Origin of the sequence: Pseudomonas sp. FSL L8-0168 (assembly GCF_037976155.1) — a bacterium.
Classification (GTDB): Bacteria; Pseudomonadota; Gammaproteobacteria; order Pseudomonadales; family Pseudomonadaceae; genus Aquipseudomonas; species Aquipseudomonas paracarnis.
Map to the genome: position 1 here is coordinate 2432873 of NZ_CP150262.1, position 55857 is coordinate 2488729.

General features: G+C 60.8%; 58 protein-coding genes (2 of these 58 only partly in view). 25 read left to right on the forward strand and 33 right to left on the reverse strand.

Features of this window, described 5'->3' with window-relative positions; all coding sequences use genetic code 11:
* Positions 1 to 266 carry the 5' portion of an HU family DNA-binding protein gene (locus MHH62_RS10595; protein ID WP_003188840.1) on the reverse strand. The gene continues 16 nt to the left of window position 1, outside the view, so the window shows 266 of its 282 coding nt (coding positions 1-266); it begins with the start codon at positions 264 to 266; its stop codon lies off the left edge, out of view.
* A gap of 397 nt (positions 267 to 663) precedes the next feature.
* Between MHH62_RS10595 and yejK the strand changes: the two genes are divergently transcribed.
* Positions 664 to 1668 carry a nucleoid-associated protein YejK gene (yejK, locus tag MHH62_RS10600; RefSeq protein WP_014717069.1) on the forward strand — a complete coding sequence of 335 codons (1005 nt, stop codon included), beginning with the start codon at positions 664 to 666 and terminating at the stop codon, positions 1666 to 1668.
* Complete coding sequence (locus MHH62_RS10605) at positions 1668 to 2018, forward strand: glutaredoxin family protein (RefSeq protein ID WP_072434230.1); 351 nt, start codon at positions 1668 to 1670, stop codon at positions 2016 to 2018. Before yejK ends, MHH62_RS10605 begins: the two co-directional genes overlap by 1 nt.
* Positions 2019 to 2154: 136 nt before the next feature.
* Here the strand turns inward: MHH62_RS10605 and MHH62_RS10610 are convergent, their stop codons facing one another.
* From MHH62_RS10610 to MHH62_RS10635, 6 genes are all read right to left on the reverse strand, one after another.
* Positions 2155 to 4395 (reverse strand): TonB-dependent receptor, encoded by a 2241-nt coding sequence (locus MHH62_RS10610; RefSeq protein ID WP_155717077.1) that lies wholly within the window; start codon positions 4393 to 4395, stop codon positions 2155 to 2157.
* 155 nt (positions 4396 to 4550) lie between these two features.
* Positions 4551 to 5528 (reverse strand): FecR family protein, encoded by a 978-nt coding sequence (locus MHH62_RS10615; RefSeq protein ID WP_339232925.1) that lies wholly within the window; start codon positions 5526 to 5528, stop codon positions 4551 to 4553.
* On the reverse strand, positions 5525 to 6103 hold the full coding sequence (locus tag MHH62_RS10620) for an RNA polymerase sigma factor (RefSeq protein WP_014717065.1): 579 nt from the start codon (positions 6101 to 6103) through the stop codon (positions 5525 to 5527). The genes MHH62_RS10615 and MHH62_RS10620 overlap by 4 nt, the downstream gene beginning before the upstream one ends.
* 7 nt (positions 6104 to 6110) lie before the next feature.
* A complete protein-coding gene (locus tag MHH62_RS10625) occupies positions 6111 to 6437 on the reverse strand; it encodes a DUF3325 domain-containing protein (RefSeq protein WP_019817655.1) in 327 nt (108 codons plus the stop codon).
* The gene (locus tag MHH62_RS10630; protein ID WP_198833003.1) at positions 6437 to 8011 is read right to left on the reverse strand and encodes a PepSY-associated TM helix domain-containing protein; all 1575 of its coding nucleotides are present in this window, start codon (positions 8009 to 8011) and stop codon (positions 6437 to 6439) included. Before MHH62_RS10630 ends, MHH62_RS10625 begins: the two co-directional genes overlap by 1 nt.
* Positions 8008 to 8310 (reverse strand): DUF3649 domain-containing protein, encoded by a 303-nt coding sequence (locus MHH62_RS10635; RefSeq protein ID WP_014717062.1) that lies wholly within the window; start codon positions 8308 to 8310, stop codon positions 8008 to 8010. Before MHH62_RS10635 ends, MHH62_RS10630 begins: the two co-directional genes overlap by 4 nt.
* 171 nt (positions 8311 to 8481) lie before the next feature.
* On the opposite strand from MHH62_RS10635, the gene MHH62_RS10640 reads away from it, so the two are divergent.
* From MHH62_RS10640 to fecA, 3 genes are all read left to right on the forward strand, one after another.
* Entirely contained in the window at positions 8482 to 8970 is a 489-nt protein-coding gene (locus MHH62_RS10640; RefSeq protein ID WP_014717061.1) for a sigma-70 family RNA polymerase sigma factor, read from the forward strand.
* Positions 8967 to 9908 (forward strand): FecR domain-containing protein, encoded by a 942-nt coding sequence (locus MHH62_RS10645; RefSeq protein ID WP_058409890.1) that lies wholly within the window; start codon positions 8967 to 8969, stop codon positions 9906 to 9908. Before MHH62_RS10640 ends, MHH62_RS10645 begins: the two co-directional genes overlap by 4 nt.
* Before the next feature lie 91 nt (positions 9909 to 9999).
* Positions 10000 to 12336: a TonB-dependent Fe(3+) dicitrate receptor FecA gene (fecA, locus tag MHH62_RS10650; protein ID WP_339232928.1), complete on the forward strand. Its 2337-nt coding sequence runs from the start codon at positions 10000 to 10002 to the stop codon at positions 12334 to 12336.
* A gap of 64 nt (positions 12337 to 12400) precedes the next feature.
* Here fecA and MHH62_RS10655 read toward each other — a convergent pair whose 3' ends face one another.
* Complete coding sequence (locus MHH62_RS10655) at positions 12401 to 13273, reverse strand: LysR family transcriptional regulator (protein WP_019817650.1); 873 nt, start codon at positions 13271 to 13273, stop codon at positions 12401 to 12403.
* Positions 13274 to 13377: 104 nt separating this feature from the next.
* Here MHH62_RS10655 and MHH62_RS10660 point away from each other — a divergent pair, with 104 nt between their 5' ends.
* Positions 13378 to 14889, forward strand: a complete 1512-nt coding sequence (locus MHH62_RS10660) for an MFS transporter (protein WP_339232929.1) — start codon at positions 13378 to 13380, stop codon at positions 14887 to 14889.
* 56 nt (positions 14890 to 14945) lie between these two features.
* On the opposite strand, the gene MHH62_RS10665 is transcribed toward MHH62_RS10660, so the two are convergent.
* Positions 14946 to 15356: an HPF/RaiA family ribosome-associated protein gene (locus tag MHH62_RS10665; protein ID WP_003188815.1), complete on the reverse strand. Its 411-nt coding sequence runs from the start codon at positions 15354 to 15356 to the stop codon at positions 14946 to 14948.
* 213 nt (positions 15357 to 15569) lie between these two features.
* A complete protein-coding gene (locus MHH62_RS10670; protein WP_014717056.1) occupies positions 15570 to 16517 on the reverse strand; it encodes a LysR substrate-binding domain-containing protein in 948 nt (315 codons plus the stop codon).
* Positions 16518 to 16654: 137 nt separating this feature from the next.
* Between MHH62_RS10670 and MHH62_RS10675 the strand changes: the two genes are divergently transcribed.
* From MHH62_RS10675 to MHH62_RS10685, 3 genes are all read left to right on the forward strand, one after another.
* Positions 16655 to 18031 carry an L-serine ammonia-lyase gene (locus MHH62_RS10675; protein ID WP_103452160.1) on the forward strand — a complete coding sequence of 459 codons (1377 nt, stop codon included), beginning with the start codon at positions 16655 to 16657 and terminating at the stop codon, positions 18029 to 18031.
* Positions 18032 to 18092: 61 nt separating this feature from the next.
* On the forward strand, positions 18093 to 19382 hold the full coding sequence (locus MHH62_RS10680) for a serine/threonine transporter (protein WP_003188811.1): 1290 nt from the start codon (positions 18093 to 18095) through the stop codon (positions 19380 to 19382).
* Between the two features lie 265 nt (positions 19383 to 19647).
* A complete protein-coding gene (locus tag MHH62_RS10685; protein ID WP_034128674.1) occupies positions 19648 to 19965 on the forward strand; it encodes a DUF3509 domain-containing protein in 318 nt (105 codons plus the stop codon).
* On the opposite strand, the gene MHH62_RS10690 is transcribed toward MHH62_RS10685, so the two are convergent.
* From MHH62_RS10690 to MHH62_RS10705, 4 genes are all read right to left on the reverse strand, one after another.
* Positions 19962 to 20450, reverse strand: coding sequence for a phosphate-starvation-inducible PsiE family protein (locus MHH62_RS10690; protein WP_014717052.1), 489 nt, complete (start codon positions 20448 to 20450; stop codon positions 19962 to 19964). The genes MHH62_RS10685 and MHH62_RS10690 overlap by 4 nt on opposite strands.
* 169 nt (positions 20451 to 20619) lie before the next feature.
* A complete protein-coding gene (locus tag MHH62_RS10695) occupies positions 20620 to 20889 on the reverse strand; it encodes a type II toxin-antitoxin system RelE/ParE family toxin (RefSeq protein WP_014717051.1) in 270 nt (89 codons plus the stop codon).
* Positions 20879 to 21067 carry a hypothetical protein gene (locus MHH62_RS10700; RefSeq protein ID WP_014717050.1) on the reverse strand — a complete coding sequence of 63 codons (189 nt, stop codon included), beginning with the start codon at positions 21065 to 21067 and terminating at the stop codon, positions 20879 to 20881. The genes MHH62_RS10695 and MHH62_RS10700 overlap by 11 nt, the downstream gene beginning before the upstream one ends.
* A 151-nt stretch (positions 21068 to 21218) precedes the next feature.
* Positions 21219 to 21464, reverse strand: coding sequence for a DUF6124 family protein (locus MHH62_RS10705; protein WP_014717049.1), 246 nt, complete (start codon positions 21462 to 21464; stop codon positions 21219 to 21221).
* A gap of 420 nt (positions 21465 to 21884) precedes the next feature.
* On the opposite strand from MHH62_RS10705, the gene MHH62_RS10710 reads away from it, so the two are divergent.
* Positions 21885 to 22145, forward strand: a complete 261-nt coding sequence (locus tag MHH62_RS10710) for a YebG family protein (RefSeq protein ID WP_003188807.1) — start codon at positions 21885 to 21887, stop codon at positions 22143 to 22145.
* Positions 22146 to 22200: 55 nt separating this feature from the next.
* Here MHH62_RS10710 and MHH62_RS10715 read toward each other — a convergent pair whose 3' ends face one another.
* Positions 22201 to 23220, reverse strand: coding sequence for a Glu/Leu/Phe/Val dehydrogenase dimerization domain-containing protein (locus MHH62_RS10715; RefSeq protein ID WP_014717048.1), 1020 nt, complete (start codon positions 23218 to 23220; stop codon positions 22201 to 22203).
* A 187-nt stretch (positions 23221 to 23407) separates the two neighbouring features.
* Between MHH62_RS10715 and MHH62_RS10720 the strand changes: the two genes are divergently transcribed.
* Positions 23408 to 24211: a transglutaminase family protein gene (locus MHH62_RS10720; protein ID WP_339232931.1), complete on the forward strand. Its 804-nt coding sequence runs from the start codon at positions 23408 to 23410 to the stop codon at positions 24209 to 24211.
* A gap of 108 nt (positions 24212 to 24319) precedes the next feature.
* Here MHH62_RS10720 and MHH62_RS10725 read toward each other — a convergent pair whose 3' ends face one another.
* From MHH62_RS10725 to hmgA, 4 genes are all read right to left on the reverse strand, one after another.
* Entirely contained in the window at positions 24320 to 25672 is a 1353-nt protein-coding gene (locus tag MHH62_RS10725) for an aromatic acid/H+ symport family MFS transporter (protein ID WP_339232933.1), read from the reverse strand.
* 253 nt (positions 25673 to 25925) lie between these two features.
* Complete coding sequence (gene maiA, locus MHH62_RS10730; RefSeq protein ID WP_020301220.1) at positions 25926 to 26561, reverse strand: maleylacetoacetate isomerase; 636 nt, start codon at positions 26559 to 26561, stop codon at positions 25926 to 25928.
* Positions 26562 to 26573: 12 nt separating this feature from the next.
* The gene (fahA, locus tag MHH62_RS10735) at positions 26574 to 27860 is read right to left on the reverse strand and encodes a fumarylacetoacetase (protein WP_102666716.1); all 1287 of its coding nucleotides are present in this window, start codon (positions 27858 to 27860) and stop codon (positions 26574 to 26576) included.
* 3 nt (positions 27861 to 27863) lie between these two features.
* Positions 27864 to 29147 (reverse strand): homogentisate 1,2-dioxygenase, encoded by a 1284-nt coding sequence (gene hmgA / locus MHH62_RS10740; protein WP_020301221.1) that lies wholly within the window; start codon positions 29145 to 29147, stop codon positions 27864 to 27866.
* A 120-nt stretch (positions 29148 to 29267) separates the two neighbouring features.
* Between hmgA and MHH62_RS10745 the strand changes: the two genes are divergently transcribed.
* Positions 29268 to 30047, forward strand: coding sequence for an IclR family transcriptional regulator (locus MHH62_RS10745; protein WP_014717042.1), 780 nt, complete (start codon positions 29268 to 29270; stop codon positions 30045 to 30047).
* A 1-nt stretch (position 30048) separates the two neighbouring features.
* Here MHH62_RS10745 and dacB read toward each other — a convergent pair whose 3' ends face one another.
* The 7 genes from dacB to MHH62_RS10780 all read right to left on the reverse strand — a co-directional run bounded on the left by dacB (position 30049) and on the right by MHH62_RS10780 (position 37637).
* Positions 30049 to 31506, reverse strand: coding sequence for a D-alanyl-D-alanine carboxypeptidase/D-alanyl-D-alanine-endopeptidase (dacB, locus tag MHH62_RS10750; RefSeq protein ID WP_020301222.1), 1458 nt, complete (start codon positions 31504 to 31506; stop codon positions 30049 to 30051).
* Positions 31507 to 31675: 169 nt separating this feature from the next.
* On the reverse strand, positions 31676 to 34090 hold the full coding sequence (locus MHH62_RS10755) for a TonB-dependent receptor (protein WP_038449008.1): 2415 nt from the start codon (positions 34088 to 34090) through the stop codon (positions 31676 to 31678).
* A gap of 127 nt (positions 34091 to 34217) precedes the next feature.
* Positions 34218 to 34499: a GIY-YIG nuclease family protein gene (locus MHH62_RS10760; RefSeq protein ID WP_102666713.1), complete on the reverse strand. Its 282-nt coding sequence runs from the start codon at positions 34497 to 34499 to the stop codon at positions 34218 to 34220.
* Positions 34500 to 34536: 37 nt separating this feature from the next.
* On the reverse strand, positions 34537 to 35007 hold the full coding sequence (locus MHH62_RS10765; protein ID WP_020301224.1) for a nuclear transport factor 2 family protein: 471 nt from the start codon (positions 35005 to 35007) through the stop codon (positions 34537 to 34539).
* A gap of 99 nt (positions 35008 to 35106) precedes the next feature.
* A complete protein-coding gene (locus MHH62_RS10770; protein WP_014717037.1) occupies positions 35107 to 35751 on the reverse strand; it encodes a DUF1120 domain-containing protein in 645 nt (214 codons plus the stop codon).
* Between the two features lie 232 nt (positions 35752 to 35983).
* Entirely contained in the window at positions 35984 to 36619 is a 636-nt protein-coding gene (locus MHH62_RS10775; protein ID WP_014717036.1) for a response regulator transcription factor, read from the reverse strand.
* 199 nt (positions 36620 to 36818) lie between these two features.
* On the reverse strand, positions 36819 to 37637 hold the full coding sequence (locus MHH62_RS10780) for a response regulator (RefSeq protein WP_020301226.1): 819 nt from the start codon (positions 37635 to 37637) through the stop codon (positions 36819 to 36821).
* Positions 37638 to 38026: 389 nt separating this feature from the next.
* Between MHH62_RS10780 and MHH62_RS10785 the strand changes: the two genes are divergently transcribed.
* The 9 genes from MHH62_RS10785 to MHH62_RS10825 all read left to right on the forward strand — a co-directional run bounded on the left by MHH62_RS10785 (position 38027) and on the right by MHH62_RS10825 (position 45855).
* Positions 38027 to 38647, forward strand: a complete 621-nt coding sequence (locus MHH62_RS10785) for a DUF1120 domain-containing protein (protein WP_019817638.1) — start codon at positions 38027 to 38029, stop codon at positions 38645 to 38647.
* Between the two features lie 13 nt (positions 38648 to 38660).
* The gene (locus MHH62_RS10790) at positions 38661 to 38783 is read left to right on the forward strand and encodes a hypothetical protein (protein ID WP_268938955.1); all 123 of its coding nucleotides are present in this window, start codon (positions 38661 to 38663) and stop codon (positions 38781 to 38783) included.
* A gap of 45 nt (positions 38784 to 38828) precedes the next feature.
* Complete coding sequence (locus MHH62_RS10795; protein ID WP_032903332.1) at positions 38829 to 39443, forward strand: DUF1120 domain-containing protein; 615 nt, start codon at positions 38829 to 38831, stop codon at positions 39441 to 39443.
* A gap of 12 nt (positions 39444 to 39455) precedes the next feature.
* The gene (locus tag MHH62_RS10800; RefSeq protein ID WP_019817636.1) at positions 39456 to 40076 is read left to right on the forward strand and encodes a DUF1120 domain-containing protein; all 621 of its coding nucleotides are present in this window, start codon (positions 39456 to 39458) and stop codon (positions 40074 to 40076) included.
* Positions 40077 to 40079: 3 nt separating this feature from the next.
* A complete protein-coding gene (locus MHH62_RS10805; RefSeq protein ID WP_019817635.1) occupies positions 40080 to 40763 on the forward strand; it encodes a DUF1120 domain-containing protein in 684 nt (227 codons plus the stop codon).
* A 28-nt stretch (positions 40764 to 40791) separates the two neighbouring features.
* On the forward strand, positions 40792 to 41496 hold the full coding sequence (locus MHH62_RS10810; protein WP_014717030.1) for a fimbria/pilus chaperone family protein: 705 nt from the start codon (positions 40792 to 40794) through the stop codon (positions 41494 to 41496).
* A gap of 119 nt (positions 41497 to 41615) precedes the next feature.
* The gene (locus MHH62_RS10815; RefSeq protein WP_339232937.1) at positions 41616 to 44051 is read left to right on the forward strand and encodes a fimbria/pilus outer membrane usher protein; all 2436 of its coding nucleotides are present in this window, start codon (positions 41616 to 41618) and stop codon (positions 44049 to 44051) included.
* A 44-nt stretch (positions 44052 to 44095) separates the two neighbouring features.
* Positions 44096 to 45202: a DUF1120 domain-containing protein gene (locus tag MHH62_RS10820; protein ID WP_014717028.1), complete on the forward strand. Its 1107-nt coding sequence runs from the start codon at positions 44096 to 44098 to the stop codon at positions 45200 to 45202.
* Between the two features lie 11 nt (positions 45203 to 45213).
* Complete coding sequence (locus tag MHH62_RS10825; RefSeq protein WP_020301231.1) at positions 45214 to 45855, forward strand: DUF1120 domain-containing protein; 642 nt, start codon at positions 45214 to 45216, stop codon at positions 45853 to 45855.
* Here MHH62_RS10825 and MHH62_RS10830 read toward each other — a convergent pair.
* A complete protein-coding gene (locus tag MHH62_RS10830) occupies positions 45852 to 47117 on the reverse strand; it encodes a CynX/NimT family MFS transporter (protein WP_014717026.1) in 1266 nt (421 codons plus the stop codon). The two genes, MHH62_RS10825 and MHH62_RS10830, sit on opposite strands and share 4 nt — an antisense overlap.
* Positions 47107 to 47766, reverse strand: a complete 660-nt coding sequence (locus tag MHH62_RS10835; protein WP_014717025.1) for a FadR/GntR family transcriptional regulator — start codon at positions 47764 to 47766, stop codon at positions 47107 to 47109. Before MHH62_RS10835 ends, MHH62_RS10830 begins: the two co-directional genes overlap by 11 nt.
* A gap of 159 nt (positions 47767 to 47925) precedes the next feature.
* Here MHH62_RS10835 and MHH62_RS10840 point away from each other — a divergent pair, with 159 nt between their 5' ends.
* Both MHH62_RS10840 and MHH62_RS10845 read left to right on the forward strand, forming a co-directional pair.
* A complete protein-coding gene (locus MHH62_RS10840; RefSeq protein WP_014717024.1) occupies positions 47926 to 48237 on the forward strand; it encodes a type II toxin-antitoxin system MqsR family toxin in 312 nt (103 codons plus the stop codon).
* Entirely contained in the window at positions 48234 to 48716 is a 483-nt protein-coding gene (locus MHH62_RS10845; RefSeq protein ID WP_014717023.1) for a type II toxin-antitoxin system MqsA family antitoxin, read from the forward strand. Before MHH62_RS10840 ends, MHH62_RS10845 begins: the two co-directional genes overlap by 4 nt.
* 53 nt (positions 48717 to 48769) lie before the next feature.
* Here MHH62_RS10845 and MHH62_RS10850 read toward each other — a convergent pair whose 3' ends face one another.
* From MHH62_RS10850 to MHH62_RS10865, 4 genes are all read right to left on the reverse strand, one after another.
* Positions 48770 to 49534 carry an amino acid ABC transporter ATP-binding protein gene (locus tag MHH62_RS10850; protein ID WP_003188759.1) on the reverse strand — a complete coding sequence of 255 codons (765 nt, stop codon included), beginning with the start codon at positions 49532 to 49534 and terminating at the stop codon, positions 48770 to 48772.
* An 11-nt stretch (positions 49535 to 49545) separates the two neighbouring features.
* A complete protein-coding gene (locus MHH62_RS10855) occupies positions 49546 to 50643 on the reverse strand; it encodes an amino acid ABC transporter permease (RefSeq protein ID WP_014717022.1) in 1098 nt (365 codons plus the stop codon).
* 10 nt (positions 50644 to 50653) lie between these two features.
* On the reverse strand, positions 50654 to 51835 hold the full coding sequence (locus MHH62_RS10860; protein ID WP_060766567.1) for an amino acid ABC transporter permease: 1182 nt from the start codon (positions 51833 to 51835) through the stop codon (positions 50654 to 50656).
* Between the two features lie 72 nt (positions 51836 to 51907).
* Positions 51908 to 52939 carry an amino acid ABC transporter substrate-binding protein gene (locus tag MHH62_RS10865; protein ID WP_014717020.1) on the reverse strand — a complete coding sequence of 344 codons (1032 nt, stop codon included), beginning with the start codon at positions 52937 to 52939 and terminating at the stop codon, positions 51908 to 51910.
* A gap of 346 nt (positions 52940 to 53285) precedes the next feature.
* Between MHH62_RS10865 and MHH62_RS10870 the strand changes: the two genes are divergently transcribed.
* Positions 53286 to 53942 carry an alpha/beta hydrolase gene (locus tag MHH62_RS10870; protein WP_014717019.1) on the forward strand — a complete coding sequence of 219 codons (657 nt, stop codon included), beginning with the start codon at positions 53286 to 53288 and terminating at the stop codon, positions 53940 to 53942.
* A gap of 95 nt (positions 53943 to 54037) precedes the next feature.
* Positions 54038 to 55504: an ATP-dependent RNA helicase RhlB gene (gene rhlB, locus MHH62_RS10875; RefSeq protein ID WP_014717018.1), complete on the forward strand. Its 1467-nt coding sequence runs from the start codon at positions 54038 to 54040 to the stop codon at positions 55502 to 55504.
* A 128-nt stretch (positions 55505 to 55632) separates the two neighbouring features.
* Here the strand turns inward: rhlB and moaE are convergent, their stop codons facing one another.
* A protein-coding gene (moaE, locus tag MHH62_RS10880; protein ID WP_014717017.1) for a molybdopterin synthase catalytic subunit MoaE crosses the window boundary here: on the reverse strand, positions 55633 to 55857 show its 3' portion. The gene runs 225 nt beyond the window's last position; the window shows 225 of its 450 coding nt (coding positions 226-450); its start codon lies beyond the right edge, outside the window; the stop codon is at positions 55633 to 55635.

Consider the following 55857-nt stretch of genomic DNA (forward strand, 5'->3'; position numbering starts at 1 on the left):
TCGGTCAGGCCTTTAGCCACAACCAGCTTGATAACTTTCTTGGCAGCGATTTCGATGGCAGCGCCAGTCGAAGGGTTACGGCCAGTACGGGCAGGACGCTCGGTCACTTTCAGTTTGCCAACGCCTGGCAGAGTGATTTCGCCGCCATTTTCCAGCTGATCAGCAACAACTTGGCTCAGTTGGTCCAGCAGAGCACGCACGGTAGTTTTCGGTGCGTCTACTGCTTCAGCCAGGTCAGCGATCAGTTGGTCTTTAGTAATAGCCATTGTGGTGTTCCTTCCCTATCAAATTCATATGGATTGCAGAGTGCAGTGTCAGCCGTCGAGCCCGACCGTCATGGCCTGGCATCCCCGGCCATAACCACGGAGATCGGGGTTATAGATGCTTGAAACGGGGATTGGTTCGACCTGACAAATGCTGAATGCACGCTTAACGCCGAGACTTGGCGTAAGACGGGGCAAAACTAGCACAGAGACGGGGAAATATCCGCCTCAACATACCCATTTGGTCAGCTTTATCGCTCTAAACCGTGAAAAAAAGGCATATGGCCAGTCACAGGGCGTGCAAAATGCCGTTCGGGGCACGTCTTGACCAATGGGTGCGGTACACTGGGCGACTTTTCGGGGAGGCCAACCGCTCCCCCTTCAACCAGCCGAGAAGCCTATGCCGATCCGTCATTGCATCGTCCACCTGATCGACAAAAAACCCGACGGCACACCCGCAGTTCTTCACGCCCGCGACACGGAACTGGCCGAGTCCGCCGCCATCGAGAACATGCTTGCCGACCTCAACGAGAGCTACAACGCCAAACAAGGCAAGGCCTGGGGTTTCTTCCATGCCGAGTCCGGCGCGCACCCGTTCAGCGGTTGGTTGAAGGAGTACTTTGACGGTGGCCAGGACTTCACCAGCTTCAGCCGCACGGCGGTAGAGCACCTGCAGAAGCTGATGGAGGAATCCAACCTCTCCACCGGCGGCCATGTGCTGTTTGCCCATTACCAGCAAGGCATGACCGACTACCTGGCCATCGCCCTGCTGCACCACAGCGAAGGCGTGGCGGTGACCGATGAGCTGGACGTGACGCCCTCGCGCCACCTGGACCTGGGCCAGTTGCACCTGGCGGCGCGTATCAACGTCTCCGAGTGGCAGAACAACAAGCAGTCCAAGCAGTACATCTCCTTCATCAAAGGCAAGAACGGCAAGAAGGTCTCGGAGTACTTCCGCGACTTTATCGGCTGCCAGGAAGGCGTGGATGGCCCGGGCGAAACCCGCACCCTGCTCAAGGCGTTCAGTGACTTCGTCGAAAGCGAAGACTTGCCCGACGAGTCCGCCCGCGAGAAAACCAAGACCCTGGTGGACTACGCCAGCAGCCAGGCGAAGCTCGGCGAACCCATGGGCCTGGAAGAGCTCTCGGGCCTGATCGATGAAGACCGGCCAAAAGCCTTCTACGACCACATCCGCAACAAGGATTACGGCCTGTCGCCGGAAATTCCGGCCGACAAACGCACCCTCAACCAGTTCCGCCGCTTCACCGGGCGCGCCGAGGGCCTGTCCATCAGCTTTGAAGCGCACCTGCTGGGCGACAAGATCGAGTACGACGAAGCCGCCGGCACCTTGATCATCAAGGGCCTGCCGACCCAACTGACCGACCAGCTCAAGCGCCGTAACTGATGCTGGGCGGGGTACTCAAGAAAGTCCTGCTGGTGCTGCTGGTGGTGGTTGCGATCCAGAACTGGGGCAAGGTGGAGCGGCTGTTCAACCCGTCCCAGGTGGCGCCCGAGCACGTACGCGCCTCGGCGCGGGTGGTGCTCTATGCCACCGAGTGGTGTGGGTACTGCAAGCAGATCCGGCGTTTTCTCGACCAGAAGGGTATCCCGTACCGGGCCGTCGATATCGAGCAGGACGCCCAGGCGCGCAAGGCGTACGAGGCACTGGGCGGTGGCGGGATTCCGTTTGTGGACGTGAACGGCACCTTGATTCGCGACTACGACCCCGAAGCAATCATGGCCGCATTGAAGTAACACGCAATCAAATGTGGGAGCTGGCTTGCCTGCGATGGCGGTGTAACAGGGTCAATACCTGTGACTGATACACCGCTATCGCAGGCAAGCCAGCTCCCACACACGTCAGCTCTGCACATTGGGTTGTGTGGTGACCTTAGAAGTTGGCTTCCAGCGACACCATCGCCGTGCGCTCCTCACCCACGTTGTAATACGCCGTGCTCGCCCCCAACCCGTTCACCGGCGCCGAGTTGAACGCCACCGTACGCGCCGAGCTCAAGTACTCCTTGTCGAACACGTTGAGCATCGAAAACCGCAGTGCCGCCGACTTGATGACCTTCTTATCCACCGGCAAATAAATACCCGCGTTCAGGTCAAACACCGTACGGCCTTCGATCTTCTCCTTGTTGGTCAAATCGCCATAGAAACTGCCGACATATTTGCCTGCAATGTTGCCGTAGAACCGCGAATCGTCATACCCGAACACCAGGTTGAACATGTTTTCCGGCACGTTGGCCAATTGCTTGCCCGAGGTTGGTAGCAGCACGTTCTTGCTGAGCAGATCGTCCTTCTGCTCAGACTGGGTGTAGGTATAGGACGCGTAGTAATTGAAGTTGTGCGGCAACAGGCCGCTCCATTCCAGCTCCAGGCCTTTGTTATCGACAGTGCCGACGTTGAGCACCATGTAGTCACCGCTGGCGTCGGTGGTCGAGACCTGGCGATCCTTGAAGCTGATGTAGAACAGGGTCGCACTCAAGGCCATATCGTCTTCGGTGTAGCGCCAGCCCAGTTCCTGGTTCCAGCTCAACTCGGACTTGAGGCTGACGGAGTCGCCCTTGTTGTACAGCACGTAGTTGGGCGGCGTGCGCATATTGCGGGTGACGTTGTAGAACGCCTGGTTGCTTTCATCGACCTGGTACTTGGCGCTGAAGTTGGGCAGGAACTGGTGGTAGCGGGTGTTACGCTTCTCCGGTGTGTCGTACAGGCTGCCGAGGTTGTTGCCGTCACGCTCGACATATTGATAGGCCACGCCGCCAACAAAACTCAGGTCCGGTGTGGCTTGCCAGTTGTCCTGTACCCAGAGCTTCTGCGCGGGAGTGACGGTGTAGTAGTGGCGGCCCTGGACCGTAGCGCCGTTTTTGTCGACCACCTGGCCGCCGCTGTTGTAGTCGCCCCACACATCGTCGGGGGCACCTTCGTTGTTAATGCCGATAAAGGGCTGGGTCTGGCGCTGGCGTGCGCGTTCGTACCAGTAGCCATAGTCCAGGCTGTGTTCTTCGTTGATGTCCCACTTCATTTTCGCCGTGAAGCCAGGGCGCCAGGTTTCGGTCCACGAAGGGCGGTAATAGTTGGCCGATTGCAGGTTACTCAGGTCGTAGTTGCCGGCCTTGTCGGACTTTGGCCCCAGGTTGGAAGCCGTCTGGCCGCTGAAGCTGCCACCGTTGGCCCAGTAGTAATACGGCGTGAGCGTCAGCGACAAATTGTCCTGCAGTTGCCAGCGCTGGGTCAGCGTGGCGTTGACGCTTTCGAACGGGTTGCGGTTGAGCTTGTAGGACGCCGACAGCAAACCAGCCTTGTACACCGGGCTTTGCGCGTAATCCTTACGCCGTCCTTCGGTGTCGAACTGCGCCTTGCTAAGGCTGTTGTAGTTGTAGTTTTCCTGCTTGTTGTACTTGATCGTGGCCAATGTGGAGTTGCCGTTATCCCCTTCGAACAGGCTGCTCCACTCGATCTTGTCGCTGCGCAGAGTGCCCTTGCCGCGCCATTTGTCACCTTCCAGGTGGGATGCCGACACCCAGGTTTTCAGGCCCCCCACATCCCCGGTGTTCGCTCGCACGAAGGTCTTGCGCAGGGCGTTGGCACCGACGATCTGTTTGGCGAAAACTCCGGCGTCCTTGGTCGGGCGGATGGTGATCATGCCAATGTTGCCGCCGCTGGAGCCGATGTGCGGGCCGTCGGCCTCGGAGGAACCTTGGGTGGCGAACACTTCGGCCAGGTTTTCCGGGTCGCCTAACTGATTGGAGTACACACTGTAGTTGCCCGAATCGTTGATCGGCACGCCGTCCACCGAGACGCCGACCTGGTCGGAACTCATGCCCCGCATGGTAAAACTGGTGCCACTGGTGCCGCTGGCGTCATCACTGGAAACGTTGATGCCCGGCGTGTACTTGAGCTTGTCGATGGCGTTGGCGGTGGCCGACATTTCGTCCATGGCTTGCTTGGTCACCGTCGAGCGTGCCTTGGCACTTTCTTCGAGAATCATGTGGCCGCTGCCAAGGGTTTGCTTGCCGGCGATGTTCACCGAGCCTACATCCTGGGCATCCTCGGCCAAAACCAGCGGCGCAAAGCCGCCCAGGCCCGATGCGAGGAGCAGGGCATAAAGAGTGTTGTGGTTCACGTGTAGATCCCTTACTGACATTGTTGTGTTGTATGGGGCAGATGCGAGCTTCCTGACCACTTGTTCAGGAACCCAGGGATGATCCACGGCACGTGTAACCGTTTGGTGACAGGTTGTGGCGATTGCGATGAAGGTTCGATGAAGGCGCTGCGGGCCTAGCGCACCACAATCATGCGGCCCAACAGGCTGTGCTGTTCAAAGCCCAACACCGCTTGCAAGGCGTTCAAGACCGCTACAGGGTCCTGGCTCGGAAAGCTGCCGCTGACGCGTTTGGCGGCCATGTTTTCGTTAAGCAGAAGAATTCGGCCGGGGTAATAACGCCTCAGGTCCTGGACCACATCGGCCAGGGGTGCCCTGTAGTAGTTGAGCCAACCTTCGCGCCAAGCCAGGCGTGAGGCGCTGTCGACCCCATGCAAAGGGTCGGCAATACCGTCGGCATAGGCCACTTGCTGGCCCGCTGTCAGCACCTGTTGCTGGCCCTGTTTGGAGGGCGTCACGCCCACACGGCCGGACAGCACAGTGACCTCGGCGCCCTCAGGTTGCAGGCGCACTTCAAACTGCGTTCCCATTACCCGCGTTTCACCGCCGCTCGCCTCCACCACGAAGGGTTGGCCGGTGTGGGTCACATTGAAAAAACCTGCACCACGGCGCAGTTGGATGTGCCGTTCGCCCTGGCTGAAATCTACAGAGATGGCGCTGTCGGCGTCGAGGGTGACCTTGGATTGATCGGCCAGGGTGAAGGTCTTTACCTCACCCGGCGCCGTCACATAATCGGCGCCCCACTCATCGACCCAGCGTGACGGCTGCCAACCGGCGCCCATCGACACCATCAGCAGCAGGCAGGCGGCGACGGCCAAGGCACCAGACCAACGCGCTACCCGGGAGCGTTTGGAGGCGTTGATCGTATTGAGGTAGCGCTGCAAGGCGAGCGCGTCCTCATCGGCCAGTTGGCGCGCCGGTACTTCGCTTAATTCCCAGAGCACCTGGGCTTGGGAGTACGCCTCAACGTGTGCGGGATCTGCACGTAACCAGCGGCTGAACGTGGCCTGGTCGCCGCTGCTAGGCTGGTCATGCAGCAGGCACAACCAATCGAGTGCGGCCTGTTCCTGGGCGGGCGTGGGCGTGACGTTCACGGGGCTTTCCCTGGCATGCGTGGAGGCGGTGGTTCGCGAAGGCTGGCCTTGCAGGCTTCGAGGGCGCGCATCATATGTTTTTCCACGGCGCTTTGGGACAGGCCCATGGCCTTGGCGATTTCGGCGTACTTGCGGCCGTGGATGCGGTTAAGCAGGAAAATCTGGCGGGTGCGCTCGGGCAAGCTGCGCAAGGCGGCTTCCACATGGCGCAGATCATTGCCCGCCTCCAACGCTGCCTGGGGTTCGCAGCCTTGGTGGTCAGATTGTTCCGGCAGCCAGCCTTCGCTGCTGCGTGCTCGCGCGCCTTCGCTGCGCAGGTGGTCGATGGCGATGTTGCCGGCGCAGCGCAGCAGGTAGGTGCTCAATTCTTCGACCTGCACCAGCGGGCGACGCCAGAAGCGCAGGAACAAATCCTGCACCAGGTCGGCTGCCGTGGCGCGGCAACCCACACGGCGGCTGACCAACGCCTCCATTTGCGAGCGCTGGGACAAAAACACCTGCAGGAAATGCGCGCGTCCCCCCGCTGCATCCGCGTGCGGAGTGTCCTGAGGAGATTGCGGTCGATGGCTCCTCATGGCCGGCTCAAGAGAGAGCGAACGCCGCAACAGGGCTGGCCAACAGGGCGAGCCCCGCCAGGATCAAGGCCAGCCTTGGCCGATACGGCAACAGCAACACCAGCAGCAAGGCGCTGAGCATCAACACCGCGCACCACTCCACCAGGCCCTGACTCCAACCGGCGCCCAGCACCGACGGCCAGATCGACACGCCCAGCAACAACCAACCGCCCACCCGCAACCCCAGGCGCCGAATGGCTGTGGGTTTGCTGTGCAGCAATTCGCCGTGGTGACGGTCGGTGGACAAGCACAGTGCCATGAACCCGGCGTAGCACATCAATAGCGCTAGAAGCATCAGTTGGCCTGCTGCTTGAGTGTTAACCCGCGGGCACGCTCAGCCTTGGGTAGCGGCGCGCTGCGGTGGTGCATCTTCCAGGCTGCCCAGGCGAGGAACGCGCCACTGGCCAGGCAGGTGAGGTCGAAGCCGGCCATCGCCCAGTCGCCGCTTGGCACAGAGACACCCAAGTGATGCGAGGTGGTGATGGCGTTGAGCAATGGAATGGCGGCAAACAACAGCGCGCCGAAGCTCAGTTGCTCGACCCAGCCCTGGCGACCGCGCCGCAGCAAGGCGTGCAACAGGCTCAGGGCCCAGGCGATAAAGAACGCCTGCACTTCCCAGTCGGAACGCGCGGTGAAGCTCACCGGCAGCAGGCGGTTAGCCCAGAAAAACGCCGCGATGGCGATCATCAAGCCAGACATGCTGGCAATATTCAGCACTTCTACCAACCGCAGTTCAAAGGGCTTCACCGAGGCCTTGGCATGCTTGAGCTGGCGCTTGCCCAGCCAGATCACCAAGCCTGTGCCTATCATCGCCGTACCCGCCAGGCCGCAGATAAAGTACAGCCAGCGCAGCACCGGGCCGGCGAAATGGCCCATGTGCAAACCGTAGAAACTGCCACCGATGGCCGTCGCCAATGACGGCTCGGCACTGCCTCGCAACAGCTCGCCGGTGGTGCCGTTGAACGACAGGGTACTGCCGGAGGCATGCACTACGCTGTCGGAGCCGGCGCGAGACACATTGACCGAGGCGTTGACATCGCCGGGGTTGTTGACCGCCACACGCCCCACATGCCCGCCCGCCCACTGTTCCCGCGCCTGCTGGTACATCGGCATCAACGGCAGCAGTTTGCCCGGCTGGCCGAGGGCCGGCGCATTGTCAGTAGCGGGGAACAGCTCACTGAAAAACGCCCGGCTGTCGTCGCCATAGGACGCCACGATGGGCGCAGGCATGACCATGCTCATGAAAATCACCAGGCTGCTGTAGGTGATCATCAGGTGAAACGGCAGCACCAGCACACCCACCGCGTTGTGCCCGTCGAGCCAGGAGCGCTGGCCTTTGCGCGGGCGGAAGGTGAAGAAGTCCTTGAAGATTTTTTTATGGGTGATGATGCCGGTGATCAGTGCGACCAACATCACCATGGCGGCGATGGTCGACAGCCAGCGGCCCCACGGGTAAGGCATTTGCAGTTGGAAGTGGAAACGATAGAAGAACTCGCCGCCCTTGCTGTCGCGGGCCTGCACCGGTTGGCCGGTGACGGGGTCGAGGACTTTCTGGATGAAGGTACCGCGCTTGCCGGGTTCGAGCTTGTCTTGCCACATCACCGACAAACCGGGGTCGCGGCGGTTCGGCAAGGTAATGAACCAGCGTGCGGCGGAAGGCGCCTGCTGTTGCAGGTAGTTTTGCGCGACGGCGAGGCTGCGCCCATCGTCCAGGGGATGGGCCTGCACTTCTGGCTGCATCCAGTGGGTTATTTCATCTTTGAAATAGGCCAGGGTGCCGGTCAGGAAAATCGCGAACAGCAGCCAGCCGAAGATCAAGCCTGCCCAGGTGTGCAGCCAGGCCATGGCCTGGCGAAAGCCCTCTTTCATGTGCGAGCCATCCAGAAACCGATGCCGGCCAGGGTGGCCAAGAGTGCGCTCGGCACCATCACCCCTGCCCAGGCGCGCCATGCCGTGCGGCAGGCAAAACACCAGAGCACCGCCAGCAGGTAGAACACAAAGGAACTCATCATGCCGGTGACCACCGCATCGGCACGGGAGGTGGGCAGCCAGAGCGCCAGGCAGATGGCGGCCAGGGAGGCCATCAGATAACCGCCAATCACCGCCGCCAGCACGCGCGAGGTGACGGCGAGGCGGTAGGAAACGGGCAATGAGGTTTTGCTTTTCATGCGGCAGGCGCCTGGTTCATCAGCGCGCAATATTAATGATAAATATTCTCATAAGCAAAAGAGAACGGATGAATCACCTGCCTTGGCCGATTGCCGAACCTTGTCATGCGCCCTACAATGCGAACAATTCTTGTTCTCTAAAGCATGTCGAATGCTTGCGGAGTGATCGCGTTGCAGCCGTCCAACCCCGTCGAAGTGTTGTACAACGACCATCACCACTGGCTCACCGGCTGGTTGCGACGCAAGCTCGGCTGCCCGGAAAACGCCGCCGACCTGGCTCAGGACACCTTTATCCGCGTGCTCAGTGCCCGGGAAGCGCCAACGCTGATCGAGCCGCGCGCCTTCCTCACCACCGTGGCCAAGCGCGTGCTGTTCAACTTCTACCGCCGCCAGGACCTGGAGCGCGCCTACCTCGAGGCCTTGGCTCAGATGCCCGAACACGTGGCACCGTCGGAAGAAGACCGCGCAATCATCCTGCAAACCCTGCTGGAACTGGACCAACTGCTCGACGGCTTGCCCAAGCAGGTCAAACGCGCTTTCCTGCTGGCCCAACTCGACGGCCTGACCTACGCGCAAATCGGCGCGCAACTGGGCATCTCCATCGCCACCGTCAAACGCCACCTGACCAAAGCGGCCATGCGCTGCTACTTCGCCCTATGAATGTCTCCAGCCAAGTCGCCGAACAAGCCGTGCACTGGTTGCTGGAAATGCAGCAAGGCACGCTCAACCCACGCCAGCAGGCGGCCTGGCAGCAATGGTTGAATGCCCACAGCGAACACCAACGCGCGTGGGAGCAGATCCAGAGCGTCAACCAACGCCTGCGCGGCGTGCCCTCCCCCCTGGCCCACGCGGCGTTGAACGCGCCTACCTCCCGCAGCCGGCGTCAGGCGCTTAAATTACTGTTGATTGTGGGTGCCGGTTCGGCCGCCGCCTGGAGCCTGCGCCAGCAACATATCCTGCCGCCGCTGACGGCTGACTATCGCAGCCCGGTGGGCCAGCGCCGCACAGTACAACTGGCCGACGGCAGCCAGTTGCAGCTCAACACCGGCAGCGCGGTGGATGTGCATTTCGACGGCCAACAGCGCCTGGTGCGCTTGCTTGAAGGTGAAATCCTGCTCACCGCCCGTGCAGGCCAGACGCCGTTGCACGTGCTGACCGGCCAGGGCCTGCTCAGCAGCCAGGCTGCGCGCTTGACTGTGCGCCAGTTCAACGACCACACCCAACTGGCGGTACTGGCCGGCCAGGTCGAGGTGATGCCCAACCGCTACAACGGCTTGGCGCTGAGGGTCGATGCCGCGCACCAGGTCAATTTCACCCGCAAAGGCTGGGACACCCCACGCCCCACCGACGCCAACAGCGGCGCCTGGGCCGACGGCATGCTGGTGGCCGCACACATGCGCCTCGAAGACTTCCTCAATGAACTGGGACGCTACCGTCGCGGCCAGCTCCATTGCGATCCACACGTCGCCAACCTGCTGCTGTCCGGCAGCTACCCGCTGGACGACAGCGAACGCATCCTCGACCTACTGGAAATCAGCCTGCCGGTGAAAGTGCGGCGCTTTACGCGTTATTGGGTGACCGTGCAGGCACGGGTCTGAATTTATTTTACTTTTGTGTGAGCCGTTTTCCGCACCTGGCGTGACAGAGAAGGAAAGCCACCTTGATCCTTCCTTCTCAGGACCGCCCTTCATGCCCCAGCACCCGACGCTTCTCGCCCGTACACTGCGCCAACTCCTGCTCGGTGCCAGCCTCAGCCTGACCACACTGCCGGCGGTGATGGCAGCCGACGCCAAGGCGTACCACATCGCACCTACTACCCTGGAAGCGGCCCTGAATCAATTCGGTCGCGAAGCCGGCGTGTTGGTGTCCTTCGGTTCCGCCGTGACGGCCGGGATGCAAAGCCCTGGGTTGTCGGGCAGCTACAGCGCTGCCGAGGGCTTGCAAAAACTACTGGAAGGCACCGGCCTGCAAGCCCGCGCCGAGGGTGACAACGCTTACAGCCTGCAACCGGCTGGCGCCCCTGCGACCCTGGAGCTGCAGACCTCCAACGTGGTCGGCGACTGGCTCGGTGACGCGGCGCAAACCAATGTGTTCGAGCACCCCGGCGCCCGTGATGTGATCCGCCGCGAAGAATTCGAACGCCAGGGCGCCACTCAGGCTCGCGATGTGCTCAACCGTATCCCTGGCGTCAACGCCCCGGACAACAACGGCACCGGTAGCCACGACATGGCGCTGAACTTCGGCATTCGCGGGCTCAACCCGCGCCTGGCGTCGCGCTCCACCGTGCTGATGGATGGCATCCCGGTGCCCTTCGCGCCTTACGGCCAGCCGCAACTCTCCTTTGCGCCGATCAGCATGGGCAATATGGACGCGGTGGACGTGGTACGCGGCGGCGGTGCGGTGCGCTATGGCCCGCAAAACGTCGGTGGCATCGTCAACTTCGTCACCCGTGCCATCCCGGATGCGCCCACGGTCAAGGGCGGCTTGCAGACCGAGACCAGCCCCTCCTCCAGCCACGACGGCTTCAAGACCACCGGCAACTTGCTGGCCGGCGGCACTGCCGACAATGGCTTGGGGGGTGCGCTGCTGTACTCCGGCACCCGCGGCGGCGACTGGCGCGAAAACAGCAACACGCGCATCGATGACCTGATCCTCAAGGGCAAATACCAACTGGACGACGCCAACAGCTTCAACGCCATGGCACAGTACTACGAAGGCCAGGCCGACATGCCCGGTGGTTTGAACGTCAAGGACTACAAGGCCGACCCGTATCAGTCCACTCGGCCCTACGACAAGTTCTGGGGCCGCCGCACGATGTTCAACGTCGGCTACCGCTACGAGCAGGACCGCCGCGAATTCACGGTCAACAGCTTCTTCACCAAGACCCTGCGCAGCGGTTACCTGGACCAGGGCAGTTTCCTGTCGCTGTCGCCACGCGAATACTGGGTACGCGGCCTGGAAACCCGTTTCGCCCAAGGCTTCGACCTTGGCCCCACCAGCCACGAAGTGGGCGTCGGCTACCGCTATATCAATGAAGCCGGTCACGAGTTGCGCTATCGCACGCCGATTGCCGCCAACCAGCAAATCCCCACCACCAACAGTCGCAACGACCGCGACACCCGTGGCGGCACCGAGGCCAACGCGTTCTTTATCGACGACCGCATTGATATCGGCAAGTGGACCATCACTCCGGGCGTACGCTACGAGATGATCGAGTCCCAGCAGACCAACAACCTGAGCAACGTCAAATACAAGGGCGACTACAACACCGCACTGCCGGCGCTGAACGTGCTCTATCACCTCACCGATGACTGGAATCTCTACGCCAACACCGAAGGCTCGTTCGGCAGCGTGCAGTACAGCCAGATGCCCAACCGCGTGAACAGCGGCGAAGTGAAACCGGAAAAAGCCCGCACGTGGGAACTCGGCACGCGCTATGACAACGGCAATCTGCGTGCAGAAATCGGCGCGTTCCTGATTAACTTCGACAACCAGTACGACAGCAACCAGACCAACGACACGGTGATCGCCCGCGGTGAAACCCGTCACCAGGGCATCGAGTCGAGCATCAACTATGCGCTCGACGGCCTTAGCCCGGCGCTGGCCGGTTTCGATGTGTACGCCACTTACGCCTATGTGGACGCGACCATCCGCGAAGACGGGCCGAACAAAGGCAACCGCGTGCCCTTCTCGTCCAAGCACAAAGGCACCCTGGGCGTGGGTTACACCGAAGGCCCGTGGAAGCTGAATGTGGACAGCAGCTACCAGAGCAGCCAGTTCGCCGACAACGCCAACACCCAGGCCGAAAGCGCCGACGGTGCCAATGGACGCATCCCCGGCTACATGCTGTTCAGCAGCCGCGCAGCCTATGACTTCGGCCCGCAGTTGTCGGATCTGAATGTGGCGGTGGGGGTGAAGAACATCTTCAACAAGCAGTACTACACCCGCTCGTTCGACGACAACAACAAGGGCAAGTACGTGGGTGAGCCGCGCACGGTGTATGTGCAAACCTCTATCGCGTTCTGACTGCAATCTGCAGACTGCAACACCTCCCACAGTTGATTGTCGGTGTGTTTAGGATTGAATGGGGCTAGCTACCCGCCAGGCAACTCGGGGTGGCGGCCACCAACGCGTCAATGGCACACCGCGTCTTGGCCGGCATATGCGCCGCCGTCGGCCAGATCACATGGATCGGCGCAGGTTGCTCACGGTAGCTGGGCAGCACGGCCTGCAACTGCCCGCGCAGCGCATAGTGGGCAATCAACCAACTCGGCAACCAGGCCAGGCCTACGCCCGCGATAGCGGCATCGGCTACCGCCTGGAGGTCGTCCACGATCAAGGGCGAAGCCAGGCGCGAGCGCTGCGCGGTGTTGCTGCGGTAGGCAATGCCACGATGAGCGGCCAGGTCTTCGATACTGCCAATAGCACCCTTGCGCTGCAAATACGCCGGTGACGCCGCCAGCCCCATGGCCTGCTGACCCAAGCGGCGGGCACTCAGGCGGTCGGTGTCCGGCAACGGGCCGATGCGCACGGCCATATCGAAGCCTTCCTGCACCAAGTCGATCATGCGGTCGGAAAAACAAATGTCGATTTCCAGTTCCGGATAACGATCCAGCAAAGCCCATAACGCCGGCGCGGCATAGTGATGACCAAACGCCAGGGGCACGCTCACTCGCAAACGCCCGCGGGGTTGCTGACGGCCGCTTTCCAGCACGGACTCTGCCGCTTCCAGCTCCGCCAATGCGCGCAAGCAATGCTCGTAGTACGCCTGGCCATCCTCAGTCAACCGCTGGCGCCGGGTGGAACGCTGTAACAGGCAAGTGCCCAAACGCGCTTCCAGACGCGCCAGGCCCTTGCCCACCGCTGAACGCGTGAGGTTCAGGCGCTCGGCGGCTTCGGTGAGGTTGCCGCTTTCAACAATCTGCAGAAAGAGTTCGACACCATCAAAACGTGGGGTAGCCATGCTTAATTGTCGCCTTGTATTCCCTTGTCTAAGGAAAAGTTATCGCCAATAAAGAACCTGATTCCCGAGAGAATAGCCTCTCCCGCTTTCGAAAGGAATGTCGTATGTCCCGCGCCGCCGCACTCTCGGCCCTCACTCCCCCGCGCACCGCCAGGAACGGCCTGGCCCTCACCGCCGTCTGCCTGGTGGCCCTGATGTTCGGCCTGGAAATCTCCAGCGTGCCGGTCATCCTGCCGACGCTGGAACAGGAACTGGGCACGGGCTTTCAAGACGCCCAATGGATCATGAATGCCTACACCCTGGCCTGCACCAGCGTGCTGATGGCGGCGGGGACCCTGGCGGATCGCTTCGGTCGTCGGCGTGTGCTGGTGGTGTGTCTGTGGGTATTCGCCCTGGCCTCACTGGCCTGTGGCTTGGCCAACGATGCGCCGACACTGATCGCGGCGCGGTTCGTCCAGGGCATTGGGGCCGGGGCCATGATGATTTGCCAGTTCGCGATCTTGTCCCATCAGTTCCGCGAACCGGCAACGCGTGCGCGGGCCTTTGCGATATGGGGCGTGATCGCTGGCGTGGGCCTGGGTTTCGGACCGATGGTGGGAGCCTTGATCCTGGCCGTGGCGGACTGGCGCTGGGTGTTCCTGGTGCATGTACCGCTGACCCTGTTCACCTTGGCGTTGTTGCACATCAGCGTGCAGGAATCCCGCGACCCGGCCAACCATCGCCTCGACATCGCCGGCATGCTGACCATGACACTCACGGTGTTTGCGCTGGTTTATTTCATCACCCAGGGCAGCGAAATCGGCTTTGGCGCCCCGGCGATGCTCGGCTGGGCCGGCCTGGCGGTCTTCGGGCTGCTGCTGTTTATCTTGATTGAGCGGCGCAGCGCCCATTCGATGTTCGACTTCTCGGTGTTCCGCATCCAACGCTTCAATGGCGCGTTGATGGGCTCGATCGGCATGAACTTCAGCTTCTGGCCGTTCATGATTTACCTGCCGTTGTACTTCCAGGCAGGCCTGGGTTACGACACGCTGACCACCGGCGCCGCCCTGCTCGCCTATACCTTGCCCACTTTGCTGGTGCCGCCGCTGGCCGAACGCCTGGCCCTGCGCTTTGGCGCCGAACGCATCATTCCCTTGGGCCTGGGGACAATGGGCGCAGGGTTCATGGGGATGGCCGCCGTTAATTACGCCGGACAACCCAGCACCGCGCTGGTGCTGCTCAGTTGCGTGATCGCCGGTATCGGGCTGGCGTTGACCAATTCGCCGACCACCAACACCACCACCGGCTCCGTCTCGAATGACCGCGCAGGCATGGCCTCGGGCATCGACTTCAGCGCACGGCTGATCACCCTCGCGCTCAATATCGCGCTGATGGGCCTGGTGCTGTTGTTGGGGATCAGCCACAACCTGGCCCACGTGCTGCCTGACAGCACAACACTGGAGTGGACAAGACTCAGCCAGCATATTGCCGCCGGCAAGCTGGATGCGCCGGGGCTGACCGTTCAGGATGCGCAAACAGCGCTGCGCAGCGGCGCCGGCTGGGCCATGTTGTTTGCGGGGTTGGGCGCCTGCGGGCTGGCGATGCTGAGCCGGCATTTCTTCCGGCGTGAGCGCTGAACGAAAAACGGGCCTGCATGTGCAGGCCCGTTTTCAGTGGGGGAATAAAAAAACAATCAGCCGTTAATAGCAGCGTTTTCGTTTTCCAGGAATTCCTCTTCCAAAGCGTCTTCGTTCACTTTGTTGATTGGCTGGTTTTTACCGGCAGCGCGCGGCTTGCCTTGCAGTTTGCCAAACAGATGTTCCAGTGCGTGGTCGAGCTTGACTGCGGCGCCATCGATCGCTTGCTCCAGCGTATCGGCTTTATGGCACACGGAAACTGGTTGATGGCCCTTTGGCCGTGCTTCCAGACGGCAACTCAAATCGTGAGGGCCGGGCTTGTCGCCGTTCTCGTCTCGCAGGTAGACCTCTACACGGGTCAGGTCTTCTTCGTAGCGTTCGAGCGTGCTCTCAATGGTAGTACGTACCCACTCCTCCAGTCGGATGCTGCTTTCAATATGGTTATCGCTATTGACTTGGATTTGCATAGTTCTTCCCTTATTTCAGCTAGCTCGCCAGAGGTCACAAACTGCAACACCGGGGTGGTGAAACCATGACCTCTTGATTACACAATTGAGCACCTGCTGAAACATTTCAACCCCTTTGCAAAGATAAATCCTACATTACAAATTAACCCTGACGACGAGCAAAAACGCTGGTAGGGTGGGGAGTTAGTTACAACTTCTTACGTCCTGTTTTCCTCACAATTGCTCCTCTCCCAACGGGTGCAAGCTGCGAAAAATCCCCGCTTCCTCCACCAGCCAATCATGCACCGCACGCACGCCCGGATGGTTCAACGCGCCCGGCGCATACAGCAGTACATAGCGTTTATGGTTGGGCACCGCCAGGCCGAACGGCACGATCAGGGTGCCGCGCTCCAGCTCATCGTTCAGCAAGGTGCGCCGCGCAATCGCTACGCCCATGCCGGCAATGGCGGCTTCGATGGTCAAGTGGTTGCGGTTGAAGGTGTGCCCGCGCCGTACGTCGGCACCGTGGTAGCCGATGGCATTGAGGTAAAACTCCCACTCGGCATATTCATAACTCCCACGCCAGGCCGTGATGTCGTGCAGCAGCGGGAAATGCGCCAAATCCGCCGGGCCATGCAAGGGCGGGCGGCCACGCAACAGGCTGGGGGCGCACACCGGGAATATCTGTTCATCCAACAGGGCTGTGGATAACAACCCAGGGTAGCTGCCGTCGTTCAGGTCGATGGCCAGGTCGAAGTCGCCTTCATGCAGGGCGATGCTGCTGTCTTCGGCGACCATGCGCAGTTGAATGTCCGGAAAACGCTGCTGAAAACGTGGCAGACGCGGGGTCAGCCACTTGCCCAGAAACGAGGGGATCGAACGCAGGCGCAAGGTGCCGCTGATCATCCCGGCGTCCAGGCGCTGCAGTTCGGCATCAATGCTGCCATAAGCCTCCCCCACCACGGCCGCCAGGCGCTGCCCCTCGGCGCTGAGTTCAACGCCTCGCGCACGCCGATGAAACAGTCGAAAGCCCAGGCGCTCCTCCAGTTGGCGAATTTGCTGGCTCACCGCTCCGGGCGTGATGTGCAGTTCTTCGGCGCAGCGGGTGAACGACAGATGCCGTGCGGCGCAGGAAAACACATGCAACCAGACATAGGTCTGGCCGTGGAGGGGGCGAGTCATAGTGTTTAGTCCTGCTAAAGGGTGTCTTAGGATAATTCGTTGGTCAGTGCCGAGCCAGAGGCTCAGTATCGCGCCAATTCCGCCTGCTCTACAAAACATGGCAGCGATTTCTACTCCATTGCTTGTAAGGCTTTAGCATGGCTATCAGTGTTTTCGATCTATTCAAGGTGGGCATCGGCCCATCCAGTTCCCACACCGTCGGCCCGATGCGCGCTGCCGCGACGTTCGCCCAAGCCCTGACCGACCAGCATGTGCTCAGCCAAACCCGTCGCGTCGAAGTGCGCCTGTATGGCTCGCTGTCCGCTACCGGTGTCGGCCATGCCACCGACCGCGCCTGTGTCATGGGCTTGATGGGTGAATGGCCAGACCGCGTCGACCCCACCTCGATCAATGCGCGTATCCAGCAACTGCGCGAGTCCGGCCAATTGCTGCTGGCGGGCTCTCACGCAATTGCTTTCAACTGGCACACCGACTTGCTGCTGCTGGACGAAAGCCTGCCGTACCACCCCAACGCCATGTCCTTGCACGCCTATGGCGACAGCGGCCTGCTGAGCGAACAAACCTATTACTCGGTGGGCGGTGGTTTCATCATCGAAGCCGCCGAAGCTGCATCAGGCATTGCGCCCACCAGCGATGTGCAATTGCCCTATGATTTTTCCAGTGCGGTGGAACTGCTGGCCTTGTGCAACAAGCACGGCCTGCGGGTATCCGAACTGATGATGGCCAACGAACGGGCGTGGCGCAGCGACGAAGAAATCCGCAGCGGCCTGCTGCATATCTGGTCGGTGATGCGCGAGTGCGTGGAACAGGGCCTGCGCGATGAAGGCATCCTGCCCGGTGGCCTGGATGTACCCCGTCGCGCCGCGAAGCTGCACCGCAGCCTGTTGGAAATCGGCAAGCCCAACGTGATCACCTCGACCTTGTCGGCGATGGAATGGGTCAACCTGTTCGCCCTCGCCGTCAACGAAGAAAACGCCGCCGGCGGACGCATGGTCACCGCCCCGACCAATGGCGCGGCCGGAATTATCCCGGCAGTGCTGCATTACTACATGAAATTCAACGCCGACGCGTCTGACGACGACGTGGTCAATTTCTTCCTGGCCGCCGCTGCCGTCGGCATCCTCTGCAAGAAAAACGCCTCCATCTCCGGCGCCGAAGTCGGCTGCCAGGGCGAGGTGGGCTCGGCCTGCGCCATGGCCGCTGCCGGCCTGGCCGATATCCTCGGTGCCACCCCGGAGCAACTGGAAAACGCCGCCGAAATCGGCCTGGAACACAACCTCGGCCTGACCTGCGACCCGGTCGGTGGCCTGGTACAGGTGCCCTGCATCGAGCGCAATGCCATTGCGGCGGTCAAGGCGATCAACGCCACGCAGATGGCCCTGCGCGGCGACGGCAAACACTTCATCTCCCTCGACCGGGTCATCCGCACCATGCGCGATACCGGCGCCGATATGCATGACAAATACAAAGAAACTTCACGGGGCGGCCTGGCGGTCAGCTGGGTGGAGTGCTGATCGGAGCACTGCTACCCGCCCCAACGTGAGCCCGCGCAAAAATAATAACGAGGCAATACCGATGACTGATGTACGTACACCTGCTGCCGAAAATCCCGATGTCAGAGAAAGCACAGTAACCACCGGCTGGACCAAACACGACACCACCTGGATGCTCGGCCTCTATGGCACCGCCATCGGCGCGGGCACCCTGTTCCTGCCGATCAATGCCGGCGTAGGCGGCTTCTGGCCGCTGATCGTGCTGGCATTGCTGGCATTTCCGATGACCTTCTTCGCCCACCGTGGGCTGACGCGCTTTGTGCTGTCAGGCAAATCCGGCGACATCACCGAAGTGGTCGAGGAACACTTTGGTGTCGGCGCCGGCAAGCTGATCACCCTGCTGTATTTCTTTGCGATCTTCCCGATCCTGCTGGTGTACAGCGTGGCGCTGACCAACACCCTCGGCAGTTTCATGGAGCACCAATTGCACATGGCGCCCCCGCCCCGGGCGATTCTGTCGCTGGTGCTGATCCTCGGCCTGATGGCCATCGTGCGTTGCGGCCAGGGCGTGATCGTCAAGGCCATGAGCGTGCTGGTGTACCCCTTCGTGGCCGCCTTGCTGCTGCTGGCGTTCAGCCTGATTCCCAACTGGAACGGCGCGTTCTTCGCCTCCGCCAGCGAAGGCATGCCGTTGCCGCTGTTCTTCAAGACGTTGTGGCTGGCGATCCCGGTAATGGTGTTCTCGTTCAACCATTCGCCGATCATCTCCGCCTTTGCCGTGGACCAGAAGCGCGTCTACGGCGCCCAGGCCGAGCGCAAAAGCAGCGGCATCCTGGCCACCGCCCACGGCATGATGGTGCTGACCGTGATGTTCTTCTGCTTCAGCTGCGTGCTGGCGCTGTCACCGGCGGACCTGGCCGCTGCCAAGGCGCAGAACATCTCGATCCTGTCGTACCTGGCCAACCACTTCCAGACGCCGGTGATTGCCTACGCCGCACCGTTGATCGCGCTGGTGGCGATCACCAAATCCTTCCTGGGCCACTACATTGGTGCCAGCGAAGGCTTCCAAGGCTTGATCGTCAAATCCCTGCGCGGGCGCAACCGTTCGATGTCGGCGAAATGGCTGGAACGCTGCACCGCGTTGTTCATGGTGCTGACGTGCTGGGCCGTGGCCACCTTCAACCCGAGCATCCTGGGCATGATCGAAACCATGGGCGGACCGATCATCGCGTGCCTGCTGTTCCTGATGCCGATGTACGCAATTCGCCGCGTGCCATCTTTGCGCCAGTATTCAGGCCAGGCATCGAATGTGTTTGTGGTAGTCATCGGGCTGATTGCGCTGTCTGCGATCGTTTTTTCCGTAATGCCCTGAATTAGCTCACGACATACATCCAATGTGGGAGCGGGCTTGCCCGCGATAGCGATCATTCAGCCAACTATTGATTGGCTGATACACCGCAATCGCAGGCAAGCCCGCTCCCACATTTGGATTTCTGTGCCGGGTAAATCGCTGTACGGCACGGCCTTTGCTGTAGAGCTTTTGAGGAAAACGGAATTTGGCCAGTGGTCAGGCGATGCGAACTAATCCCGACACCGGCCGTCAATGACTGCATGTTCTTATCAGGCGGTAACGCACCATGGACAATCCTTTTCAGATCATCACCGACACGTTCAGCCCCCAATACCGCGTCAACCTGAGCATCCAACGGCTGGACGGCAGCATCATGCTCACCCTCTCTGACGAGACTGGCGTAGTGGCCAAGCGCATGATCAGCGCCGAACAACGCAACGACCCGCAGCGCCTCAGGCGCCTGGTGCAAAGCATCCAGTTCGGCATCGCCATCGAACAGGGCCACAGCGCCGTGGAAATCCTGGAGCTGATGACGGACGGCGACAGCCACAAACTCCTGCAGCGACCGCCCGCCCGTACCCTGCCCTTCAGCGTGGGGCTTTAAAGCTCGCCTTTCTCGGTCTCAAGGCTCGCCTCGCCCTTGCGACGCGGGCTTTCGACCTTCACCGAAGGGAAGGCAGACGACGCATAGCGCACCACCAGGATCGCAAACGCCAACAGCAGAATCCCGCCGCACAGGTAGATGATGCCCAGATCCGGCGGGTTGTGATGAGACACGTTGGAGATCAGCAAACGCGTGAGCGCGGTAATCGCCACGTAGATCAGGAAGCGCACCGGCATGTGGTTGGTCTTGAAGTAAATCCCGACCATGGCACCCAGTTCCAGGTAGATGAACAGCAGCAAGATGTCATCGATCTTGATGTGCCCGTTCTCCAGCATCCCCAGAAATTCCATCACCGCCGCCCATGCGGTCACCGCACCAATGGCGAACAGCGCCAGGTAATGGAACGACTCGACAAACAGATTGCCCAGGGACTCGGCTAGCCCGTGCACTTGCTGGCGCAGCCTTTCGGCCCAGTTGATTTTCACGATGATGCTTCCTTAGGTCGATTCGACCGGATAATGCCGGTTGGACGTGACGGTTGTTCTGTATGCAGAAACAAGGCCAGAGGGCAGGCATGAGATGATGACTGGCTAGCATGAGGCACGCAGGAGGATGAGCAGAGTAGATCTTTTGCTCATCCGAAAAACGAAAACTTCAAGGATATCGCTGGCGTGCGTGTAAAACCGAGAGAATCCGAATATTGTCTGTCACTTTGTATACAACCAGATAATTCGGATGTACCACCATCTCTCGTGTTCCGCCGATTCTGCCGGGGCGGTAAAGATGGGGTCTGCGCGAGAGGGCAAGCACTGAAGCTTCGATTGATCGCTTAAGCTCAAGCGCTGCTACAGGATTACGATGACTGAGGTACTCAATAATTTGCCGGAGTTCTACCCGCGCTGCTGGCAGCCATTCAATCAGCATCGCCTTTCTTGAGTTTAGATTCGATCAGCGCTTGCATCTCGGCCATCACCTCGTCGTGAGGAATGCCAGGGCTTGGGTCATCAAGAGCGGCCTGCACTCTCGCGCGAAACCAGCGGTCGTAGCTGTCAGCCTGCTCTTCGATATCTGCTTGGATACCTGAGGAAAAGGAAGTGTCCATAAAAGCCTCCGTTGTTGATGTAAAAGGAGTCTAGTCGCTAGCGTTTTCGCTGTCGTGCTCCCGGCGATGAAGTGAGTAACAGAAAAAATCCGTGTTCACCAATCACTTTTTAGACCGTCCCCACAGGCGTGGGAACGATCAGATCATGGCATCAAGCTGGTGCAATTTGCTCCAGCGCTCGATCGACCAGCAGACCGCCCATTTCAATCAGTTGATGAATCGCCAGGACCAAGCTTCGCTGTGGACCATCAAGGTCGAATGCCAGGGTACTGGCCATCTCACGGGCGCTGTTCAAGGTTTCGCTGGCGTTTGCCAGCAAGGTTTCTGTATCAGCTTCAGGAGTGACACTGAAAAGCACTGACTCGGTAGACGGGGGGGTGGGTGTGTGTTTCTTCATCGACTAGTTCCTTAGTTAAGAAACCATCACCGTCTGCCGCCAAGCAGATTGGGTGACGGATTGCACAAGGTTGGCGGACCGGTAAGGAACAACCCGGCACCCCGAAGGGTCCATGCGCAACCCGCCATAAAAACAAGAGTGCCGTGTAAAAACCCAGCAATCTCATAGGGGGTCGTTGCGCTTCCTTGGTGGGCCGCCAAGCCCGCTCGCTGCAAATGCAGCGCCCGAAGAAGGTAAGCCACCGGACAATTCCAGCGCAACCCCGGCAAGTTGTCAGAAATTTCCGGTGTAGCAAACCCCAATTTCCCAACTACATTAAAAACCTACTACCCAAACCCCAGCGTTTGGCTTATCCTTTTCGCTGTATATAAATACAGTAGTCGCAAAAGACAACTATCGTGAAGGCATGTGAGGTGGTGAATGGCCGTCGAAGTGGTATACCGCAGCAGCCGAGATCTGGAGCGTTTGTTCATGGATAAAGCCGAAGCTGACCGTCATGACAAGATGCTTGAACTCGCTGAGTTGCTGGCAGAGGTGTTGCAAAAAGCCGTGCCGTCGTTGAGCGAGCAGCAGGTGGAGGAAGCCGGGATTTACATGGCGAAGAACCGTGATGTATTTGCCAAGGCGTTCAAGAGCCAACCGGACGCGCTGTCCGAGTTGCTGAACCCGGCAGCCGAGTAAAGCCCGAATTGAACAGGCCCTGAATCATGGATTCAGGGCCTTTTTAATGCCTGGCCTATTTGTACAGCAAGCGTTCGGCCAGTTCATCGGCCACCCGCGCGGGGGAGCGTTTTTCGGCTTGGGCGTGGGCAAAGATTTCGGTCAGGCGGCTGCCGATGTTCGACAGGTGTGCGGTGATGCCAGGCAGGTCGGTGCCGGCGTGTTTGAGGGCGACGTAGATCAGCCCGCCAGAGTTGATCACGTAGTCTGGCGCGTAGAGGATGCCGCGGCCTTCCAATTGGTCGGCGATGTCCAGGTTGGTCAGTTGTGCGCTGGCCGCACCCGCCACGGCGGCGCAACGCAACTGGCCGACGCTGTTACGGTTGAACACGGCGCCGACGCCGCACGGTGCGAGGATATCGCAGGGGGTGCTGAGCAAGGCGTCGTTGGCAATCGGGTGGGCGCCCAGTTGCTCCATGGCCAGTTGCACCTTGCCGTGGTCGATATCGCTGACCAGCAGTTCGGCACCGGCGGCGTGCAATTGTTCGGCCAGGGCATAACCGACATTCCCCAGGCCTTGCACCGCGACGCGCAGGCCCTCGAGGTTGTCGCTGCCCAGGCGCGCCATGGCGGTAGTGCGGATACCGGCAAACACCCCCATGGCAGCATGAGGGGCAGGGTCTCCGGCGGCGGTGGTGCTGGTGACAAAGCGAGTGTTCTGGGCGATGCAGTCCATGTCGGCAACCGAGGTACCGCTGTCGATCGAGGTGATGAAGCGGCCGTCGAGTTTTTCCACACAACGGCCAAACGCCTCGAACAGCGCCGCACGGCTTTCCACGTGCACGGGGCGGATGATCACCGCCGTGCCGCCGCCCACCGGCAGCCCGGCCAGTGCCGCTTTGTAGCTCATGCCTTGCGCCAGGCGCGCGGCATCGGCCACGGCGGTTTCATCATTAGGGTAAGCCAGGTAACGACAGCCACCCAACGCTGGGCCCAGGCGACTGTTGTGGATGGCGATGATCGCCTTCAAGCCGGTCACCGGATCAACGCTCAGGTGCAGCGATTCAAGGCGGGTGCTGTGCATGAGCGCAAACATCAATGAGCTCCCGAATCACTTCTGGTAGTGGGCCAAGTATAGGCTTGCGGCAGAAAGCTGCTGGATTGCGCTGGAATAAGCCGCGCGTTTTCGTGGGATCTACGACATAAGAGTTTGGGATATCTCTCAAGATGCTGGACGAAAATTCGCAGCAAGGCTAAAACGGGGGCATACGCCGGAGAACTCAATGAATCCCCGCACAGCCTTTTTCGCCTGCCTGGACCGTTCACCCCCCGCGCTGTTTGAAGCCGCGTTGTGGATTGCTGCCGAGCATGACGCCAGCGTGCAGCCCGCGTTGATCCTGCACGACCTTGGTGCGCTACAACAACAGGTGAGCCTGGGCATGCCCTTGCTACCGGCGGATGAACTCGGCCAGCCGCTACTGCGGCGCATGAATGACCTGGGGTTTGCCCAGGATGACCATACGCCGTTGCGCCCCGCCGCCGCGCTGCTGGACAAAGTGCTGCAACGCAAACGCGGGCAACCCTTGGCCATGGGCCTGATCGCACTGGAGATGGCACGGCGCCTGGATATCCCCATGGTCGGCGTGAACTTCCCTGGGCACTTCCTGCTGCGGGTACCGGGAGCCGATCACCTGTTGGACCCTTGCGGCGGCCGGCGCCTGTACCCCAACGACTGCCGGGAGTTGCTGGCGCGCCAATATGGGTCGAAGCTGAAATTGCAGGCCGACCACCTGCTGACCGCCGAGCCACGGGCCATCCTGCAACGGCTGTCGCGCAACCTGCGCCAACTCTACCTTGCCAACGACGAGCCACTGGCCGCCCTGGTGGACGCCGAGCGCGTACTGGAACTGGGCAACGCCAGCGCCTCCGACTACCTGGCGCGGGCCAGCCTGTATCAACGCCTGGACTGCCCCAGCGCCGAACGCTTCGACCTGGAACACGCGCTGCTGCTCAGCGACGACCCTATCCAGCGTCTGCGCCTGACCGAGCGGCTGGGGCACCTGCCGCCCAATTCAGTAATGCACTGACCCAACCCCCAACTGTAGGAGCGAGCTTGCTCGCGAAGAACGCAAGGGCACCGCGTTAAACCAGGATGCCCGCGTTATCGTTGACGTGCTTCGCGAGCAAGCTCGCTCCTACAGTGAGGGTTTGAGAACGTCGCTGTGCAGCGTGTTAGCTCCCGGCGCCCGCACTTGAATAATCAACAACGCCGCAATCACCGCCGGAATCGCGCAGAAGAAGAAAATCTGCTCGACCGGTATATGCATCGCCAGCAGCAGGCTGCCAAACAGCGGCCCCAGAATCGACCCGAACCGCCCCACCCCCAACGCCCAGCCCGTACCGGTGGCGCGCACGTGCGCCGGGTAGAAGTTGCTCGCAAAGGCATTGAGGGTCAGTTGCCCGCCGATGATGCAGAACCCGGCAGCAAACACGCACGCCACTAGGTAGCGTGGGTTGTCGTGGTTCAAGCCCAGCAGGATGGTGCACAACGCTGCCGCCGCCAGCACGCCGGACAGCAACCGCACTTTGCTTTTCAGGCGGTCGGCAAACCAGGCCATGAGAATGGCGCCCAAGGTGCCGGCGAACAGGAACATGGAGGTGACCAGGTTGGCTTCGTTCAACGCCAGGCCGCTTTCGAGCAATAGCGACGGCAACCAACTGATCATGAAATACAGCAGGATCAGGCTGACAAAAAAGGTCGCCCAGATCAGCAGCGTCGGGCGCGCGTAGCCGTTGCGAAACAGCTCCACTACCGTCAGTTTGCTGCCTTGCTCCTTCAAGTTTTCCGCTTCGGTCGCGGGCGGTGGCTGCCAGTCGGGCAGCATCCGCGCCGTGACTCTGCGCAAACGCAGATAGGGCGGCGCATCGCGCAACAGGCGCGGCAAGGATTCGGGCAACAGCCACACCAGGAACGGGAACAGCAGCAACGGCGTCACACCGCCGGCCAGGAACACCGCCTGCCAGCCAAAGCTGTCGATAAACCCCGCCGCCACGAAGCCACCCGCCGCGCCGCCGAACGAAAAGCCGCACGCAGCCAGGGTCACCATCAAGGTACGCAGGCGTGGCGGCGAATATTCGGACATCAACGCCATGGCACTGGGCATCGCACCGCCCATGCCGATCCCGCAGATAAACCGCGCCGCCATCAACGTGGTCAGGGAGTTGGCAAACACCATCAACACCGTGAGGCTGGCGTAGATCAGCACACACGCCAGCAGGATACGTCGCACGCCAAACCGATCCGCCAGCGGCGTCACCAACAGCGAGCCGAGGGTGAGGCCCAGCAGGTTGGCGCTGAACACGGGGCCAAACGCGGATTTTTCCAGGCCCCAGTCCTGAGCCAGCGCCGGCACTACATAGCCCAATACCTGGGCGTCGTAGCCATCGGTGACCAGTAGCAGTGCCAGCAGCAGGAGAATCAACCATTGGTAGCGCGACACCGGACGGGCGTCGAGTGCCGCGCGAAAGCTGGCAATCTGATTGTGCATCGCAAGGTACCTTTATTTTTTATTAGGTTGGCGCGATCAAATGTGGGAGGGGTTTACCCCAATGCCAGTCAGTTAAGCGCGAATCCCCTGTGGGAGCGGGCTTGCCCGCGAAGGCGGTGTGACAGTCACAGCATCTGCCACTGCACTAACGCTTTCGCAGGCAAGCCAGCTCCCACATTTGATCTTCATGGCTGTGAGCATTGCGCTCGCTTGACTGAACGGCATTGGGGCTTTCCCCCCTCCCACAGGGGGCCTAGGGTGTGTCAGGCTGACTGGCGGGGTGAGCCTGCACGAAGGCCGGATGTTGGGCCGCCAATGCCGCCACCCGCCCAATGCGTGGGTACGCCGCCAAGGGCACCTTGAAACGCTCGGCCGCGTACAGCTGTGGAATTAGAAACGCATCGGCCAAGCCCGGCTGCTCGCCAAAGCAAAACCCGGTGTCGCCAATCAACTGCTCCACCGCGCCCAGGCCCTGGCTGATCCAGTGTCCGATCCACTCCAGCAATTGCGCCTCATCGTGCCCCCATTTACGCAGCAAGTTCTGGGTACTGGAGTTATGCAACGGGTGGATATCACAGGCGATGATCGACGCCACCGCCCGCTCATGAGCGCGCGCTACCAGATCTTTGGAGAGCAACGGCACCTGGGGATAACGCTCCTCCAGGTACTCAATGATCGCCTGTGACTGGATCAGCAACGCCCCTTCATCAGTACGCAGTGCCGGCACCCGCCCTTGGGGGTTGATCGCCAGGTAGTCAGGCTGGCGGTTGGCGCCGCCTGCCGGCACCAGCAGGTTGACCGGCAGCGCGGTGAAATCCAGGCCTTTGAGGGCCAGGGCAATACGTACTCGATACGACGCGGTAGAACGGTAGTAAGTATAGAGTTCCATGGCCCTGCCCTCTCAGCGCGCCGCGACCACGGTACCGCGGCATTCGCCGAAGCCGATGGAGGCAAAACCCTCGCGGCTGCAACGGGCACGCAGAATGATTTCGTCGCCATCCTCGAGGAATTTGCGCACCTCGCCGGAAGCCAGTTCAATCGGCTTTTTACCGCCTTCGGTAATCTCCAACAGGCTGCCAAACTGCCCCGGCTGCGGGCCAGACAACGTGCCCGAACCAAACAGGTCGCCGGCCTGCAACTGGCAGCCATTGACGCTGTGGTGCGCCACCATTTGCGCCACGGTCCAGTACATATGCTCGGTGTTGCTCAGGGTCAGGCGATGGGCGGGCAGGTTTTGCTCACGCATCGAGGCCGTGGTGAGCAGCACTTCCAGTTCGATATCAAAGGCGCCCGCGTTCTGATCACGCTTATCCAACAGGTAAGGCAGCGGTTGCGGATCACCTTCAGGGCGCGGCGGCTGGGCTTTGCGGAAGGGCTCCAGGGCTTCGGCAGTCACCACCCACGGCGAGATGCTGGTGATAAAGCTTTTCGACAAGAACGGCCCCAGCGGCTGGTACTCCCAGGCCTGGATATCCCGCGCCGACCAGTCGTTGAGCAGGCAGAAACCGGCGATATGCTCGGCGGCATCGCCAATGGCAATCGCATCGCCCATGGCATTGCCCTGGCCGATCCAGATGCCCAGCTCCAACTCATAGTCCAGGCGCGCGCAGGGGCCAAAGGTCGGTTCGGACTGGCCGGCCGGCAGGGTCTGGCCTTTAGGGCGTCGCACCTCTGTACCCGAGGGACGAATGGTCGATGCACGGCCGTGGTAACCAATCGGCACGTATTTGTAGTTCGGCAACAGCGGGTTATCGGGGCGGAACAACTTGCCGACGTTTTGCGCGTGCTCGATGCCGACGTAGAAGTCGGTGTAGTCATTGATCTTGGCCGGCAGGTGCATCTGGCAATCGGCGGCACGGTGCAGCACGTGCGCTTCGCGGTTTTGCAGCTCGCTGCCTTCGGCCAGTAGTTCCAGCAGGCGCTCGCGCAGGGCAACGCGAGGGCCACGGCCCAGTTCGAAAAACGCGTTCAACTGCCCGCCCGCAGTGGCTTCGACGGCGCGTCGGGCTTCGCCCTCAAACGCGTCCAGTGCGGCATGCAGGTCGAGAATCGCATCGCCAATCGCCACGCCACTGCGCGGTGCCGAGCCGTTGATACTGAACACGCCCAGGGGCAGGTTTTGCAGGGGGAAATCCGCGTGACCGTTGGCCGAGGCCACCCAGCTGCGGGTCTGCGTTGGTTGAGTCATGGGTTATCTCCGGTTCGGGTTGAAGGTGGCGGGCAGCGCGGCCCAGCACGCGTCATACGCAGGTTGCAGTTGTGGGCACTCCAGGGCGAACTGGGTCGGGCGCAGCACTTGGCTGGTCTCGAACATGAACGCCATGGTGTTATCGATCTTGTGCGGCGCAAGGTCCGCGTTGATGGCCTTGGTGCAGGTCTCGCCATCCGGGCCGTGGGCGCTCATGCAACTGTGCAGCGATGCGCCGCCCGGCAGGAAGCCTTCGGCCTTGGCGTCGTAGGCGCCCTGGATCAGGCCCATGTATTCGTTCATCAGGTTGCGATGGAACCACGGCGGCCGGAAGGTGTTCTCGGCCACCATCCAGCGCGGCGGGAAGATCACGAAGTCGAGGTTGGCCAGGCCATGCACGCTGGTGGGCGAGGTCAGCACGGTGAAGATCGACGGGTCCGGATGATCGAAACTCACCGTGCCAATGGTGTTGAAGCGACGCAGGTCGTATTTGTACGGCACATTGTTGCCGTGCCAGGCGACCACGTTGAGCGGTGAATGGTCCAGCTCGCAGGCCCACAGTTCGCCGAGGAACTTCTGTACCAGCGTAGTCGGTTGCTTGAGGTCTTCGTAGCGGGCCACCGGCGTAAGAAAGTCGCGGGGGTTGGCCAGGCCGTTGCTGCCAATCGGCCCCAGGTCAGGCAGACGCAGCGGGGCGCCGTGGTTCTCGGCGACGTAACCGCGTGCTTGCGCATCCAGCAGCTCGATACGGAACTTGAGACCACGGGGCAGCACGACAATTTCCAGCGGCTCGACATCCAGCACGCCCAGTTCGGTGGCGATGCGCAGGCGGCCCTGCTCGGGGACGATCAGCAGTTCGCCGTCGGCATTGAAGAACACGCGCTCCATGGAGCGGTTGGCGCGGTAATTATAGATGCTGATGCCCGCTGGTTTTTCCGCCCCCGAATTGGCGACCATGCCCACCAGGCCGTCGATAAAGTCCGTCGGCTCACTCGGGATATCCAACGGGTTCCAACGCAAGCGATTCGGCGTGACCGCGCCCAACGGGCCACCGGCCAATTGCCGCGCAAGCTTGACGAATGCCGGGTGGTTGGCCGACGGCTGGATGCGGTACAGCCAGGTGCGACGGGCTTCGCTGCGGGCCATGGTGAAGGCGGTGCCGGAAAACAGTTCGGTGTAGAGGCCGTAAGGGGCTTTCTGCGGCGAGTTCTGGCCAACCGGCAGCGCGCCGGGCAAGGCTTCGCTGGCGAATTCATTGCCGAAGCCCGACAGGTATTCGAGGTTCATGGATCGTCCTCTGAGGGTCAGTTGTATTTATCGTAATCCAGTTACGCATAACGTAATTTGATCACTATCGACCGTCAAGCTATAAAGACGCCCATTCATCTCTCGGATTCTCGCCCTTCCATGGAAAAGCCTCGCGACACCGGTAAACAGAAAGTCCGCTCGGCGGAAGTCGGCACCGATATCCTCAAGGCCCTGGCCGAACTATCCCCGGCCACCTCGTTGTCACGCCTGGCCGAACATGTGCAGATGCCGGCGAGCAAGGTGCACCGCTATTTGCAGGCCCTGATCGCGTCGGGTTTTGCCGAACAGAACGCAGCCACCAACCATTACGGCCTGGGCCGAGAGGCATTGCGAGTGGGGCTGGCGGCGCTGGGCAGCATGGATGTGTTGAAAGTCGGCGCCATGCCCCTGGCAGAGCTGCGCGATGAATTGAATGAAACCTGCTTTCTGGCGGTGTGGGGCAACCAGGGCGCGACCGTGGTACAGATCGAGCCGGCAGTGCGCGCCGTTACCGTGGTGACGCAACTGGGCTCAGTGTTGCCGCTGCTCAGCTCTTCCACCGGGCTGGTGTTCAGCGCTTATCTGCCGTCACGGGAAACTGTAGAACTGCGCGAACGCGAGGTTCAGGCCGGCACCGCCCACAGCTTGGCGGACGATCAGGCCTATGCCAGCGTGTGCGAGCAAATCCGCCGCCGTGGCCTGCACTTTGTGCATGGCTTGCTGATGCCCGGCGTGGATGCATTGTCGGCGCCGGTGTTCAATGCGGTCGGGCACGTGGCGGCGGTGATGACCGTGGTCGGCCCAACCTCGCTGTTCCATGCCGATGAAGATGGCCCGGCGGCGCAGCACTTGCTGGCGGCGACCCGGGCCGTGAGTTGGCGCATGGGCTATCAGCCCTGAATCACTCGTCGCTGCGCGCCAGCGCCACTGCCACGTGATCCTCGAGCGCCTTGACCTGGGCGCCGGCCACCACGTAGTTGTTGGTCAGCATCGAAAACACCAGCTTGCGCCCGCCGGCGTCGGTGATGTAACCACTCAATGACGACACGCCGCCCATGGAGCCGGTCTTGGCGTGCAGGTTGTTTTGCGCCTGCGTGTCGCGCAGACGATAGCGCAGGCTGCCGCCGGTCATGCGGTCGGTGTTGCCGGCAATCGGCAGCGCGTTGTACCAGGCGTCGAACCACGGCTGTTTGCTGGCGGCCAGCAACAGGTCGGTGAGGGTTTGCGACGACACCAGGTTGCGCCGTGACAGGCCGGAGCCGTCGACCTGGTTGAACGTGGCGGTGTCCAGCCCCTGACGCTTGAGGAACCCGGCCACCGCCACGGCGCCCGCTGCTGCCGTGCCGCTATTGGCGGTGTGGTGCCCCATGGCCTTGAGCAAGGCTTCGGACATGTTGTTGTTCGAAAGCTTGAGCAACGGCGTGATCAAATCCTGTAACGGCGCCGATTGGTGCTCGGCCAGCACCGTTACCGCCGTCGGGCTTGCCCCGCCCATCACCCGACGCCCCAGTACGGTGATGCCCTGTTGCGCCAAGGCTTGTTCAAACAGATTCGCGACCAGTTGCGTTGGCTCCCAGACGCTGACCAATTGCTGGCTCTGCTTTCCCGGCGCCACTGCGCCACTGAGTTGCAACAGGTTGGTGCCATGGCGACGGTTGATCCCATAACTGTTGCCCGGACCGCTCATGGCACGGTTGCTCAGTTGCAGGTAATCAGTAGGCGGGAAAATATCGACACTCACCGGGGTGCCGGCCCGTAACGGCGCCTTGGCCGTGACCAGCACACTGCCTGCATCAAAGTCCGCATTGGGTGCCACAGTCAGCGCCGAAATCTGCGCGCCGTAGTAGGTGGTTTCATCGTCATGGGACCAATCCACCCCCAATCGCTCAGCATCGAACCAGGTGTCGTCGAACACCAGATCGCCCTGTACCTGGCGTACGCCCTGGCTGGCCAACTGCGCGGCCAGCGCCTGGTAGTCGGCAAACTGAATGCTCGGGTCGCCCAGGCCACGCAGGTACAGGTTGCCGGTCAGGCGGTCGCCCTGGCGTATGCCGTTGCTCAGCAGTTGGGTGGCGAAGCGGTATTGCGGCCCCAGCACATCCATGGCCGCCGCCGTGGTCAACAACTTGAGGTTGGACGCGGGCACCAACCGGGTGCGTGGGTTGTGCTGATACAGCGTGGAGCCCGTGCGGGCGTCACGTACCATCAGCGAGACCGTAGCACCTTGCAGCGCCGGATCGCTCAGCAGTTTATCCAGGGTTGCCGGCGTGGAAGTTTGGGAGACGCTGGCGCAGCCGCCCAGTAAAAAACTCAAACCGACCAGCAGGGTGCCGGTGCGTAACCATTTTCCAAAGTACATCAGTCGCGTTTTCCATAAGCATGCAATGGCGGCAACGCTAACAGCTCGCTATCAATGTGGCGACCGCTTTCCTGTGGGAGCTGGCTTGCCTGCGATGCAGACAACTCGGTGTATCAGGCAAACCCGGTCGATGCCATCGCAGGCAAGCCAGCTCCCACAGATAAATGAATCAGAAGGTCAAGGTGCTGGACACCGACACCTGCCGCGCATCGCCCATGGACACAAACTGCGTATTCACCGAGGACGTGTAGTAGGTACGGTCGAACAGGTTCTTCACATTGAGCTGGAACTTGACCTTCTGCCCCTCAAGCTTGGTGTCGTAGCTGGCGAACACATCGGCCACGGTGTAGCTGGGCAGTTCGAAACTGTTGGCCGCGTCCCCTGCCCGCTCGCCGACATAACGCGCCCCGGCGCCGACGCGCAGTTGATCACCGCCCAGGATGCTGCCGAAGTCATACACCGCCGACAACGAGCCGGTGCTTTTTGCCACATTCTGCAGGCGATTGCCTTTGAGCTTGGGGTCTTCGGTGACCTCGGCATCGGTGTAGGCATAGCTGCCGATCAGGCTCCACTTATCCGTCAGCTGGCCGCTGGCATCCAACTCCAGGCCGCGAGAGCGCACTTTGCCGGCCACGCTGTACTCCGAGGTCAGGCCCTCGCCTACCTGCACCAACACGTTGCGTTTATCGATGGTGAACAGCGCCGCACTGGCAGTGATGCGCCCCGGCAGGTCGAACTTGGTACCCAATTCCCAGGCCTTGGATTCTTCCGGCTGCAAACTGCCGTTCAACACGGTTTTATTGGCCAGTGGCGCGATGGTGGAGTTGGGCTTGAACGACTCGGTATAGCTGCCATAAAACGACAGTTCATCGCTATAGCGATACACCAGCCCAGCCCGCGGCACCCACTTCTGGCCATTGCCGTCGGTGTTGGCGGTGAACGGCACGCCTTTGCCGGCGTATTGGTCGTACATCTGGTAACGCGCACCGCCGACCAGAATCCATTGCTCGTTGAGGTGGATGGCATCCTGGAAGAACAACGAATCGCTGCGCAGCAGATCGGTCTGGTTGCTGTCCGGCGCGCTGACTTTGGAACCGGCGACTTCGTTGCCGTACACCGGGTTGTTGTAATCGAAGCTGCCTCGCGGTGCCTGGCGGATCAGGTCGGCGCGGTAGATCTTGCGGTATTCATCGTCCAGGCCAAATACCAGATCGTGCTGCATACCCGCAACATCGACCTTGCCTTCGAGGCTGGCGGTGGCGAAGCGGTCGGTGGTCAGTGCGCCCTGAGTGCCGTCCATGCTGCGGGTCAGGGTGCCGTTGGGGTTGACCTTGACCACGCGCACCTGGCTGGCGTCGTAGGTTTCGCGGTTCCAGCTGTAGCCGAAGTGGGCTTTCCAGTCGTCGTTGAGATCATGATCGACAGTCAAGCGGTACAGATCGGAGCGGCCTTCCATGTTGTTGAAAGGCTCATCCAGACGGCGGGTGGCGGGGATGTTCAACGGATGGTTGGTCTTGGGATCGATGGCGGTGCCCCGGTCGAACGGCGCGAGAAATTCGCGATGCTCATAGGCTAGCACCACTTGGGTGGTGTCGCCGTACCAGGCCAGGGACGGCGCCACCAGGGTCTCGCGGTGGGTGCCGTAGTTGCGCCAGTAGTCTTCGTCTTCATGGTCGACGATCAGGCGATAGGCCAAGCCACTGTCACCGAGGGGGCCGGTGGTATCGAGGTTGCCGCCGCTGCCATTCTTGCCGCTGCCGAAGGTAGAGCCGCGCGCTGTCAGGGAGGTGGACTGCACCCGTTCAGGCTTTTTGCTGACGATATTGACCACACCGCCCGGGTCCTGGATGCCATACAACAGCGATGACGGGCCCTTGAGCACTTCGACACGCTCGGCGGTAGCGTTCAACGCCCGGCCCTGCACCACTGGCATACCGTCCTTCATGATCGAGCCATTACGGTTGTCGCCGAAGCCGCGCAACATCACCGCATCCTGAGTGCTGCCCAGGGTATTGGACTGAGTGATGCCGCTGATATTGCCCAGCGCATCATCCAGGTTGCGCGGTTGTTGGTCGCGCAGCACTTGAGCCGGGACTACGTTGACGGTCTGCGGGGCTTCCAGCAGCAACCCATGGGAGCGCATCACCGAACTGGTCGGCGGCGGTTGGTAGCTGGTGCTGTCCTGAGCGAGGTTGGTGCCGCTGATGGTAGTAGCGCCGAGGTTGACCGCGCCATCGGTAGGCACCGGCTCCAGCGCCAGGGTTCGGGCGTCGATCTGGCGGAAGGTGAAGCCGGACTGGCTCAACAGACGTTGCAGCGCCTGGCTTGCAGTCATCGGCCCGCTGACCGCCGGGGCATTGAGGCCGTAGGGCGCTTCATCGGTGTAGATCACGCTGATACCGGTGATCCGGCTGAACTCGCTCAGCGCCTGAGGCAATGGCTTGGCCGCCAGGGCAAACTTGAATTGAGTGCTTTGCTGCTCCTGCGCCTGGGCAATGCCAAGCGGCAACAACGCCAGCCCCGATACCGCTAATGCCGAGGCTCCCAGCCACTGTTTGATCCAACCGCCCGCCGTCGACTTCATGCTGTGAGAATCCGTGTAAAAAACGCTGTTAATGCGAATTGATCGCAGTTTCAAGCATTACACGGATGGGCCGAGTGTTTACCTCACCTTTTTTATGCAAATAACTTTTTTAGCCGCCCTCGCGTACTCAGGAGGCGTTGGTGGGGGAGCCACTTGCCGCCAGGCACTCCTTGGCGCTCTTTTTCAACTTCTTGATCAAGCGTTCCTGACGCAACGCTTCGCCTTTGCTCGCGCATTGCTCGGTATACACCAGCGCCACCGCAGGGCTGGAGAGGAAAAAACGCGCCCCCTTACCGCTCTGGTGCTTGGCAAACCGGCGCAAAGGATCGTTGCTGATGCCGCAATACAACGAACCATTGGCGGCGCGCACCAAATAGACAAACCAGGGTTTTGGCTCAAGAGTATTCACAAGTTGATTCGGTTAACGCAAGGGAGCGCCCAGTCTATCAACGCCCGCTCTGAAATACCTTCAGGCCTTTATTGGCCTGCGCGCGCACGGCGTTTTTCACCAGCGGCGTCCACCCCAGCAACAGGCCCTTGGCACCCAAGGCCTGGCGCGACCAACGCCACAGGTCAAAATGGTCGTGATGCTCGCAGATCTTGCCGTCGCGAAACACGAACCGCGCCTGGATATCGTTGACCACCGTATTGCCCGTCGCACTGAACAGATACGTCGCCACCCAGTGGGCACTGCCACCCGTGTCATCGCTGCGCACTTGATCGAACACCAGGGAAAAGTCCTTGGCTCGCGTGGTGAGCATGCGCCACATGTCGCCGGCATCCCGACCGCGCAATTCGCCAAATGCCGGGTCGCTGAACAGCACATCGTCGGTGTAGCAGGCCGCCATGGCTTCGGCATCCAGCCGCTGGAAAGCGCTATAGAACTGGGTGATCAGGGCGTTGTGGGCATCACTCATGGGCAGGTTCCGCACAATGAACAGGGGGCTGAACAATAGTCCGCGTTACAGCAGAAAGCTATGGCTTTACCCGTAAGGAATGCGTGATGCCCCACAGCGTTAAAGGTAGACGACGTCGAGCGTAGCGCTACCGTCTATGTAAACTTCCTCGGCAATCGGCAAATCCCTCTTGCCCGTCAGGGTCGTGGCAACGCCCACTTGCGCACTGAATCTGGTCATTGGAAAAGGCGCACTACTGCTGTCGTGGGCGGTACGCATCCAGCCTGGCTGCCACGTCGAACGGTCGGGTGCATTCACCCAGGTATTACCAGTCGGGGACTCGATTAAACCAACAGGGTTATCGTCGGCGGTAGCGTTAGACGTTGACAGTTCGTACCAACCGATTTTCTTCCCGGCGCTGGTCAGGCCCAGACCAAAACGTGAAAGGTCTTGCGGCTGAGTTGGATACGTGGGAATTGCAGTGCCCGGGCGATTATCCGTGCTCTTGACGGCCATCAGCACCGGCGCATCACAGGCCACCTCGAGCTGCAGCGTGGCCTTTGGAAGTACTTTATAGCCAAACTCCGGGAAGTCCTGAATCGAGATTTTGCCATGGTCCACGACCCCATCACCGGACAATGTGGGTGTACAGGCGGAGGGCGTGATCACACCGACGACACTGAGGTCCACACTGGAGGCGGCCATTGCATTGGAAACACCGGCCAGCACAAACGCGGCGGTAATAAGTACACGAGAGGGATGCATATAAGCGCTCACTTGCGGTCGTTCAACTACACAGGACAAAAGGCACCTGCACGTGCGCCATCAACCTGCATGTTCGACTCATCTAATAGACTAGGGATTTGGGGACGGCCATCGCACATATTGCAAAGGCACCGTGGCTACTTTAAAGACCGCCTCTTTCAAACCCCATACAACTAATACGAATTGAAAAAAACACCGGTTAGTTTCAGCCTCGTCATAAAACTGTAACTTTCTAAGGCACCATTCCCGCATCTCGGGCGTAAGCAAACAAGTCAACGTCGGTAGAAATACTCAACCGTTGCATGGCGGTGCTTTTCTGCTTGCTGATAGTTGAAATACTGCGATTGACCTGTGCTGCGATCTGGCTGACGGTCATGCCGCTGGCCAGCATCCGCACCACCTCGCGTTCCTTGCCCGACAACTGCGGCTCTTGGGATTGATCGCCCGTTCCCGCCTCAACCAGTTGCACTCGCAGGCATTCGCTGGCAAAGGTCTGCCCGGCGCACACCGCCTTTATGGCCAGGGGCAACTCCCTGGCCGAAGCGCTTTTGGCGACAACCGCCTTGGCACCATGAGCGAAAGACGCGCGCAAGGTGGCGACGTTGGCGAACATGGTCACCAGAATCACCGGCAACTTCGGATACTGGCGATGCAGCAGCCCCAACAAACCATAACCGTCAGCGTGCTGGCCGCCCGGCATGGCGAAGTCCGTGACGAGCACATCGCACGGGGTGGTGCTCAATACCCCAAGCAACTGATCAGGACCGTCGGCCTCACCCACCACTTTGCACTTGCCATTCGCCTCAATCACGACTTTCTGCCCGACTCGGACAATAGGATGATCGTCAGCAATAATTACTCGAAGCATAGATACCCACGCATGATGGCAACTTGGACCCGCGCAAAATACCTCCGCCAGCGCCCATCAACAACTGCTAACAAAGAGCTGCTTGCAGCCGCGCCCAATATTCAGTAGTGGGTATTTTTTGGACTACAACACAATAGGAAAGTACCTACAACCAAAACTAGGCAGTCAGCAGCACTTACAACCCCGGCGGGTTCTTGCTTCAAATGCTGGACAGGTACTCAAGACAGACACACAAGCGTGTCTGGAACACGTCCAAATCCCTGCTGTGTGCTGCAACTCCATCGGTCTGCACTTGCTTGATCAACTGTGTAGCGGTGATTTCAAGGTCGCAACTCCCCAAAAACACCAGGCTGCCAACCAAGCGATGGAGGCGCTCCGCAGCCAGTGGCGCATTCAGTGTCGCGCAGGCATGACGCAAGACACGGTGGTCCTCCCATGCTTCGATCAACAGGTTTTCGAGCAGCGAGTCAACAATCAGGTCGCTGCCAAACGTCGCAACCAGCGTGGCACGTGTTGGCCAAACGGCGCACGGCAATGTGTCCTGCCGGTCGGGTTGGCCAGCATCACCGCCTGGCAACCAGCGCACCAACAGGGCATGCAGTTGTTCCAGGGTCAGCGGTTTGAGCAGCCAGGCATCCATTCCGGCGTCAAGACATCGCTGAGGGCTGTCGTTCTGCAGGTTGGCGGTCAAAGCAATGATCGGTACCCGTTTCAAACCGTGGTCGCGCTCATGCTGGCGAATGGCACGGACCATACTGTAGCCATCCATGAACGGCATCTGGCAATCGCTGATCACCAAGTCAAAGGGCCGGCTGGTGAACGCGACCAGGCCCATGAACCCGTCGGCGACCAGCTCGTGCCCCAGCCCCAGCTTCTGTAACAGCCATCCCAACAACAGGCGGTAGGCGGAGTGATCCTCTACGACCAGGATATTCAACTGTTGCCAATGACGCGGTACGGCAACAGGCGGCTTGAGTGTCTGGCTCGCTCCTGCGGTTGAACCTGAAAGCGAACCCATCAGTACCTCTTCGTGACTATTGATCCGGCGGCAATCCGCAGCACTGGTGCAATAGCCAAAAAGGCCTATTCGGCAGCAACGATCGCCACATCCATTTGAATGTTATCGACCTGAAACAAATAACCTTTTGAGCAATTAAAAGCCGATACAACAACTACGAAAAAATCCACTGGCTCATGGCCGCCGCGCATCAGGCCAATGTCGTATTAGTTGTATTTCCAACGTGCCACCCCCTGGCTAAATTGGGCCCACCCCAAAAGAGGGACGGTTTGCCACTCGGCAGCCGCGAAAAAATCGAGAGCGCCACTCGGCAAACCGCCCGTCCATGTCGGGTCGGACGCTGCCCTGCACGCGCCTCCATCTGCCAGCCTGCAATGGAAAAAATTGAAATGAAGATCCGTATATCTCTGCTGAGCAGCGCCCTGCTGCTGGCAATGACTTCGTCTGCGTTCGCTGCCAGCAGCGTGGACCTGACCGTCAAAGGGGTGATCACCCCCAGCGCCTGCACCCCCAACCTGCCAGGCGACATTGATTACGGAAAAATCGCAGCAAAGGATCTGAGCCCCGACAGCCATACCTGGCTTGAGCATCGGACACTGAAACTGAGCGTCAACTGCGATGCGGCGACGCTGTTCGCCATCCGCACCGTCGACAATCGGGCCGGCTCGTCAACCATCGGCACCTTTGGCCTGGGCTTGACCGACGAAAACGAAAAGCTCGGTGGGTTTGAGCTGTCGCTGCTCAGTCATACCTCTGAGACGCCCTCCACAGCATTGATCCAGTACCCCTGGAGCCCGACATGGACTGTGCTTTACCCGGATGACGGGGTCACCCCCAACACATTGGTAGGTTTTGGCGGTCGCAGTGATAGCGGTTGGGCCCCGCAACCACTTCAGGACGTGGTCATGGACATCTCCGTACGTGGCGCCATTGCACCTACCAATACCCTGACACTGGACAGCGAGGTGGCAATGGACGGTTCCGCGACCTTCGAAGTCAACTATCTGTAAGGGGGCTTCTTCGATGAAGCTCTGCCTAGCCCTACTCGGCAGCGTCCTGTCGCTGGCGGCGAGCGCCCGCCTATTGGCCGCCAGCACTGTGGATAAGCGTCCAGGCCCGGGCACTGTAGAACGCTTGTATCTGTAACTCCCTCTAGAAGATTCAAACCACCCCCAGGAGATCCATTCGACCATGAAGGTACTCACGTTCAGCCTGACAGGCGTGTTGCTGCTCTGCCCGCCAGCATTCGCCAACAGCAACACCGAGTTGCTGGTCCAAGGCGTCATCACCCCCAGCGCCTGCGCCCCGGTGGTCTCCGGCGGTGGCATTGTCGACTTCGGCAAGGTGTCGGTCAAAGACCTCAATACCCACACCTATACCGATTTGCCCAGGGAAACCATGCTCTTGAGCGTGCGTTGCGACGGGCCGACTTTTTTTACCCTCAACACCATCGATAACCGCCCGGGTACGGCTGCCAGCCACTTCAGCTGGCACGGCCTGGGCACCACGGCCAACGATGAAAAAGTCGGCGACGCCGGGCTTGGCCTCTATAACCCGGTGGCCGACAACGTATCGGTGCGCACCATCACTTCAAGGGATGGCGGCACGACCTGGATGCCCTCCGTGATGCTCAGTCACACCTTGCTGACGGCGGTCGCCAACAACGACGACGTGACCCCCATTGCGATCCAGGAACTGGACGCCGAGATACGCCTGATCACCCACATTGCACCCGCCAACGACCTGACGCTTACCGACGAAGTCCCCATCGACGGTCACGCCACTGTGCAAGTCAATTACCTCTAAGGAGCCCGCACCATGAAAACCCGCTTGACCACCCTGGCCGCCAGCCTGTTGCTGCTCAACTCGGCCGCCACCTTCGCCGCGTCCACCGTTGACCTGACCGTCAAAGGCCTGATCGTGCCCAGTGCCTGTACACCGAGCCTGTCCGGTGGTGGCGTGATCGACCACGGCAAGATTTCCGCCAAGGACCTGAACCCGGACAAAAATACGGTCATCGGCAACAACACACTGAGCATGGCGGTCAATTGCGACGCGCCGATCCAGTTTGCTCTGCACTCGATCGATAACCGCGCAGCGTCCGGCAGCTCGATACGTTACGGTCTTGGATTTATCAATGAGACCCAGGTGCTTGGCGGGTACATCCTGACGTTCGCCAACCCGGTTGCCGAAGGTGGCGTCGTGGTGCAGCCGATTGCGTCGGGCGACCAAGGTAATACCTGGTACAGGGAAAAGTTCTGGGACCCAGGCCTGTACATGTCAGTCGCCGCGATGGATGACGACACCCAGCCACTGGCGGTCAAGGACCTGAGCCTCGACCTGGAAGTGCAAACCATCATTAATCGCGCCGATGGCCTGGACCTGAGCAATGAGGTCACCATCGACGGCTCCGCCACCCTTGAAGTGAAGTACCTTTAACCCATGGCGGCCCATCCCTTGAACATTGACAGGCATGGGCTGCGCCTGCCGATGCCTGTGTTGGCTGCACCCGCCCGTCTCTGTGCCGCCGTACTGTGCCTGCTCATCGCGTTACAGGCACACGCGGGCTCGTTCGTCGACCTCACGGTAACCGGCCGGGTCACACCGGACGCCTGTCATATCGAGCTGACGGACGAGGGCATTGTCGATCACGGCAAGATCCCGTCCCACAGCCTCAACGTCGACGAGTTCACCGTGCTGCCCAGCCAGATGCTTGATCTGCACGTGCTGTGCGCCCGGCCCATGCTGTTTGCACTGGTGGGCATCGACAATCGTGCCGAGTCGTCACTGGCGCCCGACTACTTCTATGGGCTGGGAAGAAACATACACGCCCCTGAGGAGCGTCTCGGTTCCGTAGCGTTGTCCTATCGCGACGCCCTGGGCGACTCACAGCCGCTGCAGGTACTGGCCTCCATCAACAGCGGCGAGACCTGGTCACAAGACCCCAATGCCTATCCACGCTCCTACATGGCCTTCGCGCCGCCCGGTGACCGTCAGCCCGAGTTCATCAGCCAGTTGCTGGTCAGGCTGCAGGTGGACACGGCCATCAACTTTTCGCAGTACCTGACACTGGACCAGGAAGTCCCTCTGGACGGCTCCATCGTCCTGGACTTGCGCTACCTCTGACCCAACTATCGCCTAATGGAAAACCGTCATGACCATGACACGCTCAAACACCGCCGTCGGCGCCCTGGCCCTGCTACTGGTGCTGGGTAATCCAGTAAAAGCCGATGGCATGGTACCCGACACCTCCGTGGTGATCGTGCACGAAGCCGAGGGCGAAGCCGCCGTGTCGGTGACCAACACCGACAGCCAGCTCGCGCTGCTGCATGTGACCTTGCTGGATATTCCAGAAGACACCGAGCCGCTGCTGGTGGTGACACCGCCGTTGTCACGGGTTGAGGCGTCCAAATCCCAGCTGGTGCGGTTCATCCTGCAGAACCAGCAGCCGCTGCTCACTCAGCGACTCAAACGCGCCGTGTTCGAAGGCATGCCGCAAGGTCGCGCCGCCACTGCCGCCGGGCATGCCCGCGTGGGCGTGACTGTGCGCCAGAACCTGCCGGTAATCGTGCACCCCAAGGGCCTGGCGCCGAACCGCACACCGTGGACCGACCTGACCTGGACCCTGCGCGACGGCCAGTTGCAGGTGCGCAATGACACGCCTTATGTGGTGCGCCTGGCGCAGGAGCTGCTGCTGTTGCCAGGTAACGGCAAAGCCATGCTGCCGCGCACCTACGTGCTGCCGGGCGAAGCCATCAGCGTACCGGCCAGCGGTGGTCAGGCCAGCACAGTCAGGCTGCAGCCGGCCACGGTGTATGGCTTTGCGGTCAAGGCCTACGACGCACCGATCACCCTCTGACGGAAAACCACAGGCGTCGCACCATCGACCGACGCCTGGATAACGAAGTGACGGCATATCGACCGTCACCAGAACGCCGGGCGCACACGGCCTGAGTGTTCACTACAAGAGTACCTTGCGTGATAACAGTATTGAGTTACCGTGACGGCGAAGCCGTGCCCGCCATCCTTGCCCGACCGCCGTTGCCGTTGGCGCTGCTGCTGTGCGCAGTGCTGTCGACCAAGGCCTGGGCCGATGATTCGAGCCCGGCCGGCTTCGACACCCAGACCTTGCATCAACGTGGCATTGACCCACAGCTGGCCAGCCTGTTGCTGGCCGCACCGCGCTTCGCCGCCGGGCGACATACCGTCCACCTGCGGGTCAACGGCGAGCGACGCGGCCGGCATGATGTCAGTTTTGATCAGCAGGGCAACCTGTGCTTTGACCGGGCCTTGCTGGACGCCGCCAACCTGCAGTTGCCCAGTGAAACCGAAGGTTGCCAGGACTTCCTTGGGCAATATCCGCAAAGCCTGGTGGAGCCGGATCCGGCGACACTGACGGTATCCCTGGTGGTGCCCACCGAAGCGCTGCGCCCGGTGCGGCAGGATATTTCCGGCTACGAAACCGGCGGATTTGCCGGGCTACTCAATTACGACCTCAGCGGCTTCTACAACCGCTTCGGCGATGACGCCAGCCGGTTCGGCTCGGCCAATACCGAGGTGGGTTTCAATGCCGGCGACTGGATCGTGCGCAGTCGCCAGGTGCAGACCTGGCAGGATGGCCTGTCACGCAGCACCCACTTGGAAGCCTATGCTCAACGCACCTTCGCCAGCCATCAGGCAGTGCTTCAGGCCGGGCAGATCAATCTGTATAACCCGGTGCTGTCCGGCGCACAGATCACCGGGGTGCAAGTGCTCACCGAACACGCCCTTCAGGAGCAGGGCCAGGGTGCGCTGATCCAAGGTATCGCCAACAGTCCCGCACAGGTCGAAGTGCGGCAGAACGGTGCGTTGATTCACTCCACCGTGGTGCCTGCCGGCCCCTTTGCCCTGACCGATGTGCGCCGGTTGAACACGCGCTCGGATGTGGAGGTCACGGTCAAGGAAAGTGTCGGCGGTGAGCGACGCTTCACTGTGCCGGCGGCCATGCTGGGTCTCGGGTTGCCAGCGCCGGGTTACTCCGTGGCGGCGGGCCGGGTACGTAATGTCGGCGACGCCAAAGGGGATGATCCATGGGTGGTCAGTGCCGGCTGGACAGGCGCCCTGCATCCTCAAGTGACCCTGGGCAGCGGCGTGCTGGCGGCCAGCGAATACCGCTCGGTGGGCGCCAGCCTGGGCTGGATGCCCTGGCTGGACAGTCAGGTCCAACTGTCCACGCAAGTGTCCAACACCCAGGCGCGTGAAAAAGTCTCCGGTGTGCAAACCGATCTTTCCTGGTCCCAGCGCCTCAACGAACAGTGGTCATTCAGCGCCGCCAATTCCTGGCGCAGCCCCGGCTACCGCGAACTCGAAGAGAGCACCTACGAGCGCGACGACCGCAATCGCGCTTCACGCTACCGCGACCAGCAAAGCCTCAACCTGGGGTGGTCGCACCCAATACTGGGTGCATTCAGCGCCGGGGTTTCGCGCTCATCCAACTTCGCCGGCGACAGCAGCAGCCGCGCATTGGCATCCTGGGGCACCAGTATTGGCGCGGTGTCTTTGTCAGCCAGCGCCGAATGGCAAATGGGCGGCAGCCAGCAACAAGATAACGCGGTTTACCTCAACATCAGTGTGCCGCTGGGCGAGAGCCGCCGACTGCGCAGTTGGGTACGCAACTCCGGCGGCGAAAACCGCACCGGCATGGGCGTGACCGAACAGATCGACGACCAGCTCAGCTACCGGGTCAGCGCCGAACATGACAGCAGCGATCATCAGGTGGAAACCACCGTCGGCGTCTCGGCGTTGCCACGCTACAGCCAGCTCGACTTCAGCTACAGCCGCTCCGATGCCGAGCGCTCCAGTTATCAAGGGGGGGCCCGCGGCGCAGTGGTGATGCACGGTGGCGGCGTGACCCTTTCCCCCTACCCGGTGCGCGACACCTTTGCCCTGGTGTCCGTCGGCGACATGAGCGGCATCAAGCTCAGTACCCCCAGCGGGCCGGTCTGGACCGATTGGCAAGGCCAGGCCGTGGTGCCGCAAGTGGCCGCGTACGGGCGCAGCCCGGTGGAAGTCCAGACCCGCTCGCTGCCGCGCAATGCCGATATCAACAACGGCCTGGCAATGATCTCGGCCGGACGCGGCGCGGTGGACAGGGTCGAGTTCGGCGTCGGTTTGACCCGCCGTGTGTTGCTCACCGTCAGTCACGACGACGGCTCGCCGCTGCCTGCGGGCGCCTCCGTCAGTAGTGCCAGTGGTGAGTTTGTGACCTTGGTGCAGGACGGCAGCCAGGTCTTTCTGCCCAACGTACTGGATCAAACGACGCTGTGGATAACCACACCCCAGGGAGGCCGTTGCCAGTTGCACTACCAACTGGCAGCCAAAGCCGACCCGTTGGTGTACTTCGAATCGGCTCCCGCACGTTGCCGCGTACCTTGAGGATTTCTGTCATGCCCCTTGCAACCTGTATGCGCTCACTCTGTATGTGGCTACTGCTCGGCATCGCCGGCACGGCCCAAGCCTTGGAAGAATGCCAACTGAACGTCAGCGAAGCTCAGGTTGATTTCGGTCTGATGAACCGTCTTGCGCAACACGACGGCGCGCCGGAACGCTTGCTCGGTGAGCGCCGCCTGAGCGTGAACGTCAACTGCCCCCAGGCCGAAGACCTCAGCCTCTTCTATCGGGCGCTGGCTGCCACCCCGCAGCGCCTGCAATTTACCGAACACGGCAGCTATGCCATCGAGGTCGGCAATGCCGTGCTCGACGGTCGCGCCGTTGAATTGGGCTTGCTGACCGCTGCCGGCCAGCCCCCCGTGATGAGTGCAACGGTACTGGAGTGGCGCCCCGGGCACGGCATCGCACCGATTGAACAAGGTGCCGTGCTCATGGGCAAAACCCTTTCGTTGCAACTGACGCTACGCGCCTGGGCCGGTGTGGCGGCAATACAAGCCAGAGACGCAACTACCTGGGAAGTCTCTGGAATGCTGTACGGCGCAAGCCACGGCCGCTACCGGGAACTGACGCTGCGCGCGCACTTTGCGCCCGTTGCTTGCCTGCCGACACTGTCGGACCACGGCGTGGTCGACTATGGCACGTTGTACGCCAAGGACCTCAGCGCCACCAACGAAACACCCCTGCCCACTCGTACGCTGCGCCTGAACGTGAGCTGCGACGCGCCGATCCGCTTTGGCCTGCGCATGAAAGACAACCGCGACGGTTCGGCCACCGGCGGCACTGATGAAACGGCCTATGGACTGGACTTGGACGCCAGCCGTAACAAAATCGGGCGTTTTTATTTGACCATCGACCCGGGGGAATTCAGCGCCGATAGCTTTCCCACCTTGTACCGCACCGACTCCACCAGCAATGGCGTGGCGTGGAGCAGTTCCACCGCCCGGCAGATCCCCATGGCGGCCAACAGCCTGCTGGGTTTTACCGACAAGACAGGTGTCACCACCGGGCCGGTGTCCATGCAGACACTGACCGGCACGATGCGCATCAAGACGTATCTGGCGCCCATGCAAAGCCTGGATCTGCGTGATGTCGTGCGCATCAATGGGTCCGGCACTCTCGAAATTGTCTACTTGTAGGAGTTCGCATCATGAAAAGACACCTTCTTTGCAGCCTGCTTTTATGCGGCAGCGCCCAGGCACTGGCGGCCTCCACGGTTGACCTGAGCGTCCAGGGCCTGATCATTCCCGCCGCCTGCTTGCCACAACTCTCCAGCGGCGGCCTGATCGACTACGGCAAGATTGCCCAACAAGATCTGAACCTGGAGACCGCCACGCGCCTGCCTGTCAAGAATCTGCACATCGGCATTGCCTGCAACGGCCCCGTGCGCTATGCCTTGCGCATGGCTGACAACCGCGACGGCTCGGCCATGGTCAACAGCGAGATTTACTACGGGTTGGGGTTCGATAACAGCGGTAACCGCCTGGGCGTCTACTCCATGACCTTCGACCCTCGGCAGACGCAGGCCAGCAACACCGCACAGATCTACGGCACTGAATCCACCACCGGTGGCCTGGCGTGGCGAACCTCCAACCTCAACCCCATCGACATCGGCTCCAGGAGCTACCTGGGCTTCACGGACGTCGAGGGCAGCGTCAGCGGGCCCACGGCGATCGGTATCCTGGGAGGCATGGTGACGGTGCAGACCGTGATCAATGCGCGCAAGAATCTGGACTTGAGCGTAGAAACACCGCTCGATGGCTCGGCCACGCTGGAAGTGGTGTATCTCTAGACTTTCTCGCTGGTGACTTGCACATAGCGCGCACGGCCGGCGCCGAGGCCCGCGACGATAGCGCCCAGGCCGATCACGGCGAAGATCCAGCCGATAGCCGTCCAGCCGCCGGTCCAGTCATGTACCAGGCCGACCGCGAAAGGGCCGAGGGAGGCCAGGGTGTAGCCAATGCCTTGGGCCATGCTCGACAGGTTGGCCGCCACATGGGAATCGCGTGAACGCAACACGATCAGGGTCAGCGCCAGGCTGAACGTCCCGCCCTGCCCCAGGCCCAGCACAATCGCCCAACCCCACAGGCCATCCAGCGGCGCGTACAGGCACCCGAACAAGCCGCCGAGCGTCAACAGCATCACCACCACGATCGCCAGGCGCTGGTCCTTGCCCCGCGTCGCCAGCCACGGCGCGGCCAGGGAGCTGAGCAGTTGCACGATAATCGAGCCCGACAGCGCCAACCCGGCTTCGGTCGCGCTCAGGCCGCGGCCAATCAGGATCGACGGCAACCAGCCGAACACGATGTAGGCCAGTGACGACTGCAGGCCCATGTACAGGGTGACCTGCCAGGCCAGCGGATCGCGCAATAAACCCTTCACACGATAGGCCACACGATGGGCTCCGTGCTTCTGCCCAACCTGGGGCAACCAGACCAGGGCCGCCACCAGGGCCGGCAGGATCCAGAAGCCCAGGCCGATCTTCCAACTGTCGCCAAAGGCGTGGCTCAGTGGCACCGAGGCACCGGCCGCCATGGCGGCGCCCAAGCACAACGCCATGGTGTAGACACCGGTCATGGCGCCGGCCTGGCTGGCGAAATCGCGCTTGACGATACCCGGCAGCAACACGCCGATGATGCCAATGCTGGCACCTGCAACCAGGCTACCGAGGAACAACCCCACCTCACCGAACGAACTGCGCAGGATGATCCCCGCGGCCAGGGTCAGCAGGATGCCGAGCACCACGCGCTCGGCGCCGAAACGCCGGGCCAGCATCGGCGCGGTAGGTGCAAACAGGCCCAGGCACAGCACCGGCAAGGTGGTTAGTAAACCGGCCTTGGCGGCGGACAGGCCTAAACTGCTCGAAACCTCTGCCAGCAACGGCGACAGGCTCGACAAGGCCGGGCGCAGGTTCAAGGCCACCAACACCAGGCCCAGCAACAGCAGCCATGGCCGAACCACGCTCGGCTGCGCCTGCTGCACGCTGTCGTCGTCAGCTTCGGCGTCGATCAACAGTTCTTCGAGTTCGGTCTTGCGTGGGGCTTCAGGGTTCATTGATCAACTGCCGGCAGAGGGATTTGGCGCGGTCCGGGTCTTGTTGTTCCACCGCATCGAGTAGCGCTCCATGCAGGTCGAACACCGCCTGGCGTCGCGGTGAGCGGTTCAGGGTCTGGCGCAGCTGCGCGCCGACAATGGCGGAGAAGTAGTGGTACAGCTCGCTCAAGGCCGGGTTGTGCGCCGCATCCACCAAGTGCTGGTGGAAGATCAGGTCGGCACTGATATAGGCCTCCAGGTCACCGTGATAACGCCCGGCGCTGAGGTCGAGCGCCTTGCGCAATGCCGTAAGGTCCGCTTCGGTACGACGCAACGCAGCCAGGCCGATGGCCTCCACTTCCAGAATCTGGCGCGTCTCCTGCGCCTGCTCCAGCGTGCAATGAGACAGCGCCCGCATTGTGCCCAGCGGGTCGGTCATCGAGCGCAGGTAACTACCATCGCCCTGGCGAATGTCGATCAAGCCAGAGAAGGCCAATACCCGCATGGCCTCGCGCACGGTGTTACGGCTGATCCCCAGCTCGGCAGACAACTCGGGCTCGGTGGGCAGGCGCTCGCCGATGGCCCATACGCCTTGGGAGATGCGCAGGCGCAGTTGCTCCAGGGCCTGGTCGACCAGGGAGCGTTTGATCAGCGGGGCGATGTCTGTCATGGGTTTAGCGCTTTCGTCCAATCATAGGATGAATTTCCCTACAGGCTATTCGGAGTTGCCTACAAAGGCAACGCACTAGGGTTCTTAGGCAGGAAAAGGAGCAGTATTTTCGATTGGTAAAATTACCCTTAGAGGGTAATTATTGGACTCAGGTGTCTTATGGAAAAGTACACACCTCATTACGATTTGGCCCTGATCAAGGCGGATGTCAGGCGGCTTGGAAAACAAGCTTTTACCAAAACAGCACGCAACTGCGGGGAAAAGCTCGATCTGAGCAACACGCAAATGCAGGAGGTTGTTTACAAGCTAACGGGCAAGATGCTGTTTAAATCCATGACAAGTTATGGCGACCATTGCGTCTGGCAAGACGTTTATCACATTCACTCACATGGCCTGGAGATCTACATCAAGGTGACGTACCGCACGGACGGTAAACCTCCGGTGATCTCCTTCAAGGAGAGTAACCTATGAAAACAGAACAGTGCTTCAGCTGCGGCCAGCATGACGGAATGCGACATTTTTCGGGTCGCAGCGAAACATCGGAAGTCAAAGGCTTGCACCGCCGAATCGACAACCTTTCAGGCTGGGAGTGCCAAAGTTGTGGTGAGGTGATCTTTGACCCTGAAGACGCGGACCGCTATTCAGATCACTGTGATGAGATGGTCTACAGCTTCAGACGAATGATCGGTAACGAGATAAAGCGCATTCGTCGCAAATTGCATCTTTCACAAAAGGACACTGTGCAACTGCTTTCCGGCGGCGGACATAACGCACTTTCACGTTACGAACGCGGTGAGCTGCTGGCGCCAAAATCCCTCGTCGTGCTTATGCGCTTGCTTGATCGCCACCCGCATCTGCTCGTTGATGCAAAAACCTTGAGTGAGGGTGCTGATATGCGTAACACCACGCATACAACCCACAAAGAACACGAGATCGCGACGACGCCCTGACTGAGGGCAAAAAACAAACCCGGCACCAGGCCGGGTTTATTTTTAACACTCCATCAATGCAGTATCTGGCTCAAGAACAACCGGGTCCGCTCATTCTGCGGGTTATCAAAGAAGTCATTCGGTGCCGCCTGTTCCACGATCTCGCCCTTGTCCATGAAGATCACGCGGTTGGCCACGGTGCGGGCAAAGCCCATTTCGTGGGTCACGCACAACATGGTCATGCCGTCTTCAGCCAGGCCGATCATGGTGTCCAGCACCTCTTTCACCATCTCAGGATCCAGCGCCGACGTCGGCTCATCGAACAACATGATTTTGGGCTTCATGCACAGCGCGCGGGCAATCGCCACGCGCTGTTGCTGGCCACCCGAAAGCTGCCCGGGAAACTTGTGGGCCTGCTCCGGAATGCGCACACGCTCCAGGTAGTGCATCGCGATTTCCTCGGCCTTGCGCTTGGGCATCTTGCGCACCCACATCGGCGCCAGCGTGCAGTTTTGCAGGATGGTCAAATGCGGGAACAGGTTGAAGTGCTGGAACACCATGCCGACTTCACGGCGGATCGCTTCGATCTGCTTGAGGTCGTTGGTCAGCTCCACGCCATCGACCACAATGCGGCCCTGCTGGTGCTCTTCCAGGCGGTTGAGGCAGCGGATGGTGGTGGACTTGCCCGACCCCGAAGGGCCGCACAGCACAATACGCTCGCCCTGCTTGACGTTGAGGTTGATGTCTTTCAACACATGGAACTGGCCGTACCATTTGTTGACGCCCTGCATCTGGATAATGCCTTCAGGGCTCACAGGCTGTTTGATTGCTTCGCTCATAAAAAGAACTCCTAACGCTTGTGGCCTGTGTCGAGCTTGCGTTCCAGATGCATGGAATAGCGCGACATACCAAAACAGAAAATCCAGAACACCAGGGCGGCGAACACGTAGCCTTCAGTGGCCATTCCCAGCCATTTGGGGTCGGCGGCGGCTTGCTTGACGCTGTTGAGCAGGTCGAACAGGCCGATGATGATCACAAGGCTGGTGTCCTTGAACAGGGCGATGAAGGTGTTGACGATCCCTGGGATCACCATCTTCAAGGCCTGCGGCAAGATCACCAGGCCCATGCTGCGCCAGTAGCCCAGTCCCATCGCCGCAGCGGCTTCGTATTGGCCCTTGGGAATCGCCTGCAAACCACCGCGCACCACTTCGGCCACATAGGCCGACTGGAACAGGATCACACCGATCAGCGCCCGCAGCAGCTTGTCGAAGTTCATGCCTTCAGGCAGGAACAGCGGCAGCATCACCGACGACATGAACAGCACGGTGATCAACGGCACGCCGCGCCAGAACTCGATGAAGGTCACGCAGACCACCCGAATGGCGGGCATGTTCGAACGCCGTCCCAGCGCCAGCACAATGCCCAGCGGCAAGGCGCCGGCAATGCCCACGGTGGCGATCACCAGGGTCAGCATCAGGCCGCCCCATTGGCTGGTCGCCACATTACTCAGGCCGAACACGCCGCCGTGCAGCAAGCAGTAGGCGATGATCGGGTACAACACCAGAAAGCCCAGGCCGTAGATCGCCTTGCGAGGGAAACGCGAGATGAACAACGGCGCCACGCCCACGATGGCCAGCCACACCGTCATGTCCACGCGCCAGCGCAGGTCGACGGGGTAGTAGCCATACATGAACTGCCCGAAGCGCTGTTGGATAAACACCCAGCAGGCGCCCTCCTTGGTGCAGTCGGCGCGGGTGGTGCCCACCCAGTTGGCATCGAGGATGGCCCAGTGCAGGATCGGTGGCACCACCAGGTACACCAGGTAGATCGCCAGCAAGGTCAGCAGTGTATTGAGCCAGCTCGAGAACAAGTTGGCGCGCATCCAGGCCACCGGCCCGAAGACTTTGCTCGGCGGTGGCATGTCAGGTTTGAACGTATGCGTAGTCATGGGTGTGTCCTCACCGCTCGATCAGCGCAATGCGCTTGTTGTACCAGTTCATCAGCAGGGAAATGCTGATGCTGATCGCCAGGTACACGCTCATGGTGATGGCAATGACTTCAATGGCCTGGCCGGTCTGGTTGAGCACCGTGCCGGCAAACAGCGAAACCATTTCCGGATAACCGATACCGGCGGCCAACGACGAGTTTTTCGCCAGGTTCAGGTATTGGCTGGTCAGCGGCGGAATGATCACGCGCAGCGCTTGCGGGATGATGACCTTGCGCAGCGTCGGCCCCGGGCGCAGGCCTAGTGAACGTGCCGCTTCGGTCTGGCCATGGCTGACGGACTTGATGCCCGAGCGCACGATCTCCGCAATAAACGCCGCCGTGTACACAGTCAACGCCAGGGTCAACGCCAACAACTCTGGGATCAGCACCCAGCCACCGACGAAGTTGAAGCCCGCAAGCTTGGGCATTTCCCAATGCAGCGGCGTGCCGAAGATCAACACGCACAACGTCGGGATTACCACCAGCAGCGCCAGGCCCGCCCAGAATTTATGGAAGGGAACCCCCGTCGCCTCAAAGCGCTTGTTGGCCCAGCGGGTCATCAGCACGATGGCAACGATGGCGACCACCAGGCTGGCGACAAACGGCCAGAACCCGTCGGAGGCCAGCGCTGCCGGCATGTTCAGGCCACGGCTGCTGACAAAGAAGGTGTCACCGAAGTTATGGCTGTTGCGCGGCCCTGGCATGGTCAGGAACACCGCGAAGTACCAGAACAGGATCTGCAACAGCGGCGGAATATTGCGGAACACCTCCACGTACACCGTCGCCAGCTTGTTGATCATCCAGTTGGACGACAAGCGCGCCACGCCGATGATGAAGCCGAGCAGGGTTGCCAGCACCACACCGATGACGGTCACCAGCAAAGTGTTGAGCAGGCCGATGACAAACACCCGGGCATAGCTGTCCGATTCGGTGTAGTCGATCAAGTGCTGCGCGATGCCGAAGCCGGCACTGCGCTCAAGAAAGTCGAAACCCGAGGTGATGCCCCGGTGTTGCAGGTTGGTCTGGGTGTTATGGAACAGGTACCAGCCCAGCGAGACCACCGCCACGATCGTGATGATCTGGAACAGCCACGCACGCACTTTGGGGTCGCTGAAGCTGAGCTTCTGCTTGGGTGCGCCGATTTTATTTTGCATGAAGTGCCCCGAAAATAATGGAACAGAACATCACCCGGCAGTTGGCCTACCGGGTGACAGAACCATCAGCGATCAGCGCACAGGGGGTGCGTATTGAATGCCGCCGTTGTTCCACAGGGCGTTCAGGCCACGGTCGATTTCCAGCGGCGTGCTCTTGCCCAGGTTGCGCTCGAACATCTCGCCGTAGTTACCCACTTGCTTGACGATCTGTACCACCCAGTCCTTCTTCACTTTCAGGTCTTTGCCGTATTCGCCGTCGGCACCGAGCAGACGCGCAACGTCCGGGTTCTTGGTGGCCTTGGCTTCAGCCTCGACGTTCTTGGAGGTCACACCGGCCTCTTCCGCGTTGAGCATGGCGTAGCCCACCCAGCGCACGATGGCCAGCCACTCGTCATCGCCGTTACGCACGACCGGGCCCAGAGGCTCCTTGGAAATGGTTTCCGGCAGCACCACGTAGTCTTTCGGCGAGGCCAGCTTGCTGCGCTGGGCGAACAGCTGGGACTTGTCGGAAGTCAGTACGTCGCAACGCCCGGATTCCAGCGACTTGGCGCTTTCATCGGAGGTGTCGAAGGTGATCGGGGTGTATTTGAGGTTGTTGGCGCGGAAATAGTCGGAAACGTTCAGCTCGGTGGTGGTACCGGCCTGGATGCAGATGGTTGCACCATCCAGTTCCTTGGCACTTTTCACGCCCAGCTTGTTGTTCACCAGAAAGCCGATGCCGTCGTAGTAGGTAATGAAGCCCGGGAATTTCAGGCCCATGCCCGCGTCGCGCGAGCTGGTCATGGTGGTGTTGCGCGACAGGATGTCGACTTCGCCGGATTGAAGCGCGGTGAAACGCTCCTTGGCGTTCAACTGGCTGAACTTGACCTTGGTGGCATCGCCAAATACGGCAGCCGCCACCGCGCGGCAATAGTCAGCGTCGATCCCGAGGATCTTGCCGCTGGCATCCGGCACCGAGAAACCCGGCAGGCCGTCACTCACACCGCACTGCACAAAGCCTTTCTTCTGCACGGCGTCCAGGGTGGCGCCCGCGTGGGCAAAACCACTGACACCCAGTACAGCCGCCGCAGAGACGATGGCCAGGGTGGATTTCAATACCTTCATTACAAACCTCCAATTGCTCTTGTTGTGTCGGAGCTCCAACCTCAGCGCACCCTTATGAGGCGATATCGACCCGTGTTGGTTTTTTTTGGGGCCAAGCAGCATGAGGTTTTTGCGGTAATTCCAGTTGCTTTCCCACAGGCGGCAGTCACTGATAGTGTTACCGTCCTAGGAGAGTTCTGACATCGAGCTACACATAGCAAGGCGCGTACCAGAGTCTTGGTCGAGTGGCTGCAACTGCGGTTACATGGCAAAAGATTCAGCCTTGCGACATTCTCTTAACAGATCAACCTGTTGCGCACCGTTCCGACGCACCTCATCGGAGCGCCCGCACATCTATGGAGCAGACATGACCGAACCCTTGATTCTTCAGCCCGCCAAGCCCGCAGACGCCTGCGTTATCTGGTTGCATGGCCTGGGCGCCGATCGCTACGACTTCTTGCCGGTGGCCGAAGCCCTGCAGGAAACCCTGCTGACCACCCGCTTCGTTTTGCCCCAGGCACCTACGCGTCCGGTGACCATTAATGGTGGCTACGAGATGCCTAGCTGGTACGACATCAAGGCCATGAGCCCGGCCCGTTCGATCAGCCTGGAAGAACTGGAAGCGTCGGCAAAAATGGTCACCGACCTGATCGAGGCGCAACAGAGAACCGGAATAGACACCTCGCGAATTTTCCTCGCCGGTTTTTCTCAAGGTGGCGCGGTGGTCTTCCACACCGCGTTTAAGAAATGGGAGGGCCCCTTGGGCGGTGTGATCGCCCTCTCCACCTATGCGCCCACCTTCGATAATGAGCTGGAATTATCCGCCAGCCAGCAACGCATCCCCACGCTGTGCCTGCACGGCCAGTACGACGAAGTGGTACAAAACGCCATGGGCCGCAGCGCCTACGAGCATTTGAAGGGCCGTGGTGTCACCGTGACATGGCAGGAATACCCAATGGGCCACGAAGTGTTACCCCAAGAGATACACGATATTGGCACCTGGCTGACTGAACGCCTGCGCTGAACCCCGTGTTTATGTAGCCGTATGACAGACGCACTACGCCGCGCTCGATTCTTGCATTACACTGGCCGGCGTACATTCCTTAACCAATTAATGAGATGACCGTGCTCAAAGCACTCAAGAAGATGTTCGGCAAAAGCGAGGCTGAGCCGCTCGCGCCTGTTCCCAGTGCTCCTGCCCCCAAGCCCGGCAACCGCAATGACGGTCAACAGCCCGGCCGGAACGCACCCGCCGCCTCACCGAGCAAAACCACGGTGACGCCGCCTGAACAGGTAAAGCCTGCCGAGCCCGCCCCGACGCCTGTGGCCAAGCCCCGTCGCGAACGTGCGCCCAAGCCGCCCGTGACCCCCTGGAAACTCGAAGACTTCGTCGTCGAACCCCAGGAAGGCAAGACCCGCTTCCACGATTTCAAACTGGCCCCGGAACTGATGCACGCCATCCAGGACCTGGGTTTCCCGTACTGCACGCCCATCCAGGCGCAAGTGCTGGGCTTCACCCTCGCGGGCAAAGACGCCATCGGCCGCGCCCAGACCGGCACCGGCAAGACCGCCGCGTTCCTGATCTCGATCATCACCCAACTGCTGCAAACGCCGCCGCCCAAAGAGCGCTACATGGGTGAACCGCGTGCGCTGATCATCGCCCCGACCCGGGAGCTGGTGGTGCAGATCGCCAAGGATGCCGCCGACCTGACCAAGTACACCGGCCTCAACGTCATGACGTTCGTGGGCGGCATGGACTTCGACAAGCAGCTCAAGCACCTTGAAGCCCGTCACTGCGACATCCTCGTCGCCACCCCGGGCCGCCTGCTCGACTTCAACCAGCGCGGCGACGTGCACCTGGACATGGTCGAAGTGATGGTACTGGACGAAGCCGACCGCATGCTCGACATGGGCTTTATCCCGCAAGTACGCCAGATCATTCGTCAGACGCCGCCGAAAGCCGAGCGTCAGACTTTGCTGTTCTCCGCGACCTTCACCGAAGACGTGATGAACCTCGCCAAGCAGTGGACCACCGACCCGTCTATCGTCGAGATCGAAGCACTCAACGTCGCCAGCGAAAACGTCGAGCAACATATCTACGCCGTCGCCGGTGCCGACAAGTACAAGCTGCTCTACAACCTGGTCAACGACAACGGTTGGGAACGCGTGATGGTCTTCGCCAACCGCAAGGACGAGGTGCGCCGCATCGAAGAACGCCTGGTGCGCGACGGCGTCAACGCTGCGCAACTGTCGGGTGATGTACCGCAGCACAAGCGCATCAAGACCCTGGAAGGCTTTCGCGAAGGCAAGATCCGCGTGCTGGTGGCTACCGATGTAGCCGGTCGCGGGATTCATATCGACGGCATCAGCCACGTGATCAACTTCACCCTGCCGGAAGTGCCGGACGACTACGTGCACCGCATCGGCCGTACCGGGCGTGCTGGGGCTGCGGGTGTGTCGATCAGCTTTGCGGGCGAGGATGACTCGTACCAGTTGCCATCCATCGAGGCGTTGCTGGGGCGCAAGATCAGCTGCGAGACGCCGCCGACGCACTTGCTGCGGGCTGTAGAACGCAAACGCCCCTGATACAGGAATGCGATAAAAAAATGTGGGAGCTGGCTTGCCTGCGATGCAGACACCTCGGTTTTTCAGTCAATCCGAGTGATGCTATCGCAGGCAAGCCAGCTCCCACATTGGTTTCTACGTCTGGCTGGCTACTTCCAGCGATCCGCTGCGGCGTGGTCACTGCTGCGCCCTTCTACCCAACGCGGCCCCTCGCTGGTGTTTTCCTTCTTCCAGAACGGCGCCCGCGTCTTCAAGTAGTCCATTACAAAGGCACAGGCATCAAACGCCGCCTGCCGGTGCGCACTGGCCGCGCCGACAAACACAATCGGCTCGCCCGGTTCCAGCGTGCCGATACGGTGCAGCACCTCCAGCTT

Bases quoted from the DNA above. Each gene is read 5' to 3' on its own strand.
- fecA (WP_339232928.1), top strand. From the start codon at position 10,000: ATGCCCCAGCACCCGACGCTTCTCGCCCGTACACTGCGCCAACTCCTG.
- MHH62_RS10835 (WP_014717025.1), bottom strand. From the start codon at position 47,766: ATGACAGACATCGCCCCGCTGATCAAACGCTCCCTGGTCGACCAGGCC.
- MHH62_RS10625 (WP_019817655.1), bottom strand. From the start codon at position 6,437: ATGCTTCTAGCGCTATTGATGTGCTACGCCGGGTTCATGGCACTGTGC.
- MHH62_RS10710 (WP_003188807.1), top strand. From the start codon at position 21,885: ATGGCCGTCGAAGTGGTATACCGCAGCAGCCGAGATCTGGAGCGTTTG.
- MHH62_RS10680 (WP_003188811.1), top strand. From the start codon at position 18,093: ATGACTGATGTACGTACACCTGCTGCCGAAAATCCCGATGTCAGAGAA.
- yejK (WP_014717069.1), top strand. From the start codon at position 664: ATGCCGATCCGTCATTGCATCGTCCACCTGATCGACAAAAAACCCGAC.
- maiA (WP_020301220.1), bottom strand. From the start codon at position 26,561: ATGGAACTCTATACTTACTACCGTTCTACCGCGTCGTATCGAGTACGT.
- MHH62_RS10745 (WP_014717042.1), top strand. From the start codon at position 29,268: ATGGAAAAGCCTCGCGACACCGGTAAACAGAAAGTCCGCTCGGCGGAA.
- MHH62_RS10645 (WP_058409890.1), top strand. From the start codon at position 8,967: ATGAATGTCTCCAGCCAAGTCGCCGAACAAGCCGTGCACTGGTTGCTG.
- MHH62_RS10790 (WP_268938955.1), top strand. From the start codon at position 38,661: ATGAAGCTCTGCCTAGCCCTACTCGGCAGCGTCCTGTCGCTGGCGGCG.
- MHH62_RS10770 (WP_014717037.1), bottom strand. From the start codon at position 35,751: ATGCATCCCTCTCGTGTACTTATTACCGCCGCGTTTGTGCTGGCCGGT.
- MHH62_RS10820 (WP_014717028.1), top strand. From the start codon at position 44,096: ATGTGGCTACTGCTCGGCATCGCCGGCACGGCCCAAGCCTTGGAAGAA.
- MHH62_RS10795 (WP_032903332.1), top strand. From the start codon at position 38,829: ATGAAGGTACTCACGTTCAGCCTGACAGGCGTGTTGCTGCTCTGCCCG.
- MHH62_RS10720 (WP_339232931.1), top strand. From the start codon at position 23,408: ATGAATCCCCGCACAGCCTTTTTCGCCTGCCTGGACCGTTCACCCCCC.
- MHH62_RS10630 (WP_198833003.1), bottom strand. From the start codon at position 8,011: ATGAAAGAGGGCTTTCGCCAGGCCATGGCCTGGCTGCACACCTGGGCA.
- MHH62_RS10780 (WP_020301226.1), bottom strand. From the start codon at position 37,637: ATGGGTTCGCTTTCAGGTTCAACCGCAGGAGCGAGCCAGACACTCAAG.
- MHH62_RS10775 (WP_014717036.1), bottom strand. From the start codon at position 36,619: ATGCTTCGAGTAATTATTGCTGACGATCATCCTATTGTCCGAGTCGGG.
- MHH62_RS10715 (WP_014717048.1), bottom strand. From the start codon at position 23,220: ATGTTTGCGCTCATGCACAGCACCCGCCTTGAATCGCTGCACCTGAGC.
- MHH62_RS10620 (WP_014717065.1), bottom strand. From the start codon at position 6,103: ATGAGGAGCCATCGACCGCAATCTCCTCAGGACACTCCGCACGCGGAT.
- MHH62_RS10800 (WP_019817636.1), top strand. From the start codon at position 39,456: ATGAAAACCCGCTTGACCACCCTGGCCGCCAGCCTGTTGCTGCTCAAC.
- MHH62_RS10785 (WP_019817638.1), top strand. From the start codon at position 38,027: ATGAAGATCCGTATATCTCTGCTGAGCAGCGCCCTGCTGCTGGCAATG.
- MHH62_RS10605 (WP_072434230.1), top strand. From the start codon at position 1,668: ATGCTGGGCGGGGTACTCAAGAAAGTCCTGCTGGTGCTGCTGGTGGTG.
- MHH62_RS10870 (WP_014717019.1), top strand. From the start codon at position 53,286: ATGACCGAACCCTTGATTCTTCAGCCCGCCAAGCCCGCAGACGCCTGC.
- MHH62_RS10685 (WP_034128674.1), top strand. From the start codon at position 19,648: ATGGACAATCCTTTTCAGATCATCACCGACACGTTCAGCCCCCAATAC.
- MHH62_RS10755 (WP_038449008.1), bottom strand. From the start codon at position 34,090: ATGAAGTCGACGGCGGGCGGTTGGATCAAACAGTGGCTGGGAGCCTCG.
- hmgA (WP_020301221.1), bottom strand. From the start codon at position 29,147: ATGAACCTCGAATACCTGTCGGGCTTCGGCAATGAATTCGCCAGCGAA.
- dacB (WP_020301222.1), bottom strand. From the start codon at position 31,506: ATGTACTTTGGAAAATGGTTACGCACCGGCACCCTGCTGGTCGGTTTG.
- MHH62_RS10825 (WP_020301231.1), top strand. From the start codon at position 45,214: ATGAAAAGACACCTTCTTTGCAGCCTGCTTTTATGCGGCAGCGCCCAG.
- MHH62_RS10705 (WP_014717049.1), bottom strand. From the start codon at position 21,464: ATGAAGAAACACACACCCACCCCCCCGTCTACCGAGTCAGTGCTTTTC.
- MHH62_RS10670 (WP_014717056.1), bottom strand. From the start codon at position 16,517: ATGACTCGCCCCCTCCACGGCCAGACCTATGTCTGGTTGCATGTGTTT.
- MHH62_RS10655 (WP_019817650.1), bottom strand. From the start codon at position 13,273: ATGGCTACCCCACGTTTTGATGGTGTCGAACTCTTTCTGCAGATTGTT.
- rhlB (WP_014717018.1), top strand. From the start codon at position 54,038: ATGACCGTGCTCAAAGCACTCAAGAAGATGTTCGGCAAAAGCGAGGCT.
- MHH62_RS10830 (WP_014717026.1), bottom strand. From the start codon at position 47,117: ATGAACCCTGAAGCCCCACGCAAGACCGAACTCGAAGAACTGTTGATC.
- MHH62_RS10665 (WP_003188815.1), bottom strand. From the start codon at position 15,356: ATGCAAATCCAAGTCAATAGCGATAACCATATTGAAAGCAGCATCCGA.
- MHH62_RS10660 (WP_339232929.1), top strand. From the start codon at position 13,378: ATGTCCCGCGCCGCCGCACTCTCGGCCCTCACTCCCCCGCGCACCGCC.
- MHH62_RS10850 (WP_003188759.1), bottom strand. From the start codon at position 49,534: ATGAGCGAAGCAATCAAACAGCCTGTGAGCCCTGAAGGCATTATCCAG.
- MHH62_RS10855 (WP_014717022.1), bottom strand. From the start codon at position 50,643: ATGACTACGCATACGTTCAAACCTGACATGCCACCGCCGAGCAAAGTC.
- MHH62_RS10635 (WP_014717062.1), bottom strand. From the start codon at position 8,310: ATGAAAAGCAAAACCTCATTGCCCGTTTCCTACCGCCTCGCCGTCACC.
- fahA (WP_102666716.1), bottom strand. From the start codon at position 27,860: ATGACTCAACCAACGCAGACCCGCAGCTGGGTGGCCTCGGCCAACGGT.
- MHH62_RS10840 (WP_014717024.1), top strand. From the start codon at position 47,926: ATGGAAAAGTACACACCTCATTACGATTTGGCCCTGATCAAGGCGGAT.
- MHH62_RS10700 (WP_014717050.1), bottom strand. From the start codon at position 21,067: ATGGACACTTCCTTTTCCTCAGGTATCCAAGCAGATATCGAAGAGCAG.
- MHH62_RS10860 (WP_060766567.1), bottom strand. From the start codon at position 51,835: ATGCAAAATAAAATCGGCGCACCCAAGCAGAAGCTCAGCTTCAGCGAC.
- MHH62_RS10695 (WP_014717051.1), bottom strand. From the start codon at position 20,889: ATGCTGATTGAATGGCTGCCAGCAGCGCGGGTAGAACTCCGGCAAATT.
- MHH62_RS10865 (WP_014717020.1), bottom strand. From the start codon at position 52,939: ATGAAGGTATTGAAATCCACCCTGGCCATCGTCTCTGCGGCGGCTGTA.
- MHH62_RS10845 (WP_014717023.1), top strand. From the start codon at position 48,234: ATGAAAACAGAACAGTGCTTCAGCTGCGGCCAGCATGACGGAATGCGA.
- MHH62_RS10765 (WP_020301224.1), bottom strand. From the start codon at position 35,007: ATGAGTGATGCCCACAACGCCCTGATCACCCAGTTCTATAGCGCTTTC.
- MHH62_RS10725 (WP_339232933.1), bottom strand. From the start codon at position 25,672: ATGCACAATCAGATTGCCAGCTTTCGCGCGGCACTCGACGCCCGTCCG.
- MHH62_RS10675 (WP_103452160.1), top strand. From the start codon at position 16,655: ATGGCTATCAGTGTTTTCGATCTATTCAAGGTGGGCATCGGCCCATCC.
- MHH62_RS10805 (WP_019817635.1), top strand. From the start codon at position 40,080: ATGGCGGCCCATCCCTTGAACATTGACAGGCATGGGCTGCGCCTGCCG.
- MHH62_RS10810 (WP_014717030.1), top strand. From the start codon at position 40,792: ATGACCATGACACGCTCAAACACCGCCGTCGGCGCCCTGGCCCTGCTA.